This window comes from Aquicella lusitana (assembly GCF_902459475.1).
Lineage (GTDB): Bacteria > Pseudomonadota > Gammaproteobacteria > DSM-16500 > DSM-16500 > Aquicella > Aquicella lusitana.
Genome location: NZ_LR699115.1, coordinates 113559 through 170927 on the forward strand (window position 1 = coordinate 113559; position 57369 = coordinate 170927).

A 57369-nucleotide genomic window follows, 5' to 3' on the forward strand; every position below is an offset into this window, starting at 1 on the left:
CATCCAGTAAATGGTCACAAGTTTTTTGTTTACTTCAACCGAAGACTTGCCATACATTTTTTTAAAAAATGATTCATAGGAATCTTTTAAGACATCTTCTTTGGAGATACTACCATAGGAGTAGTCCACCCCATAAAATAAACCTACAAGGTAGTCAAGCAGTGGGACGTTTCCTCGTATGGGTGTGCGCGTTCCATCTTTCCAGGCAATATAGTTCCATGTGATTTTGTCTATGCTGTCAGGATAAGACGCATGCAATCGTTTAAACACATCTTGCGATTCCCCATAAGCGCTGACGCCAAAACAAAGCAGGAAAACGAACAGTAGAAAAGCGATTAGCCCATTGTTTTTGACCATTCTATTGACCTTAAGCTTCCGTTCAAGCCCGTATTATAGTCTGTGTCATACATTGAGAAAAGAGCGATTCTCAAAGAATGTTGCAGTTAAAAAAGCGTATTTTTAGGAGGAGATAACACCGTTTAGCAAAGTAAGTTTTTTCCCGGAAGTCGCTGGGATGCGTGGGCCGGGTAAAACGATACCGGCTAGATTGAGCGGATCCACAGCATAAAACTCGGTGATTTCATCGCACGGGTTTTGTTTTTTAATCGCACGTAATGAATCTACGGCGTAAGGCAATGCAAATTGTTCGCCTAGAAAACCATCTACAAAACGGCCGCCTCTGATGTCTCCACGGGCTTCCATTCGCCTGAACATGTTGAGCAAGTCGCGCCAGCGGGGACTATTTTTTTCTCTCACAATCAAATCACGAAAGACGACGCCATAGCGTTTGAGCAGCATCCAGCAGGCGGCTTCAAGTTGTTCTGGTTCTGGGGCGGGTTCATGGCCATAGAGTAGCGACCATCGTCCGGAGCTAAATCGTGTCTGGATGCGTCTGCGCCTTTTATCCGATCGACGACGTGGATCAATTAAGGCGCGCAGGTTATCAAACCCATCTGCTGTGACAAGTCCTGCAGTGACCAATTCCCACAAGCCTGTTTCAATTTCCGCTTTAAGTTTGTTAACGCCCCGTGCAATGTCAGTAAAAAAAGAGGCCCCGCGTTGTTTGAGATAGTTATAAATGCTTTTTGCAGCATGGCTTAATCTAGCCAGATTTTCCTCATGATAAACAGGGCCGGCCATCCAGTCTGCTTCTTCTCTGATAAAGAAGGTGATAGGCGCTACACTGGTCGGCATAATGCGTTTTGTGTTTCGAGGTAACGCATCGTTACTGGTCATGACAGATTCAGGTTCGGTGACAGCAGCGTGTGGCGACAGACGGCCCCAACCTACTGCGCCAGTTAAGCACAAACGATCCAGCATATCCCGGTCATAGTCTTTGATCCTTTTTGCAAAAATCTGTTGTTCCCAGGCATTCGCTGGTATTTCAAAACCTTGCAGCTGTTTGATGACCTCGAGCAAGCCCTGTTCGCCGCTCAAGCGGGTTTCAGGCGCCAAGTGTTGCCACTTCAATAACCAGCGCATGAATTCGGCCGCAGACACCGGCTGAATTTCCCTGTGAAGCCTACCCAGTGTCATGCGATGGATGCGGGCAAGCAATCTTCTTTCACACCATTCCGTCTCGCCTCGCGCAGGCGTTCTGAAATGGCCTCTTAATATCAAGCCACTTGATTCCAGTTTTAGCAGTGCCTGTTCGATACTGCTCACATCCAGGGAGAGTAATTTATTCAACTCATAGCAAGTAGTGGGACCTAAATGTTGCATCCATCCCCGCACCATACGCTCAATCGCTGTGTCACGATCGGGTACATCTTGCGCAAAATCATTGCTTAAGCCGGGGAGCGTCGCGTGAGTATAAATGGCAGTAAAGACTTTTATTTTTTCAACAGCTATCCAGTGAGGTTGGTCGTTTATTTTTGCAATACCCGCTCGTCCTGCTGTTACCAGCTCAGCGAAAAAATCGGACTAGCCAGTCAGGGGACGCTCCGTAAAAGTATCAGGTTGGGGAAAAGCAATAAGGGTTTGTAACAGATCATGTAATTCATCCGCATTTCTAATATCAGGCCAGACTTCGCGCTGCACCTCATCAATGGCGGCTTGGTCTAGCTTGCCTGCTTCCTGCAAAACTGATTCGGGCAGTATTCGGCGCATTTCTACGGCTCGCGCTCTTCTTTCTTCAAGTGGCGCGTCATCCAGAAAAGCGTAGGGATTTGCGTTTAAAATTTCATGCGAGAATGGCGAGGGAACAGGCGTGTCAATAGCAAGACACTGGATGGAGCCATTTCCGATGCCATTTAACACGGAAAGGAAACCATCCAGATCAAGTGCTTCCGTTAATGTGTCTTTTATTGCTTCATTGATCAGTGGATGATCTGGCAGCTCAATGTCGCGTCCGCCTAGATTATCCTGGCACGCTGCTGCATCAGGGAAAACAGCAGCAAGCAGATCATCGGAAAGCATGCGTTGTATATTGGGCGGTATTTTTTTTCCGTAACGAAACCGCACCAACGCAAGCGATCGCGTTGCTGTCCAGCGCCAGCGGGTAGTGAAAAGCGGCGCCTGTAAAACTGCCTGAGTAAGGACTTCTTTAGTGGAATGCGGATGAAGAAATTGAAAGACATCTGTTAACGGGAAGCTGTGCTGCTCTGCTAATGCGATATTCAAGCCATTATCAGTTGCTGCCGCTTGCAGTTCAAAATTAAACGAGCGGCAAAACCGTTTCCGCAAAGCCAGCCCCCAAGCTTTGTTGATGCGAGCACCAAATGGAGCATGAATGATGAGTTGCATGCCGCCGCCTTCATCAAAAAAACGTTCGGCAATCACTGTCTGTTGCGTAGGGACGGCGCCAAGTATGGCCCGCCCTTGTACTAAATAGTCGATTAATTGCTCTGCGCCCGCTGTATCCAGCCCACAATGCTTTTTTAACCACGCAATCGCTGCGGAACTTTTGGGATGCTTTTTTATGTCTTCATGCGATATCTCAGCATTCGGCAGTCTATCGTTTAATTTTTGGCGCAAATCAGAAACATACCATGAAAGCTCATCCGTTCTTGCTGGCGCTTCGCCACGCCAGAAAGGAACGCTGGGTGGCGCGCCGTGTGCATTTTCAACAAGAACACGGCCCGCCGCGCTTTCGATGCGCTTAATTTGCCACGAGGTGGTGCCGAGTAAAATAATATCGCCGCGGTTGCTTTCAACGGCAAAGTCTTCATCTAGCGTGCCTACCATCACGTTATTGGGTTCGGCAATCACGGTAAACAAACCGTTTTCAGGAATCGCGCCGCCGTTCATGATGGCGGTCATGCGAATACCGCGACGCGGTTTCACTAATCCATTCACACGGTCGCGAAACAAATAGGCACCATAACGCCCGCGCGAACCTGCTACGCCTTCAGAAAGCATTTCCAAAACCGTATTAAATGTGTCCCGGGATAAATTTCTGTAAGGATAGGCTCGGCGAGTTAGTTCAAACAAATCCTTTTCACGCCATTCACCCGTAGCGCAAATAGCAATGATTTGCTGGGTCAGGACGTCGATAGGCTGCTCAGGGATAATCAGTCGATCAAGATCGCCTTGTTGGATCGCGTATAGCAGGGCAGCGCATTCCATAAGCTCGTCGCGCGTGGTGACAAAAAAGCGTCCCCGGGATATAGCACCATGCCAGTGTCCTGCACGGCCAACACGTTGCAGAGCAATGGCAATCGCGCGCGGCGAACCAATCTGGCAAACCAGATCTACCGTGCCTATATCAATCCCTAATTCCAGCGAGGCTGTAGCGACTAATACTTTCAATTCGCCTTGTTTTAGTTTTGATTCCACTGTATGCCGTATTTTGCGTGAAAGGCTACCATGATGTGCTGCGACCTGATCATCGCCCAGACGTTCAGCCAGGTGATGTGCTATACGCTCAGACAATCGGCGTGTATTAACAAACACCAGGGTGGACCGATTTTGTTTGGCTAATTCTGCTATTCGGTCATAAATTTCGTCCCACATTTCATTGGAAGCAACGGCGCCAAGTTCACTGACAGGTGTTTCAATCGCTAATTCCAGATGTCTTGCGTGTCCTATATTGACTATTTGCGGCAAGGGACGCTTAGATCCTGCAAGAAAGCGGGCAACGAGTTCAATGGGTTTCTGTGTAGCGGAAAGTCCGATCCGCACAGGTGAGTACTGTATTAGCGCATCAAGGCGTTCAAGTGACAGAGCAAGATGCGAGCCGCGCTTGTTATTGGCGAGCGCATGAATTTCATCCACAATGACGGTTTTTATATCCGATAGCATGGCGCGGCTTTTTTCTGCGGTAAGCAGAATATAAAGTGATTCAGGCGTGGTTACTAGAATATGCGGCGGTTTTTTAAGCATGGTTTGTCGGTCACGTGGCAGTGTGTCGCCAGTGCGCAGTGCAATCCGGATTTCCTGCATGTTAAATCCGCGCTCCTCGGCCAGCTTGCGAATTTGGTTTAAGGGCGCCATGAGATTTTTTTGTATATCATTACTTAGCGCTTTGAGCGGTGAAATATAGATGACTTGCGTTTGCTCCGGCAGATTTCCTGATAACGACTGCCGTACCAGACGATCAATACATGCCAGGAAGGCAGCAAGGGTTTTGCCCGAGCCTGTTGGAGCGGAAATCAGGGTTGTTCTGCCTGCCAGAATATGCGGCCAGCCGTGCTGTTGCGGTTCAGTAGGCCATCCTATTTCGCTGGTAAACCAATCGCGCACCAGTGGGTGCGCCCAGTCAAGGCTTTCTGTTTTATTGGGAAGCATGCGCGTTCGTATGTCATGGATGCAGTATTATGGAAATTATACACTAATAATAAAAAGGATCATCAAATGATCAGCTTGGTAATAAAATATTTAAAATCAAAAAGATAATAATATGGGGCTGTTATCAATGCTTGTTTAGGACACGGTGGCAAGCATTCTGCAGCATCCACCAAGCTTTTTTATTTAATGAATGCAAGCTGATTTTTTAGGAAAAAAGCCAGACTTAGTTCACCGATCAGGCATGTTATACTGATAACTTAATACATGTTGTGTGAATCCTACAGGAAGTACCATGTGCCGTTTTATTGCTTACATCGGCAACCCGCTAGTTCTGGATGAAGTGCTGTTTAAGCCGGATCACTCGCTTATAAAACAAAGCACGCACGCGCTTGAAATGAAGGAGCCGCTGAATGGTGATGGTTTCGGTTTGGGCTGGTATGCGCAGGATATTGATTTTACCCCTGGTGTTTTTAAGTCTATACAGCCAGCCTGGAATGACTTGAATCTGAAACATTTGGCTGCAAAATTACGATCAAACTGTTTTTTTGCGCATGTACGCTCTGCGACCCGGGGCTATGTATCGCAATTTAACTGCCATCCATTCAACTATGATCAATATCTCTTTATGCACAATGGCGATATAGGAGGCTTTGAAAAAATTAAGCGTTTTCTGCGCCGTAAGTTATCAGACGATATCTATAACTGGGTTCAAGGCCAGACTGATTCAGAACACTTATTCGCGTTATTTCTGGAATTATTTAAACAGGAAAAACTGCATTTTAATGCAGAAAACACGGCCAGACTATTTTTAGCCACCCTACGTGAAATTAAAAAATAAAAGATCTTCACCAGTGTTACTCTGCTTCACGAATTAATGCAGTTGTGACCAATGGAAAAAGCATGGTTGCGATCAGATATAATTCGGATGCTAACGAAAAGCCTGCAACCCTTTATTATGCCACTGGTTCGCGATATGAGTATCATGATGGAGCATGCCATATCAGTCAGGATGAGAAAGGCAAGATTGGAGTTGTATTAGTGGCGTCTGAGCGTTTAACTAGTTATCAGGCGGAGTGGCACGAAATACCGCCCAACCATATGCTTTTGGTACATGATGATTTTTCAGTTTTATTGCGCACAATAGAATAATAACTGGCTCTGTACAGAGAATAACTGGTATTGCTTTTATTTCATTTCCTTACAAGCACCCGCGACGATTCGCTTGGTATTCTCATCTGTGGCGTAATTGCCTGACGCAATTCCTTTCATGTAGGTAACGACGACGGGTAGGTTTTCTCGCGAATAGGTGCAGATACGCGACACCGATGAGGTTGTTCCTCCAGGAGCCTGCTGAGTGAAAGTGACCTGACAATTGCCGGCTGCATCAAACCCTAAGATTTTGTAAGTGATAGTGATTCCACCCAGGTTGGCACCGGTTATCTCATGTGTAGAAGGCGTGCAATTCTGCAAACTGTTAGCGTAGGTGTTCCAGTCACTTGGTTCGGCTAAACAGATTGGATGCATCATCATGAGGCTAAATAGCAAGGCAATTTTACCTGCTGGTGTTTTCATAGCGCTTTGCTCCTCGTCATGAGAAACGTGTTATTTTTATTATAACGCATATGGAGCTGGCAAATTCAATTCAGTGCTTAGCGGCCATGTTTTTTCAAGTTAATTAGTAGGTTAACGTTAAAATTGTTATTCTGAGGGTTAAATCACAGGTGGAGAAGGAAAAATACCTTTCCTTATTTACTCCTAATCGCATCAAGTGTCGCTTCAACAGGACAGCTAACATGACTGTTATTCGAAAGGATTTAAACGTGCTTTATTATCACTGCGGAAGTTAAACTTGATAAACATAAAAAATTAAAAAAATTGCTATCAAAGTCAGAGAAAGAAGCACAGCTTCAAAAAAAATTGTTACTGCGTCAAGCCAAGAAAAAGAAGAAAAAACGAGGGCACTTTTATAAAAAATTTAAAATGGACTGGCCATTGGGAAATATCATGATATTCTACAAAGGCTATTCTTAAATAATGGACTTTGGCCGTTTGACAGATTCACGAATTTGTCATCCTGAGCGCAGCGAAGGATTTCCTCTTGTGCATATAGAGATCCTTCGCTGCGCTCCACTACTGTCCGGTGAACCAGATTAAAAATTGATCGTCCTTGGTAAAGCGCTATGATAGCGCGCTAAACACCACATTTAGCACCAAGGACGAACTGATGAAAGATACCGTTTTTCAACGATTATTAAAACCCGTTACAAAAAAATTAATGAAGGAATGTATAGAACGCTTTCGATCTGATCATCGTTATGAATCATTTAATACATTTGAACATTTAAAAACGATGATTTATGCACATATTAATGAAATTAAAAGCTTACGCACGTTAGAGGTTGCGATAAACAGTCAAAAAATTGGTATAAAAACGCAAGTAAAACGCTCGACCTTAAGTGATGCCAATCGAAAACGACCAGCCGAAAGTTTCTTTTGGATATTAGAACAGCTTATGTCTTTGTTACCCAGGAAAAAACATAAAGAAATAAAAAAAGTAATCAGGATATTAGATAGTAGCCCGATACAGCTAAGAGGCCAAGGGTACGATGAGTGGTCAAAGCAATATGCGACTCGGCATATACAAGGATTAAAACTACATGTTGAATATGATTTAGGATTAGATTTGCCCTTAAGGATGAAGTTGAGTCATCCAAATTGTAATGATGCGACGATGGGACAAAAATGGCCAATCCTTAAAAACACCCTTTATGTGTTTGATAAAGGTTACTACGATTACAATTGGTGGTGGAGCATCAACAAAAGGCAGGCTTATTTTGTGACTCGATTAAAGAAGAATGCGGCCATTGTTATAGAAAGCCGGCAAAAAAATACTCGCGAACCCATCTTACAAGATTGTCTTTTTAGAATTTCAAATAAAGTTCCACGTGGTGGAAAACGCATGGAATATAGCGAGACGCTGAGATATATAAGTGTAAAAAGGGAAGGAAAAACTCCTCTTATTTTGGTAACTAACTTGAAAGATTTACCAGCAGAAAATATTGCTAAGCTTTATAAAGCCCGATGGGAAATAGAGCTATTTTTTAAATGGATCAAGCAAAATCTTCGACTTAAAAAATTTCTGGGCCGATCTTCTAATGCGGTTAAAATTCAAATAGCAACAGCCTTGATTGCTTTTATATTGATACAGATATTTAAAAATGTTTCAAATGAGAAACGTTCATTACATCTCGTTTTAGTCTGGATCAGACATAATTTGCATGTTGCAGAATATCGCAATAGACAATACAAGCCTCCTATTTATTTAATTTCAAGGAGGCCTGTTTATTTATGATACAGGTTCACCGGACAGTAGTGCGCTGCGCTCAGGATGACAGCGGTTTCTGTAGAATCTTCACATGTAAATATAACAGGAGAAAAAATGAAAGCTTTTTCTGGGACAGTAATGACTGCATTTTTGACATTCAGTGCAACGGTGGCAGCAGCTTCACCTGCTGCAGTGAGTAAGGCTTCCTGCAATAAACTGGCCGATACTACGCAGCCTTTTATTTTGGTTTTAAACAGTAATGATGACTTGATCGAAAGTATTAGCCAATGTGCTAAGGATGCGCAATTGATGGCCGCTTCAGTGAGTGGGCTTGGGCAACTACATAACCCTGTTTTGGCTTATTTTAGCAGCGATCCCAAAGCCAAGCCAACGGTTACGCCTTTGCGGGGATTTTATGAACTGGTAAGTATCAATGGTAATATTACTAATAATGATAATAAATATTATACTCATCTCCATGCTGCGTTGGCGGACAAGCAATTTCGTGGTATTGCAGGCCATGTTAATTCTGCAAAAGTTGGTTTAACGGCAGAAATTACCATCATCCCTTTTTCATCTTCTGTGCAAAGAACGGTGGATCCTAAAACAGGATTCGGTCCTATTTTGCACTAAGGGTAACCGGGTAGCAGATCCAGCAGCAGATTTCCCGCTCTGAAATTGCAGGAGCGGGAAATTTCAATGGAAGCATTTACTTCTTTACAAAGGCCAATGCAACTCCAAATCCGATAAGGAATACACCCATCGTTTTTTCTATATATTTTTCAATTTTATTAAGTAATCTTAAAACACGCCGATGGGATAATAGGATGGTCAAGCAGCAAAACCATGCGGTAATGATAATGAACATTTCTATCGCGTATACTAACTCCCACCCCAGCGATGTTTCTGGTTTGATGATGAGTGTAAAGAGGGCTAGGAAAAATAACGTCGCTTTAGGGTTGAGTAAGTTGCAGAAAAATCCTTGCCTGAAAGCAATCAGCTCAGACATTTTTGTTTTTTGTATGGAACCGGATTGCGGGGCGACGCTGGTATCTGCATGCCTTGCTAACAAGGCGTTAATGCCCAGATAAATTAAATAAGCTGCTCCTATAAACTTAATGATGCTAAAAAGCAAAATCGATTGCGATATGATGACGGCCAATCCTAATACACAATAAGTGATATGCACTAAAATGGCACTTCCTATGCCCAGGGAGGTAAAAATCCCCATGCGGCGAGAATGCAGGATAGTGTTCTTGGTGACTAATGCGAAATCAGGGCCAGGTAACATGGCGGAGAGCAACATTAATAATCCAATGGTAACAAATTGTGTAAGCATAAGAGTAAGTCAGTTTAAAATGTCAATAATATACTATTAGACAATAGTGATGGTTAAAAATATCCCGGCTTAATAAAGCCGGGATGGCAAGATATAGAATATTTTTATTTGATTTACTTAAAATGTGCATCGTCCGGATTTTATTTTTTTGTAAAAATAATTGAACCATCATCCATCAATGCTATACAAGTTCCTACGTAAAAAACTCCTCTCGGTTTTGGGTTGGTGATTTGCTTCTTCTGAGGATCATATTTAAAGCTGTATTGACCATAGGAAAGTATTTCACTGCCATCAGGATTTTTTATCGCACGATAAACGTCTGGTTGACTGTAATAGCAATGATTCCCTCTGTCATCTGAATAACTCGTAAGAACATTATATTCAATATCCGATGCTCCGCGCATGATAGCAATATTATATTTTGCACCTGAGGATTCCCAACGCCAGTTACCTATGATGTCACTGACGGGCGGCATATGATTGGGATCATAAAATGTATATGTATTGTAACTAGAGGTTAGCTTAACGGAATATGCAATATCATCACGCGTGATGGTTTCGCCCGTGATACAAGTAAAGGTCGTATTCGATGTTACTTTACACATATCTGTCGCTGAGCGTCCGCCTGGAAAAGTGTAATCAATATGATAGTCTTGTCCCGGAGCGGAACTTTTTGTAATGTTTAATTTGTATGTATTAATACCATCGAAATAATCCCATTCTTGGATAAAAGGATCCGAAGAATTACCATTCGCCAGATTCGCAGCAACCGACGTACTAGTACAGGTTGAATATAATATAAGCGCTGACATTGTTAATAATAGGCTATTTTTATTAAGTGCTGTCATTGAAAGTCTCCATATAACCGTATGTTTATAAATGTTTTAAAATGTTAGATGCAAAATTGTGCAAATATAGCATAAAAAGCGATATCTTAATAGTTTAAAATGGGTGGCGGTAACTTGCCAAATATAAACATAGAGTTGCGCACAGAATTCGCTTTTTTGAAATTCATTCAACAACTTTGAAAGCCATGATAGTTATAATTTATGGTATTCTATATGTAAGAAGACAACCGCAAGGAAGTCTATATGTGGAAAATATGGAGCAGATTTAGCAGATTTATATTACCCACATTAGTAATCTTTAGTATTAGCCTATCTGCGTTTGCTTGGGATAAAGGCATTTACCTGACGCAATACATGCTAGAAAAGCCGGAAAAATTGAATTATTTTCTCCGCGAAGCCAAAGCCACGGGCCTTAATGCATTTGTAATAGATCATGATTATTACAGCTCCCGTTATGCGCCTGCGATCGCCAAAGTTAAAGCGGCAGGTATTAAAGTTATCACCCGGATTGTTGTGTTCGAAGATGGTGGGAATGCGAAACAAGTCCGGTCAAAGGCATATTGGGAAGAAAAATTTAAATTGGTTGAAGATGCAATTAAAGCGGGTTCCGATGTCATACAGCTTGACTATATTCGTTATAGCTCTAAGCAGCCTGCTAATCCACAGCATGCCAAGGATGTTTATGAAGTCATTAAATGGTTTAAAGCTAAAATAAACGCACATAACGTTCCAATGGAAATTGATATTTTTGGTGAAGTAAGTTACTACCCATCAATGCATATAGGCCAGGATCTTAAAATGTTTGCTGATAGTGTTGATGGCATGAATCCTATGGTTTATCCATCGCATTTTTGGCCTTATCAAAAGTATTCTGCCAACCCATACAAAACGGTTAATGACTCGTTAAATGCTTTATTAAAGCAATTTAATGGCAATCCACCATTTAAGGTTCACGCATTTATTGAAGCCGCGAATTATCATTATCTGAAAAAAACATCGAATGCTGAAAAACAGAAATATTTATTGCAACAAATACGCGCTGTAGAAGATGCCAAAGGAGTTTCAGGTTGGTACGTATGGAGTGCAAATAATGTTTATGAGAACTTATTTCATGTATTAAAAAATAATAAGACGAGACAAGCTGATTTTTCCCATACAAAAACAGCGCAAAATACTGGGAAAGATCTGGACTCTTAACTCCAAACAGTGAGCATTCATTCCTTTTTTGCATTCATAATACCTGGTTTTGCGGTTGCTCTATTTACAATGGATGCGAAAGTTTTCATTGATTGGCCTTCAATAATCATAAACCGCGGTTGCGCCATGGGCCTGTAACTTCTGTTAGCGGTGCGAGCATCAATACTAAATGCCATGACATACCCAGCCTTTGCTGCTTCCTGCTCCAAATAATCATCATAAATTCCAAAAGGCCAAGCCAATAATGTAACTTTAGTTCCAAGTTTATCTTCCAATATTTTTTTGGAATTCACTAATTGTGTTTTTACCAATTTCTCATATTCCGAGGATGAAAGCCTTTTCTTTTCCTGTTTGAAGTTTGGATGCCAATAAGTATGTCCTTGAATATCGAAGAGCCCAGTTTGCCGTAATTCTTTTAGCTGCGCCCATGTCATTGCATTTTTTCCTTGTGAGATGGCATGAGGATAAATAAATAAGGTCACTGGAATATTATATTTTCGAACCAGAGGAAGCATGTAGGTATAGACGGATCGCCACCCGTCATCAGCAGTGATGACAACTGGTTTTGCAGGTAAAGATGCACGTGTTCCTCGCAAATATTCAACAGCCTCTTGTAGAGGGATGACTGTAAATCCATTATCTCTTAACCATTTCAATTGGGCTTCGAATTTTTTTGGGCGCATATTCATGCTGCCTGGAATAGTGGGGTTGAAGTTGTGATAGCAGAGGATAGGGATGTTAAATGAATCGGCTGCAAAGGCTGTACCTGAAAGCAGAACACTAATAATTAAAAATAGGCAGGAGAAGAGATTCCTGAGACGTAACATATGTTATCCTCCGTGACATATACTTTATTCACGTCAACCCTTGATGTATTACTGTATTATCCTTCATAGTAGAAGTATTGCATGATTATACAATAGGACAAAATAAATTTTGTATGGCAGGCCATCGGTTTGGAGTGCCGAAATGGAACCTAACAAGTAGTTCATTGTTCGATTTATCGGGTAACCATTCCGGAAGCGATGGTTCGTGCTTACTCCGTTGAATGCGTGTCATAAAATCGATATGATGCAAACCTACTACTCTACTCGAGAAATTATTCATGCGGTTAAAAAATATATATAATTTTTTATTATTAATCATTAGCTTATGTTTAACAGGGCTTTCACAAGCCAACCCCGACTGGTTTAAGCCTTTCCCCCCATTTCGTATAGCCGGCAATCTCTATTATGTTGGCAGCAAAGACCTGGCGAGTTATTTAATTGTTACCTCTCAAGGCAATATTCTGATTAACAGTGATTATGATATCAATGTTCCTATGATCAGGAAGAGTATCGAAAAACTCGGATTTAAATTTAGCGATACAAAAATTCTGCTGATTAGCCAGGCCCATTCTGATCACGCTGCCGGAAGTGCTTTGATTAAAGAACAAACTGGCGCAAAGTATATGGTAATGGAGGGGGATGCCTCTGTGGCGCAAACGGGGGGTAAAACCGATTTTCTGTTTGGTAACGACCCGACGCAGTTTTATCGGGAAACCACAGTCGATCGAGTGTTGCACGATGGAGAACGAGTGAAGCTTGGTGATACAACGCTGGTTGCGCATCTTACACCCGGTCATACAAAAGGCTGTACAACTTGGACAATGAAAGTCCATGAGAAAGGAAAAATTTTTAACGTTGTTATCGTGGGTGGGGTGAGCATTAATCCAGGGACTAAGCTTGTTAATAATGCTGCTTACCCAGGAATTGTCCATGATTATGAGCGTATGTGGCAAGTATCTAAATCATTGCCTTGCGATATTTTCCTCGGCGCACATGGTATTTATTTTGGACTACTTGAAAAATATTCCCTTATGAAAAAAGGAGTGAAAAATCCCTTTGTCGATCCAAACGGCTACCAAAAATTTATAGCGCAAAAAGAGCAAGATTTTCAAAGGGAATTGGCTAAGCAAGAAGCACAGAAATAAAGTGATATCAAAGCTGAAGCTTATAAAGAGAATGGCGGTCAGTATGCTAATTAAAAATACAAAAAATCATTATGGCATTGTTGCCATTTTCCTGCATTGGATTATGGCTATTCTCATTATAGGGTTGCTGATTTTAGGTCTCTATATGGTTCCCCTGCCAATTAGTCGAGAGAAACTAAATCTCTATCGATGGCATAAAGAATTTGGCATGGTGGTATTGATACTTGTTGTTTTTCGTGCTGCATGGCGTCTTTCAAATATTATTCCATCGCTTGCATCTCTTCCTCCTTGGGAGAAATTTGCCGCCCGTAGTGTCCATTATGCTTTTTATGTATTTATGTTTGCTATACCGATCTCTGGTTGGATAATGTCTTCTGCTGCAGGATTTTCCGTATCCTTCTTTGGGTTATTTCTCTTGCCTGATCTTGTTTTACCAGATGAAAATCTCAGAATAATACTAACAGAAATACATAAATGGTTAAGTTATCTCCTGATCGCGATAATTTTTCTTCATATAAGCCCCTTATAAGTGCTTCATTAAAGCACCATTATATCAATAAGGATGATATTTTACGGAGGATGCTATGGCCCTAATTTTATCTCGATTTTTTATATACCAGTGCATCATTGTACTCTTATTATTCATGCCCGTAATGGCCAAAGCAGAAGTATCTGAATGGCAAATTCTATCGGGTGAGAGCAGTATTACTTTTTCAGGCATTCAAAATAATGCTCCTATATCAGGGAAATTTAAAAAATTCAATGGCATAATCGTTTTCGATCCTGACCAGCTAAGTGCAAGTAAAGTCCGTATTGTTATTGATATAAATTCTGTTTCTACTTCTTATAGCGATCTTACATCCGCTCTTCTTACATCTGATTGGTTTAATGCTAAACGCTTTCCAGAGGCTGTTTTTGAGGCGAATCATTTCACCAAAACAGGCGAAAACAAATATGAAGCAAAAGGAAATATGACTATTCGCGATAAAACAGTCCCCATCAAGATTACTTTCGAAGGAGAACCCTTATCGGACAATAAATGGCGCGCTAAAGGCAGCACAATATTAAAACGCTTAGTTTTCGGTATTGGCCAAGGGGAGTGGGAGAGTACTGATGAAGTAAAAAATGAGGTAAAAGTGAATTTCTCTATTACGGCAATAAGGAAATAATCTTTTTATTGTAGTGCAGATTTATCGGAAGACAATGTCGGCTGTCAGGTGCCAGGTTGATTATTATTGCAGATTGATTAATATATAAAAATGAAGGAAAGCTATATCCGCTACAATCATGCATACTGTTACATGCGACATACTCCTTTACGGTCGCATCGTAAAACATTGCTATTTTTACACGGCATCGGAGACTCTAGCCTCAGCTACGAACAATATCTCCAGGTATTTGATAATGTAAATATCTTAATCCCGGATTTTCTTGGTTATGGTAAAAGCTCTAAATATGATGATTATCATTTTAAGGTTCAAATTGCTGCATTAATCGAGCAGATTAATTCGCTTGAGCAAGCATATAAAGTTACATTAGATGACATTATACTGATTCCGCATTCCATGGCAGCTATCCATGCAGTGTTGTTGTGTCATTCAATGATTAAGGAAAAAATTAAAGGCATAATTAATATTGAAGGAAGTATTACGCAATATGGTTCATTTATTTCTGAGGAAGCTTCAAGAGCGTATCAGCAAGAAACATTTGATGCATGGTTTGACAAATTTAGGGAAATAACTATTTTCAACAAGCTACTACATCAATTTCCCATTTGCCGCTCCTATTATGCTTCATTAAAATTCTGCCAAGCTAAGGCATTTTTAGAAAATGCGCTTGAAATCCGCCAATTTTGTCTGGCGGGAACTGGGGAATATACTAATATTGCAGGACTCAATTATGCTGAGTTGGATCTGCCTAAAATATATTGTTATGGTGATAAAAGCCTATGTCAGGAATCAATCGAATTTTTGAATAAAAAAAGGCTCAAAACCAAGACATTTCACACAGCAAATCATTTTCTAATGCTAGAGTGCTTCGATGAATTTGTTGATTTTGTTACTAATTGGATATCTTTGCATGGCTAAATATCTCATCTCCAAAAAGTTCCACCAACAGGATATAAAAAATAACCGGTGACATTGTGCTGAAATAATAGAAATTTCTGGCGACCGTATAGTACGCATAAAAAATTGGAAAATTATTTAATTTAATAAAATTAAATATGATCATATGGCGTTGATGAAATGTGTAAGCTTGGATAAAAATCATGCTGATTTAGAAACCAAATGAGAGTCTTAGATTCAAAATCGAGATGGATTGAATGATCTGAGGGGAAAAATTTGCCAGTTATTATTTTACCTATGCATGAGAAAGCATAATGGCCGGTAATGTGGATTACCGGCCATTATGCTTGGATGACAGAGCGTGGATGCAAATAATAAATGCAACTGCCTTTCAAGCTTATGCTGGTATCCATAGTCTTCTAACGAAAATACATAATCCACAGTTTTATAACATCTTTGGCGCTTTGATTGTGTAAATATGATTAACTAGTGGATCAATTTTATCTTTTTTTCGTTGCAAATAATCTTTTAATTCATCTAAATGGATTTTAATTTTTTCAAAATCGATACAAATGTCATCGTATTTGGGTTTATTCCAGCGACTGTTATGAGATATGAACAATGATTTGATTTCAGTATCAGAAATGGTAATCAGAAATTCAGCAAATTCCTTTGAATGTCTTAATGCCTTTCCCAAATTATTTTTACGCTTATTAACATGTTCGATAATTTTTTCGAAGTAAATAGGGTTAAAAAATAGACTACCTAATGAATGCATAGTCTTGTCTGGTGTGATCGAAAAAGCGAGTAATGTAATATAAGCACGCTTTTTAAATTGTTCTTTGTTTAATAAATCAAGAAACCATTGAGGGTATTTATGATCATCTTCACTGGAAGGCCAAAAACGTGGAGGATTTGTTCTCTTAGGAAACTCATCAATATCTTGAGAGGAAATAGATTGTTGACTAATAATTTTTTTTGCTTTCCCAAATAAATCGGTTACATTAAGGTCTATTAATAATGCATGGCTGATTTCCCATAAACAGCGTTCATGGTCAATTTTAAAAACGTTATAATCATTAGTATCAAAAATAATATCGCGTGCCTTGAAGCTCCATTCTCCTAGTGCGTAGCCGATTGCCATGATTTCAGGCAACCCATTTTCTAAAAGATATTTTTCAAATTTTAGAATCAGATCTTGTTTAATAGGACCAATTATCATTTGATAAAATTCGTGCGCTGACCGCTTATAAAGCAATTCAATTTCGTTACTAATTCTCTCAGCATTAAAATTATCTTCTTGTTTACATTGAAGTTGTTCATTTTCTAATTTTAACAGCAACGTTTCTTTAAGGTGACTTAAAAAATCAATAAAAATATTTTTTAAATTTAAAAATTCACTTTCTTCCATAACACCATTTGATTCATTGAATTTTTCATCAATATTCTTGATTGAATTTTCATACCAATAGGTGATTCTATCCCTAGATTCTTCAAAATATTTTTCTACATTTGGGCCTTGGTAGTAGGAAGATATGTATGGAGACCAAAGAAGGTGGCCATCCTCCTTCAAGTAATCAAGAAAATCAAAAACCTTGCTTAGGGTGATTGGTTTATTTATTTTTTCGGTTATGAATCCTACTGATTCATAATCAGCACGAAGTTGATAGTGAGGGCTGTAAGTGCCAAATACTAAAGTACGTTTTCTATCATATACGGGCCGATACTTTGGGCTATGGCAATTTGTATACATACGGTAACATTCACTAGCAAATGAGGATATTTCACTTTTTAACCCAAAATATCTTACATCAGTAGTTCCGTCTTTTTCGCCAAAGAATCCGAATAACCACGATTTTTTATGGTATTTTACTTCAGAAAATTCGTTGTCTTTTTTCTTCTTTGCCGATGAACAATTATTTTCTTTGTTATTAATTTCATCTTGTAATTTTGCTTTGGGCGGCAAAGCATTGATGTTTGATCTTTGCATTTTTCCCTCTGAATAAATTTCTACATAGATAATTTTTACGCGCTCTATTAAATACAGCTTGTACTTTGACTTGGATTCAAACGAGCCTCCCTAGGCATAATGTCAGCATACTCAAAAATTTGCCGGGTCAGATATTTTCGTGAATCCAATTGAAAAAAACGAAATAGACACGTGCCCTGATTTTTGGGATGCTGCCCCAGTAAGAAAGCTAATCGTTTTTTTTCATTTAGTAAAATTATTTGCTTTTCTTTTTGGAATGCGGAAATAGCTTCTGATAAGCGCATATTTACAGTAACAGGTATTTTCAATCGTTCGCCCATTTGCTTGACACTGAGAAATTCCTCTACGCTAAGAATATCGAGCCGCCCATTTTGCTCTCTTTGCTGCAGCGCTTTTTTTTCACTTTGCACAGCTCGATAGCTAAGATAGACCAGTAGTAAAAGAAAAGCCAACGCCATTATCTCAAAAAATTCTTTAACCAGCTTGTCGCCGCGCATTTGGTCTAGAATGAGAAAATCTTTGCAAATAGATTGATAGGGTTCGTTATGCTCATTTGGATAGGCTGAATACTTTTCCCTAAATTCGGAACATGGGCTATTTATGAAGCCATACGATGGAATAAAAATTTTTTTTGACTTGTAACCCTGCCTGGCTAATTCCTCCCGCAATTGACTCATCTGATTCGAAATCTGCTCGAATGCTTGATTATCATCTGTCAACGCGGACTGGAAAATATAGCCAGCCAACATTAACAGAGCCACCGAGCTCCCGTACAAGCCAGCGCGGTAGGAAGAAAGCGCCCCCCTTCGATGTTTTTCTAACAAGGCTAGGGAATGTTCAAGTTTTTGGATTAGTAGGGATTTAGACGGCATACTCTGAAAGCCTATATTTGTTGTGTGTTGAATTTTATTTGGCCATTATTATAGATCAAAGTTTAATCATATTTAAGCCTTATTTATTTGTCCAATGGTTTGCCGTGGGTCTAAGGGAGCAGGAAATCAGCGATTCTAACCATTTGTTTTATAAGGAAAATCAAACAAATGGTTAGGTATTGTATTATATATAAGATATACTATATTCAATATAGAGGTTACTTAGTTATGGAAAAAGTGCTTATTTCAATACCCGATCAATTGGCGGCGCGCATGCGAGCTACCATTCCTGCTCGTCAGCGCAGCAAAATTATTACCCTCTTGATTGAAGAAGAAATTGAGAAACGCGAACGTGCTTTATATGAGTGTGCGTTAGCAGTAGAACAGGACAATGAACTTCGACGAGAAATGGAGGAATGGAATGTCACCCTTAATGATGGTTTAACTGAGGAAGGTAAATCAGCATTAACCGGCAAAATTAAATCTAAATGACAATGGAATAAATAATGAACCGCGGAGAGGTTTACTGGATTGATCTTAACCCAACAAAGGGTTCCGAAATAAACAAACAAAGACCTTGTGTCATTGTAAGCGCAACGCCTATTAATCGCGCAAGAAGCACAGTTGTGGTAGTGCCCCTGTCCACTGCAGCACGTCCCCGTCCACCGATCGTGGTAGAAGTTACTTGCCTTGGCAAGCAAGTAGTAGCAATTTGCGATCAAATAAGAACCGTGGATAAAAGTCGTCTCCTTAAATCTGCCGGCAATCTCTCAGCACAAGAAATGGATAGCCTGGATGAAAGTCTTCGTCAGGTTTTATCCTTGTAAATAGTTTTTTTATAAATCCAAAAGTAACTGTTTCTTATCAACTCCTTGAGGTTTTATAAAGTGGTGCGTTGCCAGCTCGGCTGATGGCACGCAGTTTAGCTTGAGTCTTTTGCAGGCAAGCTTAAAACGAATTGCCAACAAGTCGGCAAATTCACCCTCTCCTCGCATACGCTTGCCGAATGTTGAATCATATTCTTTTCCTCCACGCATTTGCTTGATCAAACTCATGACATGTTCCGCGCGTTGCGGAAAATGTGTTTTTAACCATTCTTTAAATAAATCTTTGACCTCATATGGCAGCCTTATGAAGGTATAACCTGCATAATTGGCACCTGCATTTTTAGCGGACTCAAGTATATGTTCTAATTCTATATCATTAATCATGGGTATCATCGGCGCTGCCATTACCCTGACAGGTATACCTAACTCGCTTAGTCCGCGAATAACACGCAGCCTTCCTTGCGGAGCCGAAGCTCTGGGTTCAAGAATTTTCTTTAATTCCACTGATAAAGTAGTGATAGTCACCGCTACCTTTATTAGTTTCTTTTCTGCCAATTTACTCAAAAGGTCGCGATCTCGTTCGATAAGCGAACTTTTAGTAATAATCGCCACAGGATGCTGATACTGACAAGCAATTTCTAATATGCTGCGTGTTATCTTTAATTTACTCTCTGCAGGCTGATAAGGATCCGTATTGGCGCCAATCACAATCGGTTTGCATGTATAGTTAGCTTTGCTTATTTCTTTTTCCAACAACTTCGCTGCATCAGCTTTGTAAAAAATTTTAGTTTCAAAATCCAGACCGGGCGATAAATTCATATAAGCATGACTAGGTCTTGCATAGCAATAAATACACCCATGCTCGCAGCCCCGATAGGGATTAATTGATTGATCAAATCCAATATCAGGTGAATCGTTTCGGTTAATAATGCTTTTAGCTCGTTCTTCCAACAGAATTGTTTCTAATGCGGGTAGTGGTTCATTATCGAATGCGTCGATATCCCAGCCATCATGGAAAATCTCCCGTTTTTCATTTTCAAATCGGCCCTCAGGATTACTCACAGCACCGCGATTTTTAATTGTTTTATTCGTTCTCATTTTTTTCTCGATTAGCAGTATACGCGCGGCAATTCCTGCCAGCGCGTGGTGTAACGCGGCGATCGTTTATCACATTTTATAACCCATTCACGTTTTATACCTTCCGCGGCAAGAAATACCGTGTTTTTCCCCATGGCAGCGTTGATTGTATCCATGGCTTGCATAACCCGTTCGCCTTTCTGGTCTATCACTTCCATAAACATATCGAATTGCCTTATTTTATGTTGATGAATATCGAGCAACATGACACCGGTTTTATGATACCGATATCCTTTTTTATAAATGTGGCGTAGACATTTTTTCGCAATGCTCACCAAATAGCGGGTATCGGCCGTTGGTGTTGGCAGGGAAAACATAACACCATTACCATATTGCGCTTGTTTATTGCTAAACGCATTTGTTTGGATAAATACATAAATAGCAGAAGCAACTGATTGCTGTTTACGTAACTTTTCTGCGGCAATATTTGTATAATGACTAATGGCTTCTTCCAATTCAACTAAATCTGTAACCGCTTTTCCAAATGAACGCGAAGAAATAATTCGTTTGCGCGGCTGATGCTTTTCCAATCTTAGGCAAGGCTCGCCTTTCAGTTCGCGCACTGTTTTTTCTAAGCTAACACTAAAATTTAGCCGTAACATGGCGAGGTCTGCATCACATAAATGCTTAGCGGTATCAATATTAAGTTTTTTTAATTCCTTTGCCAAATTGTGTCCGATTCCCCAAATTCTTTCTACCGGTAAAGTCGCCAAGTGAATGTTCTGTTGTGCAGGATAAATAAAAAATATATCGCTATCTGAACAAGTCTTAGCAATTTGATTGGCAGCTTTAGCAAGCGTTTTAGTCTGCCCCACGCCTATCGAAATTGGGATACCAGTACATGTTTTTATTTTATGTCGTAAGAATAACATCTCTTGTAAAGTCATATTTTTTTGTAACCAAAGAAACGCTTCATCTATCGAATAAATCTCCATTTCCTGATTAAATTCCCCAAGAAGCGCCATCACGCGGCGGGACATGTCGCCATACAATTCATAATTGGATGAGAAAACATGTACTTGATGCCGGTTACAAAATAGCTTCCACTGATAAAATGGCGCGCCCATTGGGATGCCAAGTTTTTTAGCCTCATTTGAGCGCGAAATAATGCAGCCATCATTATTCGATAAAATAATGACAGGTTTTTTTTCCAGGCGTGGATTAAATGCTCTTTCACACGATACATAAAAATTATTACAATCAACGAGTGCAAACATATTTCACACACTGTGAATTACACTAGTGACGACACCCCAAATATGAACTTCATTGTCTTCACGGATTTCGATGGGTTTATAACCCGGGTTTTCTGCCTGTAATAAAATTTGGCCATTACTATTTTTTCTTAGCCTTTTAACAGTGAGTTGCCCATCTATTGCGGCAATCACTATTTTCCCATCTGTGGGTGTTAAACTGCGGTCAACTACTAAAATATCATTTTCATGGATCCCCGCATTAATCATTGAATGGCCATTTGCGCGTACTAAAAATGTAGCCGCAGGATGTTTAATAAGGTATTCGTTTAAGTCTAATTTTTCTGCTATATCATCTTCAGCCGGAGAAGGGAAACCGGCGCTGACTTTTGATAAATATAAAGGAAGTTGTTGAGGAAATTTACCCTCTGCTATGGCTGTAACCATACTTATTGGCAGGCGTACTGCTTTGGTAGGTTCTTGGTACTTGCCCTTACCTTTCGGCCGACCGGCCCCCACTCTTGCTCCGCCGCTTGGCATGTCTTCCTCCGTTTCAGCTTGTCTTATTTTCATAATATAACTAAGTTATTTTGAATTTTGTACCAAATTCAAAAATAAAGCTATTTTTATTTTTTTGCCTTAAATCGAGGTCAAAAATTTAGAGTTTTTATTAAAATTCAAGTAGATGGTAAATATAAACAGAAGGCCCGGGTCGGTCAAAAAAACGTCAGAAACCTCAGCGTGGACTCAGAGAACACTTTACCAATGCGGCGAAGCATTTTGATTCAAATATGCTTCTGTGCTAGCTTTTTTAATTTAACTATAATGATTTTTTATGCCGAATAAAAAAATTATTTTCATCATCGTGGTAATTGTACTGGCTTTTGGGCAAATCGTTTCTGATCTTTATTTACCCTCACTTCCTTCAATTGCAGCGAGCTTTCATTCCAATGCAAGTGCTGCACAATTCAGCCTGTCTATTTACATGGTTGGGTTTACGCTTTCACAATTGATTTACGGGCCCGTATCCGACGGCATTGGTCGCCGTAGACCATTACTAATCGGCTTATGCTTATGTCTGGCAGGTAGTATTGTTTGCTTTTTAGCGCAATACATTGAAGCCATTATTATTGGCCGCTTCATTCAAGGTTTAGGTGCAGGCGCAACACTAACATTATCATCCGCTATATTACGTGACATCTTTGAGAGGGAAGAGCTTGCTAAATATTCTTCCTACTCGGCACTGATTGGTGTGGGGCTACTAGCCACAGCTCCTTTGCTGGGCGGTTATTTGGAACAGTATTTTGGCTGGCGATCAAATTTCTTATTTTTGACTGTTTATGCTTTGGTCGCGTTTTTTGTTTTTTTATTGGTTGTACCGGAAACGAATACCCATAAACATCCTGAAAATTTGCGCATATCTGTTATCAAAATAAATATTCGGACCTTATTAACCAGTCCTATTTTTATCGGCTATTGTTTATGTAGTCTGTTAGTTTATGGCGCGATTTTGGCGTGGCTTACAGCAGGCCCTATTGTATTGCAAACCGGGGTTGGATTAAGCCCAGTAGCATTTGGATGGTCTTATTTTCTAACGGGCGTAGCATTTGCAATAGGCGCATTGGTCAATAGCAAATTTGTATTTCGGTATGGGATTCAAACGATGCTTCGTGTTGGTTTACTTTGTGTTTTGGCTTCCGGACTGGTCATGGCCGGGTTAAAATTGATGGGATACATTAATGGCTTTGTAATTATTGCCCCGGTAATCATGCTCTTGTTTGGAGCAAGCTTAGTGTTTCCCAATACTTCAGCTGGTGTATTTCAACCGTTCCCTCGGATTGCTGGCATTGCCAGCGCATTATTCTATTCAGCAAGGATGCTTGGCGGTGCTGTATTTAGCGGAATACTGGCATTTCTCCCCACCCACAACCAGCTACCGATGGCGTTAGCTTTCATAACAAGTGCATTATTAGCTTTACTCGTGTTTTATTTCACGCTGCGACCACAAGAACAACCACAAATATAACTATCAACTATCTCCTTATTCAATTATGGCCGGTTTCATACCGAATGGCGTTGGCGTATAAATTTTTTGCGGAACTGACATCCAGGTCTGAATATCCGTGCCACACCAGACGAGTTTTTTAGTGTCTGATTGTCTTAATTTTGCTAGATTGATGGGTACATCTATTTTCTTCATATCTTCATGCGTAATAGAATACACTTCCCATAGCTGATCTGCTAATAAATTGGGCGGCACAATAAATGTGGCGACATTTCCCAATTCGCAAGGTACGGATACAGTCATTTCCACATAGCCTAAAGAACCAAGGTAATTTGCCAACGCTGTGGCATAAGGTATAAGCCGGACTTTTATGTTAACGTCGGAAACAATCAATTCAATCTTGTTGGCTATTTTAGGCAAACCAGCTTGGTGAAGCTTATTTGCAAGAATTCTTGGTGAAACCAGATCCTGAAATTCTCCATCTGCACGCAGGTCAATTATGGTTATCACCTTATCGTTAAGCGATGCTTGAGGTAAATCAAGCAACATAATGACTTCCGCAGAAGCGCTCTGGCTAAGATAACAGACAGCTTCTCGATTGCAAGGTAAATTATTCACTAAAACAATCACGTAGCTATTCTCCGCAGTCATGGATTTAATTTTGCTATAATTATTATAGCAAAATTAACGGGGAATAATGTTATGCTGCTTGCTTTATCAAGCGATGATCCGGTATCGATGAATGTATGTGACGGACTTGCCGTTTATTATAAAGAAAAAGATTACCGGCGCTTTACTGATGACTGCTTCCAAAATCTATCCGATCCTACTCCAGAGCGAATTACCTGCGTTGGGCATGCTGGAACCAATAGCTATGGTGATCGCTTATTGTCACCAGATGAATTTGTTCAGGAGCTAATTAAAAAAGGCTTGCCAGCATCTGTCAAGACCATTGATTTGATCGGTTGTGAAATTGGGTTCATAACAGGAGGAACCAGTTACGCACGTGAAACGGCCATTTTATTAGCCCAAAATGGTTATGATATACAAGTAAATGCTTTTACCAAAACGGGCCCGGAGACACTAAATATTAGCCACATGTATGTCTGTATCTTCGGCGACACGGGTAAAATATGGGTAACTGGATATAAAGATACTGAAGAAAACCAAATAAAGGATCAACTATTAAATAGTGAAATTCAAAAAATAAAAGAACAAATTAATGCAAAAAAATTTGAATTAGAAATGTATTTCATATCTTCCACGGAAGTAGCCGGAGCAGGACCTGATGTTGTTGACCAGTTGAAGAAAAATATTGCTGAACTCAATAACCAATTAGATAAATATCAACAAGAACTCTATCAACTTCAAACCGAAACCATGATTTATGAGAGTTTATGCGATTTAAGATTGGAATTGGATCATTACACAGGTTATCAGTTTAATGGGCATCAAATTTTACTAGAAGAACAATCAGAAATGGCTGGAATCAGTCCGGAGGATAAATCTGAACAACTTAAAATCCAGGCAGAAGCCATATTAAATAAAACTCCACTTGATCAAGCAAAAGATATGGCGCTTGAAGTGCTTGCGGATACCATCAAAAAATTAGGTGATGAAAAACCCCCAAAAAGCAGTTCATTTCTTCAATATTTACCGGTTAGGATAAAGAATCCTGCGGACATATTGGAATATAAGATAAACGAACTGGCTAAGTTAAAATTGTTAATCGAAAACGATCACAGCGACCAATGGATTGCTCATATTGATAGAGCAAGGGAAAATAAAAAACTTACGCATGGATTGTCTAGTATAAAAATAAACGATACATTGGAAATAATGCGTGAACAATTCAATATTGGCATTAATCTCCTTTCATTACATAAACCATAATAAAATAGCTTATCCTCGTTAAAATACTAGTTTTTTTCCTAACAAAAGTGATAACCACATCATGAATACGCCAATTTATAGCAGTTTTATCCAACTATTTCCCTTAACACATCCGAAAAAATATTTCCTCCTGTTAAAATACAAACAATTTTTTGATAACTGTGCGTCTCGCATAATTGCATAGCCGCGGCAAAGGCGCAGGCTGCAGCGCCTTCGCAAACGAGTTTATGATTAAATAATAATATTTTCATTCCTTCTCTGATTTCATTCAGACTCACTACCAAACTGCCGCGTATCAAAGGCGAAAGCGATTGGAAAACTTGTGGTAAAACCTCTGGAGTGCCTATCGCATCCACAAATGAAGGGCTTCGCCGTACCGCTATCGCCTTTCCTGCTTTTAACGATGCATTCAGAGGCGCTGCCGTTTCGGGTTCGCATGTAAAAATAGCAACTCCTGGTCTTAATTGATGGAGGGCTCGGGCTATGCCAAGGCTTAAACCCCCTACGCCAAATGGTATAATTACCGCCTCGGTATCGGGTAAATCTTCTATTATTTCCTGTGAGATTTTTTCATACCCTTTGATTAAGCCTTCAGTCAACGCTGGATGAATGAAAAGGCCTGCATGAGGTAAGACTATCCCACCACGCACAATCTCCCATGCTTTTTGATAAGGAAGTTCAACAAGTTCTGCACCCAATCGGCGAACCATTTGTTTCTTGATAGGCGGCGCAGATTCAGGGACAAATATTTTGCAAGGAATGCCAAGTTTTAACGCCGCAAATGCCACAGCTTGAGCAAGATTGCCTGCACTTGCAGCTGCCACGCCAAGAAGCAGTTGGCGAGGCTCACTTTCTTTAATAGCCGAAACAACACCTCTTATCTTATAGGACCCAAACAATTGCAAATTTTCCGGCTTAAGATAAATTCGGGTTTTTGACACCAGGCTTTGCATTTCGAATGGTATCAAAGGCGTTCGTACAATCAATTTTTCCAATTCAACTAGTTTTTTCTTCATTTTATTTCCTACTACAGCAAAAGTGTCTTATGCCTTATTTGCCATGGTTTTCCATACAGCCTCCACATGATCCTTTCGAATCGCATAGATAGTACGATGAAGAAATCCCATTGCATCGGTATAGCCTGGAATAAGCACCATTTTTTCTCCTCTTTGTGGAGGGATTAGCGACTGATTTATTTCGTCTGTTAAGGTTCCTTTATCAGCGCCAGCCCATTCGAATCGAGTGTGTTCCGCGCTTAATCCAACTACACGCAAATCTTTGCGGTCACGAGGAGCAGGCAACCCTCCAAATGGATGCCAGCCGATCGCTTTAAATCCTGCGTTGCCAATTGCCCTGGTTTTATCCTTGGGAACACTAATCATTTGTGCAAGAATAAGCGCGCCCACTTGATGTCCATGGTCCTTCAAATTTGCTGTTTCACAATAGAGTAAATCACCTAACGCGCCTCCACCTGCTTGTATTTCTGTCAATACGCCCGTTTCAAGGCAGTCAATATAGTTACAACTGCCACCACCGCTAACGACAGCTACCTTTATGCCTTCTGCCTCAATTGCTGATTTGGCTTTAGCTAAAATATTATGTGATTCTTTTGTTGCTAGCGTTTTCTCCTGCGGTGGTAGTATGGGTGTGTGCCCTTCATATCCCGTAATACCTGCAAAGATAATGGATCCCGTTGTTAACTCAATGTGCTTAGCTGTGCGCGCCAATTCCACTGCTTCTTCTGCTGTCACTCCGCATCGATTATGATTCACATTGAGCTCAACTAGTATTTCAATAGGCGTGATGATTTCCCACCGTTCTACCGCAGTGGCCAGATCGCGCAAATAGTCCATGCTGTCAATAGCAACACGTAAACGCTTAAGCCGCTTGGCAAGCACAGCAAGACGCTCCAAATCTGTCTGCGAATAGAGTTGATTTGCCAGGTAAATATCATTAATTCCCTCGTCGGCGAATGCTTCAGCTTCAGCAAGCGTGAGCAGCACTACGCCGCAGGCGCCTTTTTCCAGAATATATTTTGCTAATGAAGCGCAACGATGTCCTTTGCAGGGAATCCGCCATGCGATACCTTTATTGCACATCCGTGATGCCATCAATTCAGTATTATGATCAACAATATCTAAATCTACTAAAAACGCTGGCGTAGGTAGCATGTGAATATGCTTCCCAATAAAGCCATCTACTTCGGGCTGCCGCTGCGCTCTAATGATCTCTCCTCTTTCCTTTGATTTGCTCCAGCATGTCAACTCAACCCACATACCCTAGGGCGACACCAGAAACGTTGAAGTACAAATTTCCCCACGAAGTGGAAATTGCATGGGAGGATCCTGTATGAGTCGTGTTCCTTTCCATTTAGGAATTACTTGTTCTTTAATATGCGCAATTACCTTATTAAGGTCTTTGACAGTAAATGAAATATAACTGTTGCCGATGTCACTAAATTTATGCCAATTATTTTTACCGTCCGGTAAGCGTTGGTCAGGCGATTTCCATTCAAAAATTTCAACGTATTGCGTTAAAGCCTGATCGCCGCACTTTAGCATGATCACATGAGGCATATAGGCATCCGGATGAACGTCAAAAATAGCTGACCAGCCACGCTCTCCCGCTGTTGGCTGCGGATCACGTTTTACTTCCCAGTCAAACTCAGCATCAAATACTTCCATTAAAAAATCCGCCGCTTCCTGCGCATTGGGAACCACAATACCGACATGATCCAATCCCATGTTAGTTGGAATGCCTGTTGCCTTGCATTTAGCGATCACATGTTGGTTCATGTTTGACCTCATTTTCATAATATAAATCAACTGACCCACTTTCCCTATTCAGGATAGGTGGGCTTTGAATACTCAGAAATAAAGTTAACGTATCGGTATTAAAACCGTGCAAAAGACCGGCTGGAATGAGAATACGCTTCCCCGGATAATATTCCTCATCTGTATTACAGAGGCGAAATGTACCCTTGCCTGACACGATATAAATAACAGCCGCACTATGTCGGTGATAATGTGGTCTATAGCGGGATTGAGGCTGTAATACAACTAATTCGACATTTTCATAAACAACCTGCTGATCGTGAGAACCCGATAGGGTAACCAAAAAAGAGTCTGGCGCATGAAATGTTCCTAATTGATATAAATCAAACAATTCCTCTGCTCGGACATTTTCATTTACCACGCGCTGACAGGGAATGCACTGAAAAGGATTAGAATTTCTGCCAGATAATCCCAAATAATTTAAAAGAGCCTTAATACCATTCATAAATTAATATCTCATGCTTTATCGATTTACATGAAAAATACCGCTGTTTGAAATGATAGGAAAGCGACTTTTTTTTTATAACTCGTTCCAAATTGGAACAAAGAAATTGATCCCTATGAAAAAGTAAGCATTAAGAAAAAACAGTTATTTCGTCGATTATAATAAATAATAACGATCTCAGCAGGTGAACGGTTATGGCAACTCCAAGATTTTTAAAAGAAAAATTCAAAACGGGATCTAAAAATACCTTGCAAAGACAGAACATTGCTGCGACTTTTGCTCCTTTCCTGGCGAAAGGGCAAAGTTCCAAGGCATCATTATTAAAGTCCATGATTCTAATGCAATATCTCTTTTCGAGTGACTCTTTCCCTAAAAAAGATGAATATATTTCTATTGTTATGCAAAGTATAGGCAAAAAAATCCTGCCCACATCGGAAAGAAAGGAAAATAGAAAAAAAGCAATCAATGAAATAGCTCAATTAGTGGAAGAGATGCTTAAGCATGTTCCTGAAAATAAGCAGAGTGAATTTTTGAAGTTGCTTTCTGCCCTTTCAGAATGGATTGATAGAAAAGTTTCTGATGGTAAAAATATAAAAAAGCTTAATTCAACAACAATAAATGAATTTTTCACATCGGTTATTTCCCATATTTCCAATTATAGTAATCAGGATTTTCTTACAATAAAAAATACATATTTATCTACTTATTTTGACACCAACTCCTCCCAAAGCAACTTTACTGAAAATAGTAAAAGTAAATCACCATCCCATCTAATCTCGCCACCAATGAATAGCAGATCACCGAAAATATTTGGTAATCTTTTTAAAAACCCTGATCAATTGGGAAAAGAAATTGGTAAAAGCAATGAAGGAGTAAGCTCTGCGAAGGAAGTTGAATATCATAAAAAAAAGGGAGGGGTTTCCACTTTTTTTAAAAAAATACCTACGCTGTACTCAGATGTAGACCCCTTTTATCCACCGGTCATGCGGAGTTTTTTTGAAGTAATACTAGGCAATATTTACAATTTATATGTTGGTGTTCCTAAATCCCGTATACTTGATTTAAATGGAACGCATGTTCTGTCACAAAAGAAAAATAATGCTATTTCACTTTCTAATGCACCGTCATCCTGTACTTTACCTTTAGCCAATCTATTTGGTTCGATTTTAATTTCGCTTGCTTTGAAAGAAGGAGATCTGAAAAAGGCAAATATGGTCACTGATTTTAAGATGTGTTACAGAATTGATTTTTTTTACAGCCTACAAGGCAAGGGAGATAAATATAATTTAGACAATCTCCAACTTTTTAACCCGGTTTATTTACTGGAATGTTTATACGGAAGCAAATATTTCATTCCGTCCGATCTACTTCAAGATACATTGCTCAATTTCGATAACTGTGTCATGGAAATCGTTCATGCGCTGCAGAATTTCATTCAATGTTCGGAGGAGAAAACCTTATTAGATAAGAGCAAGCTTGCGATGAAATTAGCCTATTTTGGTAAATTGTCCCCTAAAGAACTTGATCTAATTGGCATTGCCTCACCCTTACCCAAGGATTTGAGGCTGCTTACTGACAAGCAACGTGAAATGTTAGAAAGTTTAACTGTAGACAAATTAGTACAAATTGCCGCTTTATCAAATACAGATGGGCATAAGGTTTTAACGAACCACATTATTTATTTGCGTGATATGGAAAAAATGTTTGATGTCATTCTAGCCGGCGTAAAAGACAGCAAAAAAAACGCTGAAAAATTATGGTCAATGTGGTTGGAACTAGGGCCAACGGACAAAGACAGATTAAACAACCTCCATAAGAAACAATTTCCTTATAATCACAATTTGCGTTATTAGTTGATGTCTTACTTTCTTTTCTTTTTATGCGTTTTTGCCTTAATGCCGCGACTGCTAAACCATTCATCTCCATAAGAGACAAAAATTTCTTCCCCCGGTTGGATAGTACGAATGGCTTTAATGGTCATGATGCGTGTTTTAACGTTGATTGACCAACCTGTGTTGGGTTCATCGGCGTGATTATAAATAATGCCAAAACCAGTAGGAATAGCAGACTTACCTCTAGCGTCAAAATAGTAATCTTCCAGGACTTTATCACCGCCCTTGGAGATAATCGTGTAGCATTCCTCAATGATTTCGTTTTTTTTAATTTTCTTTCCGGCGAACACGCCGTAACCATGCGTAGGCGATTTCTTAACAATGAGTGACTTATTCTGAATCAGTTTTTTTTTCATTACTTTTTAAACTCGCAATAATAAATGTAAGCCGCAAGACGATGCTAATCGACAAAAAATTTTCTAATAGAGCGCTAATTTTCCAGTTTTTTATACTTCATTCGGTGCGGCTGTTTAGCTGCATCACCCAGGCGCTTTATGCGATCCGCTTCATAATCGGTATAATTGCCGGCAAAAAAAGTGGCTGTACTGTCACCTTCAAAAGCCAGAATATGTGTTGCGATGCGGTCAAGAAACCATCGGTCATGCGAGATAACTAATGCAGATCCGGGAAATGCCAGCAAGGCTTCTTCCAGTGCGCGCAGTGTTTCGACATCCAAATCATTGGTTGGCTCATCCAGCAGCAATACATTTCCGCCACTGCTTAACAACTTCGCTAAATGCACACGATTTCGTTCACCGCCAGAAAGCTCCTTAATGAATTTTTGCTGATCCGAGCCTTTAAAGTTGAACCGGCCTACATAACTGCGGGATTGCATTTGGAAGCTTCCAATTGTCATTACGTCCTGTTCTCCCGAAATTTCCTGCCATACCGTATTCTGCCCATTGAGATTGTCACGGCTCTGGTCAACGTAGGCAAGCTTTACGGTATCTCCCAAGCGAATCGTTCCCGCATCGGGTGTTTCCTGCCCCATCAATATTTTAAACAAGGTTGATTTTCCAGCGCCATTCGGCCCAATGATACCGACAATCGCGCCTGGCGGAATATCGAAATTTAAATTTTCAAATATTAATCTGTCACCAAACCGCTTGGTCAGATTGGCAGCTTCAATCACCTGATTGCCAAGACGCGGGCCTGGTGGAATATAAAGCTCTTGAGTTTCATTCCGTTTTTGAAATTCACGCGAATTTAACTCTTCAAAACGCGCAAGTCGTGCCTTGCTTTTAGCCTGTCGGCCTTTGGGATTGCTACGCACCCACTCAAGCTCTGCCTGAATCGCCTTTTGATGGGCAGCCTGCTGGCGCTCTTCTTGTTCCAGACGTTTTTCTTTCTGCTCAAGCCAAGCAGTGTAATTACCTTCATAAGGAATACCCTGTCCGCGGTCGAGCTCCAAAATCCACCCAGCCACATTATCCAGAAAATAGCGGTCGTGTGTCACTGCTACCACAGTGCCAGAATAGTCATGCAAAAAACGTTCCAGCCAGGCAATGCTTTCCGCATCCAGATGATTTGTGGGTTCATCCAGAAGCAGCATATCCGGATTGGACAGTAATAATCGGCACAGCGCAACACGTCGGCGTTCACCACCCGACAATTTAGTCACATCTGCGTCCCAGGGGGGCAAACGAAGCGCATCAGCAGCGATTTCAAGCTTGCGGTCAAGTTCCCAAAGATTGCTGGCATCGATGATAGCTTGCAGTTCACCCTGCTCTTCGAGAAGCTTATTCATTTCCGCGTCATTCATCGGCTCAGCAAATTTCATGCTGATTTCATTATAACGGTTTAAAACAGCGACCCCTTCGCCGATACCTGCTTCAATATTCTGGCGCACATTTTTCTGGGGATCTAAATGAGGCTCCTGCGGCAAGTAACCAATTTTGATATCAGTATGCGGATAGGCTTCGCCATGAAATTCTTTATCCATACCAGCCATGATTTTCAGTAAAGTGGATTTGCCTGCGCCATTTAAGCCCAGCACACCAATTTTGGCGCCAGGATAAAAGGATAACCAAATATTTTTTAATATTTCACGTTTGGGCGGAACCGTTTTCCCCACACCCTGCATACTGAAAATATATTGCGCCATAATAAATAGTTCCTCGTCAGCCTCTATCTCACTCTGTTAATCGGCAAGCAGTCATTTTTTGATGGCGGGAATTTTAACCGCTTCAGCCCGTTTAGCCAATCTTAATTATGGTAGGCAGCAACAATAATATAACCGGTTGATTTAAATGCTGCATTATCTTGCAGTTAACGCTTTATTTGGTGTCTAATAGGAGGAAGTTGCCTTTTTAATCGAGGGAATAAGCATGGTAAGCAAGGAACGACATGCACTGTTGGCACTACTATTAATCCTTTTTATTGACGGAATGGGACAAGGTCTGATTTTTCCCATTTTGACCAATGTCATTATCAATCCAACTTCACACGCTGTCCTTCACGGTGTAACGACTCAAGAACGCAATATCTGGTATGGCGTCATTATTTGTAGTTTCTTTTTTACCTGGTTTTTTGGTGCTGCCATGTTAGGCGACATCTCTGATACGGCCGGCCGCAAAAAAGCGCTGCTGCTTTGTCTTCTAGGATCCACCGTGGGCTATCTCGCCTCTGCTCTGGCTTTTTGGTGGCAGACAGTGTGGTTACTGCTATTAGGACGTATTGTTTACGGTTTCACCGCTGGCAGTCAGCCTATTGCACAAGCCTGCATTGCAGACATCAGCGGCCCGCAAGATAAAGCGCATAATATGGGATTGATTCTGCTAGCGGTGACATTAGGCATCATGGCAGGACCGATCCTGGGCGGTTTTCTTTCAGATAACCAACTGGTTTCATGGTTCAGCGCCTCAACTCCGCTTTACTTTGCCTGTTTTTTATCCCTGTTTAATCTTTTTTATTTATGGTTTTATTTCCAAGAAACATCTGGCAAAACGGGTGCATTGAGATTAAGGCTACTACGGGCTGTCGAAATTTTTATTTCAGCCTTCAAAGACCCAGCAGTTCGTTATCTCGCAATCTGCTTTACTATCTTGCAATTGGGATGGAGCATTTATTATTTATATATCACTGAGTTTTTAGCGCGAAAATACGGGTTAAACGCTACACATATTGCTGTTTTTTTCGCACTGATAGGCCTTGGTTTGACCATCGGCTTTGGTTTCTTGGTGAAATATGTCAGCCATCTTTCCGCAAGAAATATTGTCATTGCAGGCTACGGCATTTTATTTCTCGGTATTCTTTTGACCATCACTCCGCAACATGTCATTTACCCCTGGCTCGCTGCACTTCCTGCCACGGCAGCGCTTGCCATGGGTTACGCTTATGTCATGACTCTTTTTTCTAATCAAGTTGGCCCCGAACGTCAGGGATGGGTAATGGGTGTAACAGGCGCTTTGGTTGCATTTTCAGCTGGCATCGCTATCCTGTTATCGACATTATTAAGCAGCTTTAATGTGACATGGCCGCTGGTCTTGGGCGCTATTTTCTTACTAATAGGCTGTCTGCTAATGCTAGGTTTTGAACCTGAGCATAGTCAGCGCTAGATTAAAAAATGAGATTGTCACTTATCTTCTGAACAGTCTTTTTCTTGACTGTATTGGCATTCTCCATGACTGGTTTCATAACGAAACTGCTCATTGGAAATAACATCATAACCACCGCCTATAAACTGCAACAGGCAAAAACCGTGACCAAACGGATCCGCCAGTGTAGCAATGCGTCCCCAGGGAGCATCGTTTCTCGTTTCCACTTGCGCACCTGCCTTTACCGCTGCCGTAATCGCAGACTCAATATCGCTGACAATGATATCAAGATGCACAGGTGTCCAATGGCGAGAATAAATGCGTCTCGCATCTGTATTCGGGCAAGGCTGAGTAGCCGGATCCTTCTGCAAAAGATAAAGGGGACAGTCAAGGCCGAGCAGTTCAACCGCATCTTTTGCAAGCCACCTTCCAACCGTCAGCCCAAAAGCCTGCTGATAAAAAAGGATGGCGCGTTCAATATTATCTACATCAATATTCACCAGGAGATTTGTCACTGTTATAGTTCCTTTTGATATTGAATTTCCTGAAGCGGCACATCCAACAGGACGACTTGCTTTACAGAAACGGCTCTCTGAAAGCCCAAGATTTCATAAAAACGGCGCGCAGAATAATTAGCCTCGAGCACCCAGAGCACTACCAGGTTAAAGCCATCTTGTTGAAGTCTGTCACAGGCTGCCTGGCAGAGCAGCGTACCGTAGCCTTTCGCTTTCCAGTCTGGATGAAGATAGATAGCGTAGATTTCCCCTTGTCTTAACCTCACATCAACTTCATCGCGGTCGGATCCGAACGCAACAAACCCAATTGAAACATCCGATATTTCAATAAGGTAAACAAAAGTTTGTGGATTTTCCAGGCGTTTTTGCCATTCATCCACCCACTCTCGCAAAGCAAGGCGTGCCAGTTTTTCTGCAGGAATAAGATGGTGATAGGCCCCCTGCCAGCCTCGAATATGAAGGTCAGCAATGAGGCCGGCGTCCTCCACTGAGGCTTTTCTAATAATAGGCTTAGGCATCATTATCTCTCGTCTGTATAATAGGACGCTGATTTTTTCATCAAGAAAGCGAATAATTATAATTTTTCCCTGTCCGCGACCGGGCAGAAGGCCGCTAGAATGAAATTCAAAATAGCAACAACAAGCAATCAACAATTATATATTATCCTGCTCATCACTTTAATGGGCTTTATTGGTGTTTCGATTGCTTATCCGCTTTTCGCGCCGTTATTTTTGAATTCTGCCTCTTCTATTATGGTTGCGACCCCCTGGGCAGAAAAAAATCGGAACCTGCTGCTTGGGCTGACACTGGCCGCCTATCCACTAGGCCAATTTATTGGTTCACCCATTATTGGTGCTCTGTCAGACCGTTATGGCCGCCGGTCGATTTTATTGAGCAGCCTGGTGGGTACCTTGCTGGGTTATATTTTAAGTGCTCTCACATTGCGGCACGGATTACTGTGGCTGCTTATCTTTAGCCGTTTTTTGACGGGATTGTCAGAAAGTAACATTGCACTCGCTCAAACGATTATTGCGGATTTGAAAGACATTAATAAACATAAAGGATTTGGCGGCATTATGATGGCAGCTTCAATCGGCTATATTCTTGGGCCCATGATGGGCGGGCTGCTATCTGATAACCGACTAGTCAGCTGGTTTGATGTATCCGTTCCTTTTTATGCAGCAGCAGGGCTCGCTTTACTAACCCTGTTTTTAGCATATACTGCCCTTCCCGAAACATACAAACCAACCCTGACCGCCCAAACAGCTTTCTGGCAACAATTCAATATTCTTCAGCATCTCAAAGAAATGCTGCGGAACGCTGCTTTAAGGTTTTTACTCATCGCCTGCCTGATATTCATGCTAGGCGTAGATGTCTTTTATGAATTCGGGCCCGTCTATCTCACGGCTATATGGCATATGGATGCGACTGAAATTGCATTCTACACCATCATTCTCTGTCTTGGGCTGGCATTGAGTAGTGGTTGGCTATCTCATCAACTTTCCTGCCGTTATCCACTTTATCAAAGCATACTCGTATCTATTATCTCATTTTGCTTGCTATTAAGCGCCATCGCTCTAGCCCATTCTGCACAAGTGGTGCTTGTCCTATATGGTGTGATTGGGATAGCCATTTCCATCGCAACAACCAGTCTGCGCGTACAAATATCAGATACCGCTGGCCAGCATATTCAAGGCAAAGTCATGGGAATGCTGATGGGTTTGCGGATGCTAGGCGATGCCATGCTTTGCCTTTTTGGCGGTGCGCTCATCCATTTTTCGGCAACATTGCCTCTTTATTTAGGCGTGCTGTCGGCATTGATTGCAGCAACACTTTATTTGTTCAAAGTAAGCATGGAGATAAATGGTAATAAACGATTTTCGACAGAAGAAAATATGTCCTAGCCTGCTGAAGAATGCTGTTTCAACTGACGCTTCGCGGAATAAAACAAAAAAACCCCATCACCAACGTAATGGGGTTTTTCACTGAAAAACAAGAGCCTAGAATAACTTTTTAATTATTCCACGCTGAGGGAATGGTTATGTTACTCAATTACAGTAACATTTTCAGCTTGCGGGCCTTTCTGGCCTTGCGTCACGGTAAATTCGACTCGCTGCCCTTCCACCAAAGTGCGGTAGCCATCGCCTTTGGTCATGATCGCACGAAAATGTACGAATACATCCGCACCTTGTTCGCGCTGAATAAAACCAAAACCTTTATCATTGTTGAACCACTTTACGGTTCCTTTTTCACGTGCTGACATAACAGATTAACCTTATTTAATATTTACTGGTTGGTAAAACTCACACTATTTACTTAAAATAGGACGCCAAATCGTGTGATGTGTTCTATAAGATAACATGCATTTTATTTTATGTATATAAATTTGAAGCTCCGGTATCGAAATCGTGGAATAAGCTGGTTTTAACCGGTTTCCATTGTATATCATAGACGAATGATCGCCGGCGAAAAGGATAACCCGTGCAAGCAGATAATTCTCCCAATAAATGGTTGGCATTAGTTGGTTTAAGCCTGTTATCCTTCACCGCCTTCCTCGATTACACCATTGTAGCCACTGCTTTACCCTTTATTCAGAAAGATCTCAATGCAACGGTGTTGCAACTGCAATGGGTCATGAATATTTATGGCATGATTCTTTGCATGTTTATGATTGCCGCAGGCCAGGCGGGTGACTTGTTTGGCCGTAAGACCATCTACTTTACTGGCTTTATATTATTTGGCATTGCCGCACTAGGTGCGGGCGGCGCATCAAGCATAGAATGGTTAATTTCCTTTCGTGCCATCCAGGGATTTGCCGCAGCCATTATCTTTACCGTCGGGGTTGCCTTATTGCCACAAGCTTTTCCTGCACAGGAACAAACTCGCGCCATCGGCATATTTAGCGCGTTTAATGGCGCAGGCCTGGCTGTCGGCCCTTTTCTGGGCGGCCTCTTGATTACTTTTTTAAGTTGGCGATGGGTATTCTGGATAAACATTCCCCTCATTGTATTTGGTTTGCTGCTCTGCATGCCTCATCTCAAACCATCGCCGCGACCGGATTATAAAATTAAAATTGATTGGCTAGGCTTATTACTGTTAATTGTAGGCTTAGGTTCCTTGGTTTACGGCATTATTTTTGGCGAACAAACAGGTTGGGATCACTCCCTTACCTGGACTTTCATTGGCACTGGCGTGGTCGCATTATTGCTTTTAATTGCTGTAGAAAACAGAGTTGCGCAACCGCTACTCGATTTTTCCCTGTTCCGGAATTCACACGCCACGCTTGCCATGCTAGTCTGTTCCGCTGCGGGCTTTATTACCTTTGTGTTTATGTTTTTTGATCCACTCTATCTGGAAATCATACGCAAACAGGGCGCTTTTATGGTAGGCATTATTTTATTGAGCGTGCCTGCCATACAAGTAATTATTTCCTTGTTATTTGAAAAACTGGTCAAAAAAACGGGCGTTTTCAACCTGATTCTTTATGCACTGCTTGCCGCGTTGCTGGCGGCTATCTGTCATGTACTCTTCACCTCTTCGATCAATATGCTTTTTGTGATCTTTGCACTAATGTTAATGGGTTATACCTGGGGCATCGCGAATGTTGGCTCCATTTCTGCTATCGCACAATCTGTCAAACCGGAAAAACTAGGCGGAGCCATTGGCACCGTTTTTACTTTTTGGAACATCAGCGGGTCTATTTTTCTTGCGTTAACATCCGTTATCTTTCACTGGCGCGAATCAGACGCCCTATTCACTGGCTTAGCCAAAGCCAATGTCGCGATGACTCCAGAACAACAGCAGCAAATACAGGGTTTAATTTCTGATCCTCAACATGCGCAAGTCGTTATCACCCAATATTTCAGTGGTAAAGCCGGCGATATTTATCAATTATTTGAATCCAGCTTTATGGCAGGCTTTCATGCAGTCGCCTGGTTTGCTATTGTAATCATGGTAATTATTTTTCTCGCAGGCCTTGCATTGAGTAAAAAGTAATATTAAACGTTTTGCGGTATTTCACATGCATACGTCATACCATTTTGGCAAAAGGAGAATAATATGAAGTATAAAGGCTTATATAAATTTGTATTCATGCTTATCCTGCTCTCGTTTACCCAAGCTGCACTCGCCGAAGCCTATAGCGGAATCATGACTAAAGAAAAGCAGGCCTCAATGACACCACAGGAAGTACTTGAACGCTTGAAAGAAGGTAACCAGCGGTTTATCAGTGGGCAAATGAAAAATCGCGACCTGGGCGCGCAGGCAAGCACCACTACAACCGGACAATATCCGGTTGCCGTGATATTAAATTGCATGGATTCGCGCACGCCGCCTGAACTGGTATTTGATCAGGGCTTAGGTGATGTCTTCGCCATGCGTATTGCCGGTAATATACTTAATAATGATTTGCTGGGCAGTATGGAATTTGGCACCAAGCTCGCTGGCGCAAAACTCATCGCCGTCATCGGTCACACTGGTTGTGGTGCCATACGCGGCGCCTGCCAGCATGCCAAACTGGGTCACCTCACCGGCCTGCTGCAGAAAATCCAGCCCGCTATTGCACAGGCAAGCAAGGCAACTGATGGCAAGCGTGAATGTACCCGAGCAGAATTTATAGACCAAGCGGCAAAAGACAATGTTTTAATGGTCATCAAACAAATCCAAACAAACAGCCCTGTCATTAAACGCTTAATTGCTGAAGGGAAAGTAGGAATTGTGGGAGGCATGCAAGATCTTGCCACAGGCCAGGTTACTTTCTTTGAAGACGCCAGTATGATGCCAAAAAATTAGTGCCACTTAAACAATATGGGTATATTCAAAAAAATATACCCGTTCACTTTTCGCTAATAGGCACTTAGCAATGACCGCAAAAAACTATTGGATATACATTTTATATTGCACTAATGATACTTTTTATACGGGTTACACAGTAAACCTTGCCGAACGGTATGCAGCACACCTTAATGGCACTAGCCGGTGCAAATACACACGAAGCTTCAAACCGCTTGGTATTGCCCAATGCTGGAAAATCAGTGGAACAAGAGGGCTCGCTATGCGAATAGAACGGCATATTAAAAAATTGCCGCGCATTAAAAAAACACAATATATTTCTGAACCGGGTTTACTTGCGCAATTATTTCCTACTATCCCTGTCGCTAAGAAAGTACTCAAAAAAATTGCAGATCTTTCCAGATAAGAGCGGGCAACGGAGGCGCTAAAATCAATTCTTGCAATTAATCATATTTACAGTTGACTTATCCTGAGTGTTTTGGCGTGGCTTATGCTTGTCTTAATTAGGCATTCTCAGGTGCAAGCGGCACAATCAACCACATGATTAAATAAACCAGCAGCGCGCCGCCCGCAAGGAAAAAAAACAGAATAAAAAGCAATCTTACCCAAGTAGGATCAATACCAAAATGCTCCCCTAATCCACCGCATACACCGGCAATAATACGGTCTTTGCGTGAACGGTAAAGTTTTTTGTAAGGCCTTGTCTGGTTCATAGCGTCCTCAACTAAAGAAATAATAAGGCTTAAATTGGGTGTACGTAACGAAACGATCTACTATATTATAGTAGCCGTCTTCGCCGAAACGGGCAAAGTTTTTAGACTACATACATCAGGATAGAAACAATACAATGACAGCATGGAATATTATTCTTTTTTTCTTTTTTCTCAGCCTGATGATAATAGCCGGTCAAATCCGATCTGCGCAGGTTAAATCTGAAAGCCAGTACTTATTGGCGAATAGAAAAACTCGACTGTTCGCACTCATTGCCACACTGGTGATGACAGAATTGAACACCTCGACCTTGCTCGCTTTTTCTGGCATGGGCTATCTCACCTCCTGGTGGGCCCTATCCTTACCGCTAGTGTTTTTAATTGGCCTGATTTTTTATGCGCTGACGGTGGCAAAGCCATGGAAAGAGTTTAATGGTATTTCCGTTGCTGACTATTTTACTGCCCGTTACGGCCGGGATATAGGCTATCTGGTTTCCTTTATCTTATTTTCTGCTATGGCAGGATTTAGTGCCACTTATATCAAATCACTGACGCTAATTTTTATGCCGCTTTTTCCTATGCTAAATGCCTGGCTATTAAGCGGTGTACTAGTAATACTAGTTTTATTAATGACACTGCGTGGAGGGTTAGTAGCCATTATTCGCACCGATGTCATTAGCTTTATTCTTATCTGCTTTTTTCTTCCTGTATTGCTTTATTGTGTCTGGCGAATGCCAAAAGCTAGCACACCTCCTCTGCTTTCGCTGCAACAGATGCAGGAATTACTGCCACCCCAGTTTGTCGTCTCTCTAATTTTGTTAACCATGTTCAGTTATATTCTCGCCCCATGGTATGGACAAAAAATCATTGCGGCCAGAAATGCCAACACAGCTTATCTAGCAGTTCTGTGCGCAGCCATACTGATTTTTTTATTCTATGGGTTGGGTATCGGGATAACTAGCCTGCTTAGAACAAAAGGCATTATGCTGTCGCAAGCTGAACTAGCGCTACCGTACTCGATTCATCAGGCTTTCCCAATTTCTTTACAAGGCTTGGCTTACGGCATTTTATTCTGTATCGCGGCAACCACCTTGGCGGGTGTATGGAGCGCCATGGTAACCCTACTGGTCGGAGCGCAACCAGCAAAAGAAAAGCAGATAAAATTAAATCGCAGCATGCAATTAACCATCTTATGTGCCGTAGTATCTTATGGGGGAGCTAATCTGTTTGTCGATCATATTCTGAATAAAATGATTTTGGCAAATATTCCTATCGTAGCCTTATCATTTGCACTACTGGCTGGATTCTACTGGAAGAAAACCTCACGCACCGGTGTGTATTTAAGCATCTTAAGCGGTATTTTTTGGGGGGCCGCCTGCTATTATCACTATGGTGAAACGGGAAACTATACGTGGTACTGGTCCGTCTATGGTATTCCTCTTATTTTTATCACAGGCATCACCGGTTCACTCTTTTACCCTGGGCAAACGCAAGAACGCTTCATTCAAACCTGAACAAGGCCTTAATACCAACCATTTTTTATTAAAACACGACTTTCCGGATCAACTCGTTTGACTGTATTTTTAGGGGCATTTGTATGAAATGTATGTAACGCTGCCACAGCAGTCGTTGTTTTTGAATGTGTGCTTTCCCGCTTTGCCTCGCTAAGCTGTTTTCGCAGAAATTCATTCTCGGATTTGAGAGCCAGCGATTGATCAGCAATCTCTACAACAACATCAAGATTATTTTTAAACATCATTTTTATTTGAAAATTTAATTCCTCGATCCGAGATTGAATCATTTCATTTCTTGCCGCTGATGCATCAGACGAAATTGCTTTTATTTGATATAAACAATTGACAGAAGCTTTGTAGTACGAATACGCATCCAATAGAGCATTGGTTTGCCTGCATATAAGTGCCGCGTCTTCATAATAACACCCAAGCTGCTCTAAATCTTCGCAAGAAGTTGGTGTAGCTGCATTCAAGATTTCAATAGCTTCCTTAATGTTTGCAGTAGCCCGCGCTATGTCTTTTTCTGGTTTTTCGGCATAAGCGATAGCAAGACCGTATAAATAGTTAGCTAATTTCTTGGCCTCCTCTGCTGTCTGGTTCTTTTGGAAGCGTTTACGCTGTATTCGCACGGCCTCCATGCGATGCTCTAATGCTGACTCAAACGCACTGGGGTATAAGTGTTTAGTCTTGACACTGAAGTAACCAGCGCTTTCCTGAAGCTTTAAAAGCAATAACTCATCCTCGTTCGTTCGCCTGTTCTCTGGAATTTGGGTTAAGACAGTGATAGCTTGTTTTGCTTTTTCAGGGTTGGGAATGAGGTACTCACTGAAGCGAAATTTGATGAAAGCAACACTTTGGTTAAAAATATTTTCAGCCTGCGCATGATAAGCATCATATATTTTTGGTCTTTCGAACATAGTGATCCTTGACTACAAATTGAATTTAAGAACTATTTTGCCTGGCAAACCTGCTCGGTAATCGTCTCATTAGAACCTTTGTAAAATAATAAAGGCGGGAGACAGCATGCGATTATCCCAAAAACAAATATCGCTTCATAACCCAATAAATTACCAACTACCACTTGTGTCGGTGGTAGAAATCCGAGAATGATGGCTCCGATACAAGTGGCAATCCCCACACCACCTACTAACCATATGCCAATCAATCCTCCTGGAATTTGAAACGCACGCTTGATACGCGCATATTTGTACCGTAACCGTATGGCCGCAGCAAACATGAAGATATAAAACAACAATGCGAGCTGGGCCGTCAAGTTGGACAAAACCCAATACGAACTATTGACACTGGGCATAATTAAGAAAATAGTACTTAACGCAGTCACGATGGCACCTTGCACCAATAAGATGCCAATAGGCATATTTCTGAGATTGCGTTTTCGAAAAAATTTCGGCAGATCATTATCTTCGCAGGCCACCAGCAAACCTCGGGCTGGCCCTATAATCCACGCTGCCGCACCGCTTAAGCTGCCTACGATGATAAGAATAGCAATAATGGGTGCAAACCAGCTCATATGATAAGCAGAAAAGAAAATGCCGTATGCATCGATTAATCCTGAAACAAGGTTTAACTGTTGAACAGGTACTACAATCGCAATGGCAAGACAGGCAAAAATTAATGTTAACATAATAATAAGTGAGGAATATATTAACGCGCGCGGATAATCTCGCGAGGGCTCGCGCACGTCGCCTGCGTGCACGGCAGACATTTCAATGCCCATCAAGCCAAATAATATATTTGTTAAAAATGCCAGGTTATTCATGCTAGACAAATTCGGAAAAAAATCATGCATCGTAAAATGGATCTGGCTGGGTTTGCCCAAATAAAGCCAAACCCCGCCTAAACAAGCAATAAATAGCATTGGTGCGATTGTGCCCAGAAGAGCGCCGATCGTACTGATCCATTGTGATATTCTAATTCCCTGACAATTAATAAGCGTTACTCCCCAAAAAGCCGTTAGAATAACCGATAGCATATAGAATTTATTATTGGTTAAGTGCGGTTGAATCAACGAAGCCAACACACCCGCTATAAAAGCAAATATCGTGGGGTACCAGACTACATTGTAAATCCATTGCAACCAGATACTGAGAAATCCCCAGCGTGGACCAAATGCTTCCCGTATCCAGACATAAGCACCACCTGTATTAGGCCAACCTGTTGCTAGTTCAGCTGTCACCAATAAAGTTGGAATAAAAAACAGCGCTGCAGCCAGCAGATAGAAAAATACCAAGGCAAATCCATATTCTGCACCCGCTGTCAGACTGCGTAAATTATCAACGGCAATAACATTTATCATGACCAGAGAAAAAATACCCAGCGATTTGCCGGGAGATAGCCTTGCTTGAACGCTCATAAAAAGATCCTGAAGTAAGATATCATTTTTAATAAAATGTTAATGTGTTACGATCTACTTTTTAATTTTGGCTTTGGAAGGACATACCTGTTTATTTTTTTTCCAGCCGTTCATGAACAAGATTGTAACCACCCTCACCAAGCATGAGACAGCGCGCCACTCTGCCAATTGTTGTCACACTGACACCGGTTTCATTATAAATTTGCCTATATGATTTTCCGGCTTTCACCAAAGGAACCACGTGCCATCGGTCTGCCATTGCCTGAATTTCAGCCGGTGTACACAAATCTTGAAAAAACTTTTTGGCTTCTTCCGCTGATCGGACTGCCGCGACAGCCTCATAGAGTTCTTGCTCAAGCACTTGATTAATCTTGCTAATTTTCATAAAAAATTACTTCCAGACATAAGCATAATGTAATAATACGCTAATACAGCGGTACATTGTAACACTTCGCTTTCTTCTGTCAACTCGCGGCTTTCGTCTCTTACCTATAAAAATTGCAAAATTAAAAATAATGCTGACAAAAAAGCGCCTGCTATTGGAAAAAGAATAGGATAGGAAACCGCATTTGGCTGGACTTCTTTTCGCTTTTTTATCGCAATTAATGACAAATGCATCATAATAAAAATACACAAAATAATAGCACTCGTTATTTTGGCAAGCATCTCAATGGGGAATAAAAGCGCAAACATAACAATGACTGCCATCACAAACAAGGTAGCGATCAAAGGTGTTTGTGTGCGCCGGTATAAAGTGGCAAATAACACCGGCGCATTGTGCTGTTTCGCCATTCCATACATCACACGAGACGCCATGATAATTTGAACCAGGGCACCGTTTACAATCGCTATCAAACTGATCATGCCGATAATACTGGGTGGATAACCTCTGAGTTGAAAAATAAGCGCAAGCGGGGCCTCACTTTGTGCAAAAGCTTCTAATGGTAAAGCCAGGATGGCAACGAGCGCAACCAACACATAAAGCAGCGTGCCTATTCCTAAAGCCGCAAATATCGCATAAGGCAAGGTTTTCTCCGGATGCTTGATTTCTTCGGCAATGTTAACCATGTCTTCAAATCCGATATAGGCATAAAATGCAATGAATGCCCCGGCCAACACACCTGAACTTCCCGCCATGCTCAATGAGAATCGCATCTGATGCCATACTTCGGGCAAACGTTGCAGGCTGTTGCCTGCAACGTATATCACGAGCAGCAGCCCGCCAATTTCTATCAGTGTCATTAACATCGCCATCATGGCAGATTCAATGATGCCCCAGATGGCAACCGCGCCAAGCAGAATAATTAATCCGATCATTGCGAGCGGAGAAGGAATAGAAATAAAAAGGCGTAGATAACCAACAAACCCATGAGCAATGGCAGCAGCCGAAACTACACCTGTAAAAACAACCATCCAACCAATCAAGCCTGATAACCAGTCATGGCCAAAAGCTCTACGTACATAATAAGCCTCGCCTGCACTCAGGGGAAAACGTGAACTTAATTCGGCATAAGAAATTGCAGTTAAAAAAGCGATAAAGGAAGCAAGTAGAAATGCAAGCGGCGTGAATATACCGGCATGGCCTGCTACTTTGCCAACCAGGGCATAAATCCCAGCACCCAATATAGTGCCAAGGCCATAAAACGTGACCAGCGCGAAGGATAGCGATCGCTTAAGTGATACTGACTCTGTATTATTATCGTCCATGATTGTCGTAGATTAATACAATTTAATTAAAAAAAGAATAACTGCTGTCTTTGCCGTCCCATTGGTTAGGCTTTTGATATAATGTAGCTATAAATACCATATTATGCCGTTAATGGATAATCTTTGAAGGATGTTTTTATAAAATGGATCTAAAAGCATTTACCAAGATCATCGCTATCCTCATTTTCACTATCTGCTGTATATTTCAGCCTCTTCATGCCCAAAATAAAATGGGAGAAGCCGTTTTTTCCCCAGCTGCATGGAGCAAAGATCTGGATAGCATTAAGAAAAAAATTACTACTGAGGCGTGGACTTCCATCTCTTTAAAAGAAACCATCGGTGCAGTGATTGCATTGCAAAAGCAGGCAAACGAATGCACCAACAACACAAAAAAAGAGCTTGAGAAAATAAATACGGCTCTTATGGGATCAAATACTGGAAAACTAGACAGCCAAGCCGAATCCCCGCGTATTGATGAAACCAAATCAAATTTAGACAAAAGAAGATCTGAATTAAACCAATTGTATGCCGAATGCCAGTTAGTTTTGCTGCGTGCGCAGGATATTTTCTCTGATCTCCAAGCACGTGAACAATTACTGATTACAGCCCAGTTATTCTCCAAAGCACCTTCGGTTATTGAAAACCTCACGCAATTGCCAACGATTCAATCGGTTGAAAATCAATTTAATTTGAACATCTTTAACCAAAAATTAGGCGTTACTTATTTAACCAGTAGTAATCTTGGCATGTTAATAATATTAATCGTGCTAAGTATAATGGCTGGCTATGGTACACGGCGATGGTGTCGCAATAGAGAAGGTATATCGGACCAATCGCTGCTTGGATTCAATATAACAGCTGTTGTTTTTCAATATGCGTATGCTCTATTTATTACGCTTGCGCTTGCCATTTTCTTTACGTTTTATACACTGCCGGCGATATTATCTACTTATCTGGCAACAATAAGTATCGCCTTGTTTATTTACACAGCGCTTGTCGCCATCATTAAAAGTCTGTTTTATCCGCCACCACCAGCGCAGCCTTTAATCATATTTCCTGGCAAAATACCGCGTTTTTTTAGCCGTCGATTGTTTTATTTGTTAACGCTTTTATTAGCTTATTATGTCGTTACTACGCTGTTTCAAGATCAGGAATTGCTTGTTCCGATTAGACAATTAACCGACTCTCTGTTTATCACATTGCTTAGCATTAGTTTAATCAGCATTATCTTTGTCACCACTCGAATTCCTAAATTGTTTTACGAATGGGAGCATGTACGTAAAACCTTAAACATCGTCTTCAGCATTACGCTATTGGTTATTCTGATTGCCGAATGGAGTGGTTACCATTTATTCGCTCTCTATCTGGTCCAAAACATAGCCGCTTCAATCGCGATTGTTCTTGCTGCTTGGCTACTACATATTCCCATCAAAAAAGGAATTCGCGCTTTAAAAAAACAGGAGACATTTCGCTATTATCTTGGCGTGCGTCGCCATAAAGAAATTCTGGAATTAACACTGTGTTACATCGCAGCCATGATGATTATCTGGGGCGGAGTAATCGTACTTCTGCTAAAAACGTGGATACCTTCAACCGCATATTTCAACCAAATAATGCGTGCGGTGATGGATGGTTTTACATTCGCAGGGTTGCGAATTATTCCAAGCCAGGTCTTGCTGGCATTAGTGGTATTTACTCTCTTGGCTTTAGCCAATCGCTGGCTGCAAAGTTATGTCAGTCGTCATAGCCGCTCCTACGTGGAAGAAGGTGCGCAGGTAGCCATTGCTACCATCATGGGTTATTCCGGTTTCGTGATTATTTTGATCATTGCCCTGGTCGTTGCCGGTGTTAATTTTACAGGACTTGCCATCATCGCTGGCGCGCTCTCTGTAGGCATAGGCTTCGGTCTGCAAAATATCGTTAATGATTTTATTTCCGGACTAATTTTATTGATTGAAGAGCCTATTAGACCAGGCGACAGAATTTATGTAGATAATATTGAGGGTTTTGTTAGAAGGGTGCGATTGCGTTCTACGCAAATTGTGACGCTTGATAATTCCGATGTATTTGTCCCTAATTCTAAAATTACCTCAACCAATCTTACCAATTACATGTTCAGAAACACGAAATGGCGTGTCATTTGCACGATTGGAATCGCCTATGGCTGCGATCTTGAATTAGCAAAGAAAACACTTCTGGAAGTGGCTACAGCACATAAAGAAGTCATACAAGAAGGTCCCGATGCACCTAAAGTACTCTTTAGAAAATTTAACGACAGTAGTTTGCAATTTGATTTACTGTGCATTATCAATGACGTCAACAATAAATATCGCATAGAAAGCGAATTAAATTTCGCCATCGCAGAAGCGTTCAAGAAGAAGCGAATCGATATTCCCTTTCCCCAACAAGACATTCACATTAAAGAATTACCTGAAGAAGTCACATTGGCAAAACGTGATAGTCCTGAAGAATAGCCATATCTGTTCCTACAATGGCCATATCCACAGCAACGCGGGCACTGCAACGCAAACTGTAATTAGTTCGAGCGGCAAGCCCAACCGCGGGTAATCGAAAAATTTATAACCGCCCGGACCCATCACCATCGTGTAATTATGATAGGCGATAGGTGTTAAAAACGAGCAGGATGCACCAATTGCAACCGCCATTAGAAATGTATCCACGTTTGCATGAGAACTTTCCGCAATACGTACAGCAATGGGAGCCATTACAAGCACCGTAGCAACATTATTCATAAAGTCAGATAGCAGCATCGTGACTATCAATATCGCTGTCAAGGCAAATATAGGTGAATATTGACCAGAAATACTCATGAAACCATCTGTAATAATTTTAGCGGCGCCCGTAGATTGCAATGCCTCACCAACAGGTATAAACGTGGCCAAAAATAAAAGCACAGGCCAGTCAATGCTTTGATACATCATTCTGGGTGACATCAAATTTGCCAGGATAAGGACCAAAACTGCAGCAGTAAATGCAATTTCGATGGGCAATACCTGCAGGGTGACCAGCACAATGGCGATAAAGAAAATAGCAATCGGCAAAATTCTTTTTCTGGTGACTTCAACATCTATTCCCCGTTCTACTAATGGCAGAAAGCCAAGACTCACGATAGTTTCTTGTAATGTTTCTACATTTCCCTGCAGCAATACGACATCGCCGGATGCAAAACGTATATCATTCAGATTCTGCCTAAATGATATACCCTTTCGCGAAAGGGCCAGCAGATTGAGTGCATACCTTGAGCGTAATTTCATCATTTTCGCAGATCGGCCAATCGCATCGGAATCAGGCGGCACGACGGCTTCCATAATCGCTATCTCTTTTGAAGACAATTCAGCGGATGAGATCGGTTTATCACCGACCAGTTTAAACTTGCCAGCCTTGACTACTTTTTCCAGACTTTCATGCGGGGCTTCAAAAATTAACACATCATCGATATGAATGTATTTCTTATTGGGGAATGAAAATTGTTTCTTACCATTTCGAGTAATAGCAATCAACTCGAATTCAGCTTCAATTTTTTTCTGCATCTCTTCTACCGTCTTACCTACAAAAGGCGAATCTTCGGGGACTTTAACCTCTATCATGTAATCTGATATCTGAAATAAATCTTCCGCCTTGGCGGCGCTGCGTCGGACGGGAATAAGTCGCCAGCCAAAAAAAATAATGAATAGAATACCTGCCAACGCAATCAGGATACCAACCGGCGTATAATCAAACATATTAAAATAGTCACCCGTTATTTTTTCTCTATAATAGGAAATAAGAATATTGGGTGGCGTGCCAATCAGTGTTGTTACCCCGCCAAACACGGATCCGAACGCAATGGGCATCAACACCAATGAGGGTGATTTGCCATTTTTGATAAAAGTTTGTATGGCGATAGGCATCATCAGCGCTAAGGCACCAACATTATTCATAAATGATGATAAAACCGCCGTTATCACGGTCAAGGTACCCACATGAATAAATGTGTTTTTGAACAGGAATTCTATTTTTCTGATCAGATAATCCAACAAACCGGATTGGCTGACGGCTTTGGTTAAAATCATTACGCATGCCACCGTGACAACGGCAGGATTGCTAAAGCCTGCAAACGCCTGGTTAAAAGGTACGATTCCAACAAATACCGCGATTATTAGTATCAAAAGCCCAACTACATCATAGCGCCAGTATTCTACGATAAATAAAATCATTGCCAAAATTAAAAGCGCGATAAGCAGGTAAGGTTGGTACATTATATCTTCCCCGCTCTATCTCTGGGTTTGCTAATCATCCTGCTTGCTCCGAAATAATAGTATGGGTATAGTGGTCTTTCGCAACACTTCTTCAGCAGTGCTCCCCAATATGAGGCGCTTCATACCCCGTCTGCCATGCGTTCCTATTACGATCAAACTTGCTCGCCATTTTTTGGCATCTTCAATAATTTCATCCGATACAGTACCTATCACAGCACTAAATTCTATCAATTTTTTCTCAGTTTTAACTTTTTTCTTTTCGGCAAGTTCAGCTGATTTTTTTAAAAGGTGCTCTGCGCTTTTTTGCATACTTTCTCGTAACGCATCAATATTGATTCCTTCACCGCCAACAGCATGAGTCGTGTAATTAACCACATGAACAATTCGCAGCTTCGCTTTTTGCTCTCTGGCTAATTCAATTGCCTTTTTCAATGCGAGTTTTGCTGTTTTGCTGTCATCCATCGTTACCAGGATACGCTTAAACATTTTTGTGCTTCCTTGTTTCTTGCGCTAACGGATTCCTGAAAAGTAATCGTGTGTTCCCTGTGCCGTCACTGCTTCCGCATACCTGCTCAGCGCATGAATATAGGCAGCGGTCCGCATTTCCGTTTTATGCTGTATCATCAGCTGGCAAACCTGATTAAATTCGCGTGTCATAATGGTATGTAACCGTTGATGCACTTCTTCCTCAGACCAGTAAAAACCCGACTTGTTCTGCACCCACTCAAAGTAACTTACTGTCACACCGCCGGCGTTAGCAAGAATATCCGGCACTACTAAAATGCCTTTTTTCTGCAACACAGGCTCTGCATCGAAAGTGGTAGGCCCATTAGCGATTTCTACTATGACATCTGCTTTAATTTTTGACGCATTCTGCTTAGTGATCTGGTTTTCAATAGCTGCGGGAATTAAGAGATCCACATCGAGTTCGAGTAATGCAGCATTCGTGATATGATCCACATCTTTTAACTGGCAAACCGAACGTTTACAATATCCCATATAGAGTTCTTCAGAATTTTCTTTAATGTGAATCAGCTCATCCACATCAAGCCCATCCGCATGGTAAACTCCACCGCTTGAGTCACTGACGGCTACTATTTTATACCCATCTTCATACAGCAATTTGGCAATATGTCTGCCTGCGTTTCCAAATCCCTGTATCGCAACCTTTGTCTCTTTTACTTTCCATTTCTTATCCTTCCTCAGCTCTTTAATGCAATAGTAAGCACCTCGCGCAGTCGCCCCTTTTCTTCCTTGGCTACCACCCAGGGGGATCGGTTTACCCGTAATGACGGCGGGAGTAAATTGCCGTACGATAGTCGAATATTCATCCATCATCCAACCCATGATGATCTCATTCGTGTAAACATCCGGCGCAGGAATATCAATATCAGGACCAATAAAATCCGCGATCCTTTCTATGTAGCTGCGGCTGACTCGTTCCACTTCCATACGCGACAGTTGCTTGGGATCAAGGCAAATACCGCCTTTTGCTCCGCCGAATGGAATACCAACGACCGCACATTTAATAGTCATCCAGAATGCTAATGTTTTAATTTCTTCTAATCCAAGATTAGGATGATAGCGAATTCCGCCTTTTGTGGGCCCGCGAATATCATTATGATGAACCCGATAGCCTTTAAAAATACGTAACTGGCCGTTATCCATGCGTACTGGAAAAGCGACTTCAAGGCAGGCTTTGGGGTGCTTTAATTTTTCTACTGCTTCAGCATCGATCCTGACATAAGCAGCAGCCTTATCGAGACGTTTTAATGCATCCTGGTACATTGTCATGTGACTGGAATTCCCGTTTCCATTCTTCATTATACAGGAAATAATCCATGCGAAGAGGAAAATAAAGCATCGTTATTTATCGACGACAAAGCTTATTGCATTGATTGAATCTGCGTAAAAATGCTAACGTATATAATATCCCTGCACGGAGTGATGTCGCTATTATGCCCCACTATAAAGCTCCTTCTCCTGCGTCCCTGTCTGCCCGGCTAGTAAAAATTCCCGCTCAAAGCTATTTACGCGACTGGATTTATGGCGGCATTGATGGGACAGTGACAACCTTTGCCGTTGTCTCAGGGGTGGTGGGCGGCCAGCTCTCGCCACTGGTTATTTTAATATTGGGCTTTGCCAATCTTCTCGCTGATGGATTCTCCATGGCAGCAAGCAATTACTTGGGAACCAAGTCGGAATCTGAACAATATCAGCATTATAAGGCAATAGAATCCAACAACATTGAAACAGCACCGCAAGTTAAAAAAAATGATATAAAAGAAATTTTTTCCAGCAAAGGAGTAGAAGGCAACACGCTCGACAAGGTAACCGACGCTATCACCGCCAATAAATCACTATGGATCGATACCTTATTGAGGGAACAGTATGGATTACCCATGGCCATCCGGTCTCCCTATAAGGCCGCACTCTATACATTTTGTGCTTTTGTTCTGTTTGGTCTGGTACCTTTACTGCCTTATGTCTTCAGTATTGCCAGTCCTTTTTTCTGGTCGTGTCTGTTAACGGGTGTCGTATTTTTTGTGATTGGTTCAGTCAAAAGCCACTGGTCGCTTCACTCCTGGCTACACTCCGGTGTTGAAACACTGGCGATAGGCGCCATTACTGCATTCCTGGCCTATATCATCGGCTGGCTGCTACGGGTATATTTGACAACATGAAATATGTTTATCAGGGCGCCAAACGCATGATTTTCCACCGCTGGTTCTCGAGAATATAAAGCAGCCTGTCATGCGCCCGCCAATCTCGACTCTGAAAAAATTCATACTCAAAAGGAACCAGCGCATATCCACCCCAATAGTCCGGGCAGGGAATAACTCGTCCCGAAAATTTTTTTTCCGCTTCATTGAATTTTGTATTTAATTCTTCCCGGTTAGCCAAAACTGTACTTTGAATCCAGGCCTGTGCGCCTAACTGGGTTTCCCTAGGTCGTGTAGCAAAATAGGATTCGCTTTTACTTCGTTCCACTTTTTTTACCTTTCCGCGAATTCTGACCTGCCGCGCAGTATGGGGCCAATAAAAATTCAGCGCGGCCGCATTATGTTTGGAAAGTTGCTTAGCTTTTTTGCTTTCATAATTGGTATAAAAAATAAAACAATGACTTTCCAGTTCCTTAAGCAAAACGACTCGCGCATCCGGCTCCCCCTTCTCATCCACTGTTGCCAACACCATGGCATTGGCCGGATAGGGTTCAAATTGCAGTGCTTCATTAAACCAGATAACAAATTGCTCAAACGGATCTGCTTTTGCATCTTTCTTGCGAAGCGCCTGGTGACGAGGATTAGATTTTATATTCATTATCTTCCGGTTCAAATCGGCCAAATCCATTTGTTTCCCCCTAACTATTTTGTTTTTTATGACAGCGAGTTAAATTTTCGCACGATGCGCAGCCATAATGAAATACTTATCTGTAGAGCATCGCCCAAGGAATATTTTGTCCTTAATAACCCAAAATTTTGATATGCTATTTCAGAAAGGAGCAACAAGAAGCATTGCATCTGCATCCATTAATAAGGAAGTTAGCATGAGCAAAGAAGCTTATCATCATCTGGTCAATCTCCTGACAAACACTGTTAAACCACTTTCGATGAAAGATCGCTACGCATCCTTGCTCGAAAAAATTGGCGACTCACGCTTTGTCTTGATTGGTGAAGCTTCTCACGGGACACATGAGTTTTATCAAGCCCGCATCGACATCACAAAAGAACTTATCAAGGAAAAAGATTTTATGGCTGTCGCTATCGAAGGCGACTGGCCAGATGCCTATCGCATCCATCGCTATTTGCAGGGAGCCGGCAGTAAAGAGAATTGTGACGAAGCCCTAAGCGGCTTCAAGCGGTTTCCACGATGGATGTGGCGCAACAAAACAATCCCGCCTTTCCTCAAATGGCTACGCACACATAACGATCATTTGGCTTCAATAGATCACAAAGTCGGCTTTTATGGTCTCGACCTATACAGCTTATACACTTCCATACAGGCTGTCATTACCTACCTGGCAAAAGTGGATCCGGAAGCAGCCGAGCGCGCACGATTACGTTACGCTTGCTTTGATCATGTCAAACCTGATCCACAAACCTATGGCTATCTCACCAGCTCAGGCATAAAAAAAGGATGCCAAAAGGAAGCCATTGAACAAATCATCGAATTGCAGCACCATGCATTTGATTATGTAAAACAGGATGAGCTGTCCGCCGCAGATGAATTTTTCTATGCGTCACAAAATGCGCGGTTGATTAAAAATGCTGAGACTTATTATCGTACCATGTTCGAAGGCCACGTCGCTTCCTGGAACGTGCGTGACCAGCATATGGCAGAAACACTCACCGTGCTTGCGGACCATCTCGAAAATCGCTTTAACAAGCCTGCCAAAATTATTGTATGGGCACACAATTCTCATATAGGTGATGCCCGCGCTACCGAAATGGGTGAACAAGGCGAAATGAACCTTGGGCAATTCGTGCGGGAACAACATCTCGAGGTTTATTCTATTGGCTTTTCCACTTATGAAGGATTTGTCACTGCAGCATCCGATTGGGACGGAAAAGAAGAATCTAAGCGCATCAATCCAGGTCTTGAAGGAAGTTACGAAACATTATTTCATGATGTCGGACAGGACGCTTTTCAACTTGACCTGCGAGGTAACCAAGAGCTTGAGCACTACCTGCATCTTCCTCGACTGCAACGCGCTATTGGCGTTATTTACCGGCCAGAAAGTGAGCGCACCAGTCATTATTTTTTTACTCGACTGCCTTATCAATTTGATACACTGATTCACTTCGATAAAACAACAGCAGTAGAACCCATAGACGCGACTGAGCAAGCATGAAATCAGAAAAAAAGCGATTCTATTTTTTATTATTAACCGCATCAGCACTAGCTGCCGTCAATCTATCTGAGACAGAAATTATTGATCGCGCTATCAACACTGATAAAATATCCGAAGCGACGACGGTGGTAAAAAAGAATAGCGATCTGTATTTTTTAAACGATAAAAAAGAAAAGAAACATTCTGCTCACAATGAACCTGGACCGTAATTATTGATCGTTAATACTGAAAGCCACATGCAAAAAATAGCTTCAAAAAACCCCATCTCTAAGGCCCACCATCAAGTACTAAACTAATCTATACTAGTAGGGAGAAACAACACTGACTGGCGTAATTTAATCCTTTGTTTTACAAAGAGAAATAATATGAATGCCAGAGAAGAATACGACCAAGATTTCATCATTGACATCATGAATGCAATAAGCACTTCCGATTCACAGGTAAGTGAATCCGGCGTGTGCGCAGGCATCGGCATGCTTGCGGTTCAGGCATTTTTAGCCGGTGAAATTCATGCATTCTCCCAGCGTATGGATAAATTGTACCGATTATGGATGGCCTTCGGTGGTAATAGCTATTTAGGATTTGACAAGGACGCTTTCAAAGAAAAAATTGAAGCCCTTCAAAAACAATTAGCAGATGAAAGTAAAAAAACACGGAAAATTAAAAATGTTAACACTAAAAATGTTGTCGATGACTTGGAATCTATTGATTTTGAATTCGATTATTATGAAATTCCTTCAGATATTGATAATCAAGATATTATTGACATGCTGGCAACACATAACATTATCTATTTATACCAATACCCAGAACGCTGTTTGGAAATATTCGGTGAAAAATTAACACAAAATAACCTTCAGAAAATTTCAACGATTGCCGGCTCTTTAAAATTGGATAAAATAGCGAAGACGCATCAATCCATCCATCAGGATAAAGCAGTTGCTGAAGCAGATGTTTTAATACCAGATAGCTGGTCTGGCATGTATACCCAGGATGAGCTATTCAAATATTGTTCGTCTTTGACTCAAGCAGCACAAAAAAATAATGAAGCATTTTCTGTTGTTTTAGAAAGCATTGTACATCGAATTGTTATTTGCTATGAGAATGGTGCGTGGTTGTTTATTAATCCCAGCAGTCTACCAGTCAAGACAATAACGTCCGCCAATGAATTGGCGTTAGAAATTAATAATGCGTTAGTTGACATCGACCTGCATAGAAGATTAGGAAAAGATAACTCCGTAACGGGATTTAGTACGACGATTTGTACGACACCTGATAAAAAACCGGCCATTGAATCCATGTTGAAAGATCTCAAATCTTCTCCATCCTATCTTGAAACGCATACCATAACACGCCATAAAGCTCAGCTTGAAAACTGGTACCGCAGCGAGAAAGGTGAAATTAAAAAAAATACATTATTACGCATGGCCGCGATAAATGGGCATACCGATACGGTTGATAATATTCTGTCTGAATTAAAACTGATTCCCGAAGCAGATTTGCTTTTTGCCTCAACAGCGTGCCATGGCGACAGTAAGATGCTGCACCTTTTCTCCTCGTTTGCGGACAAAGTGGATGAAGAAACCTTCTATGAATTGGCGAGAATAGCCGCACAGTATGGAAATACTTCTGTCCTTAGTGAAATGCTGATGAAAAACGAAAAGCGTTTTGATGAATTTTCCTGGATGATCGCAAGCACTGCCATTGATCATCAGCAGGAAAAGGTCATCCAATTCCTGACAAGCAAAAAGAAACTGGTTTTTGATCATGGAGGTGGATTAACGCTTGCTCTTCATGCCGTTAAAAAAGGGGACATAGACATGCTTGCTGTATTGGATAGAGCTACCAATTTTATTAAGAGTGACCGCTATTTCTGGGACACGGCCTTATGGGCTGCTAAAGAAAAACAATTTGCTGTGCTTGATTTTTTAGGCAACTATCGTCCTCAGGTTCTGGATTATAAAAAAGTCTCTCCGGAAGAAATCAAGTCTTTTTTAAAGGCATTGCGCGCGAAAGAAAAGACAAATGAAAAAACTCAAGAGACAAGTTCTCCTTCAATTGATCCTCTCGCTGAAAAGAATAAGATCATAAACCTGGTTAATCAGGCCAATATGACAAAGGAAAAATTGTTTAAAGTCATTCAGGATTCCCCGCTTTCTGCCATAGCTAAAATTCATCTTTATCAGGAAATATTGGATGACAAAGACAGTATTTTGGGAAAATTCTTTCGAGTAAAACGCGGTGGTTTCTTTTCGCCACCGGCGAGACTCGGCAAAGGCATGCTAAAAATTATTCAAGAAGAAAAAGAATCCTTGGAAAAGCTAATGCATCATACGCCAGAAACGAAAATTAAAAGTACAAATTAGCTTCGCTCTCCCTCCCCTATCTCCAGGTTCATTCTGATAAAAATAACAGACATTAAATCCTTCAGGGTAATGATGCCGTACAGTTTGCCGGCTTTTGTTACAATCAAGCGTCCATTATTTTGCGCAGACATCAACTGAAGCACACGGATGACTTTAGTGTCCGCATCTATCACATTTTCAGA

The 57369-nt window shown here is 41.2% G+C and carries 57 protein-coding genes (2 of these 57 running past the window's edge); 25 read left to right on the plus strand and 32 right to left on the minus strand.

Annotation, left to right across the window (positions count from 1 at the left end; genetic code table 11):
* The 3 genes from AQUSIP_RS10585 to AQUSIP_RS10590 form a co-directional block, all read right to left on the minus strand.
* Nucleotides 1-357, minus strand: the start of a protein-coding gene (locus AQUSIP_RS10585; RefSeq protein ID WP_114834659.1) for a M15 family metallopeptidase. 405 nt of this gene lie to the left of the window's left edge; 357 of the gene's 762 nt are visible here — the first part of the coding sequence; its start codon is at nt 355-357; its stop codon lies off the left edge, out of view.
* 102 nt (nt 358-459) lie between these two features.
* Entirely contained in the window at nt 460-1722 is a 1263-nt protein-coding gene (locus AQUSIP_RS12500; RefSeq protein WP_232058695.1) for an Lhr family helicase, read from the minus strand.
* A gap of 201 nt (nt 1723-1923) precedes the next feature.
* Complete coding sequence (locus AQUSIP_RS10590; RefSeq protein WP_232058696.1) at nt 1924-4728, minus strand: DEAD/DEAH box helicase; 2805 nt, start codon at nt 4726-4728, stop codon at nt 1924-1926.
* Between the two features lie 292 nt (nt 4729-5020).
* Between AQUSIP_RS10590 and AQUSIP_RS12505 the strand changes: the two genes are divergently transcribed.
* Both AQUSIP_RS12505 and AQUSIP_RS12510 read left to right on the plus strand, forming a co-directional pair.
* The gene (locus AQUSIP_RS12505) at nt 5021-5566 is read left to right on the plus strand and encodes a class II glutamine amidotransferase (protein ID WP_232058697.1); all 546 of its coding nucleotides are present in this window, start codon (nt 5021-5023) and stop codon (nt 5564-5566) included.
* A 62-nt stretch (nt 5567-5628) separates the two neighbouring features.
* Complete coding sequence (locus tag AQUSIP_RS12510; RefSeq protein ID WP_232058698.1) at nt 5629-5877, plus strand: class II glutamine amidotransferase domain-containing protein; 249 nt, start codon at nt 5629-5631, stop codon at nt 5875-5877.
* A gap of 36 nt (nt 5878-5913) precedes the next feature.
* On the opposite strand, the gene AQUSIP_RS10600 is transcribed toward AQUSIP_RS12510, so the two are convergent.
* Nucleotides 5914-6300 (minus strand): hypothetical protein, encoded by a 387-nt coding sequence (locus AQUSIP_RS10600; RefSeq protein ID WP_114834660.1) that lies wholly within the window; start codon nt 6298-6300, stop codon nt 5914-5916.
* 652 nt (nt 6301-6952) lie between these two features.
* Here AQUSIP_RS10600 and AQUSIP_RS10605 point away from each other — a divergent pair.
* Together AQUSIP_RS10605 and AQUSIP_RS10610 are read left to right on the plus strand one after the other, a co-directional pair.
* Complete coding sequence (locus AQUSIP_RS10605; protein ID WP_232058605.1) at nt 6953-8080, plus strand: IS4 family transposase; 1128 nt, start codon at nt 6953-6955, stop codon at nt 8078-8080.
* Between the two features lie 87 nt (nt 8081-8167).
* Nucleotides 8168-8686: a PPC domain-containing DNA-binding protein gene (locus AQUSIP_RS10610; RefSeq protein WP_170131839.1), complete on the plus strand. Its 519-nt coding sequence runs from the start codon at nt 8168-8170 to the stop codon at nt 8684-8686.
* 76 nt (nt 8687-8762) lie between these two features.
* Here AQUSIP_RS10610 and AQUSIP_RS10615 read toward each other — a convergent pair whose 3' ends face one another.
* Both AQUSIP_RS10615 and AQUSIP_RS10620 read right to left on the minus strand, forming a co-directional pair.
* Nucleotides 8763-9392, minus strand: coding sequence for a LysE family translocator (locus AQUSIP_RS10615; protein WP_114834784.1), 630 nt, complete (start codon nt 9390-9392; stop codon nt 8763-8765).
* 140 nt (nt 9393-9532) lie between these two features.
* Nucleotides 9533-10240 (minus strand): hypothetical protein, encoded by a 708-nt coding sequence (locus AQUSIP_RS10620; RefSeq protein WP_114834783.1) that lies wholly within the window; start codon nt 10238-10240, stop codon nt 9533-9535.
* Between the two features lie 243 nt (nt 10241-10483).
* On the opposite strand from AQUSIP_RS10620, the gene AQUSIP_RS10625 reads away from it, so the two are divergent.
* Nucleotides 10484-11437, plus strand: coding sequence for a putative glycoside hydrolase (locus AQUSIP_RS10625; protein WP_114834782.1), 954 nt, complete (start codon nt 10484-10486; stop codon nt 11435-11437).
* Between the two features lie 17 nt (nt 11438-11454).
* Here the strand turns inward: AQUSIP_RS10625 and AQUSIP_RS10630 are convergent, their stop codons facing one another.
* Nucleotides 11455-12264 carry a polysaccharide deacetylase family protein gene (locus tag AQUSIP_RS10630; RefSeq protein WP_114834781.1) on the minus strand — a complete coding sequence of 270 codons (810 nt, stop codon included), beginning with the start codon at nt 12262-12264 and terminating at the stop codon, nt 11455-11457.
* A gap of 278 nt (nt 12265-12542) precedes the next feature.
* Between AQUSIP_RS10630 and bla the strand changes: the two genes are divergently transcribed.
* From bla to AQUSIP_RS10650, 4 genes are all read left to right on the plus strand, one after another.
* Nucleotides 12543-13409 (plus strand): subclass B3 metallo-beta-lactamase, encoded by an 867-nt coding sequence (bla, locus tag AQUSIP_RS10635; RefSeq protein ID WP_114834780.1) that lies wholly within the window; start codon nt 12543-12545, stop codon nt 13407-13409.
* Between the two features lie 43 nt (nt 13410-13452).
* Nucleotides 13453-13938, plus strand: a complete 486-nt coding sequence (locus AQUSIP_RS10640; RefSeq protein WP_232058699.1) for a cytochrome b — start codon at nt 13453-13455, stop codon at nt 13936-13938.
* A gap of 55 nt (nt 13939-13993) precedes the next feature.
* Nucleotides 13994-14578 carry a YceI family protein gene (locus AQUSIP_RS10645; RefSeq protein WP_114834779.1) on the plus strand — a complete coding sequence of 195 codons (585 nt, stop codon included), beginning with the start codon at nt 13994-13996 and terminating at the stop codon, nt 14576-14578.
* A gap of 132 nt (nt 14579-14710) precedes the next feature.
* Nucleotides 14711-15496, plus strand: a complete 786-nt coding sequence (locus tag AQUSIP_RS10650) for an alpha/beta fold hydrolase (protein WP_170131838.1) — start codon at nt 14711-14713, stop codon at nt 15494-15496.
* Nucleotides 15497-15920: 424 nt separating this feature from the next.
* Here the strand turns inward: AQUSIP_RS10650 and AQUSIP_RS10655 are convergent, their stop codons facing one another.
* Together AQUSIP_RS10655 and AQUSIP_RS10660 are read right to left on the minus strand one after the other, a co-directional pair.
* Nucleotides 15921-17465, minus strand: a complete 1545-nt coding sequence (locus AQUSIP_RS10655) for a hypothetical protein (protein ID WP_114834776.1) — start codon at nt 17463-17465, stop codon at nt 15921-15923.
* 47 nt (nt 17466-17512) lie between these two features.
* Nucleotides 17513-18337, minus strand: a complete 825-nt coding sequence (locus AQUSIP_RS10660; RefSeq protein WP_147277496.1) for a hypothetical protein — start codon at nt 18335-18337, stop codon at nt 17513-17515.
* 228 nt (nt 18338-18565) lie between these two features.
* Between AQUSIP_RS10660 and AQUSIP_RS10665 the strand changes: the two genes are divergently transcribed.
* Complete coding sequence (locus AQUSIP_RS10665; protein ID WP_114834774.1) at nt 18566-18829, plus strand: hypothetical protein; 264 nt, start codon at nt 18566-18568, stop codon at nt 18827-18829.
* Nucleotides 18830-18843: 14 nt separating this feature from the next.
* Complete coding sequence (locus AQUSIP_RS10670; RefSeq protein WP_114834773.1) at nt 18844-19164, plus strand: type II toxin-antitoxin system PemK/MazF family toxin; 321 nt, start codon at nt 18844-18846, stop codon at nt 19162-19164.
* Nucleotides 19165-19173: 9 nt separating this feature from the next.
* Here the strand turns inward: AQUSIP_RS10670 and AQUSIP_RS10675 are convergent, their stop codons facing one another.
* From AQUSIP_RS10675 to AQUSIP_RS10685, 3 genes are read right to left on the minus strand one after another with little or no spacing between them, the layout of a single operon-like run.
* On the minus strand, nt 19174-20262 hold the full coding sequence (locus AQUSIP_RS10675) for a PA0069 family radical SAM protein (RefSeq protein ID WP_114834772.1): 1089 nt from the start codon (nt 20260-20262) through the stop codon (nt 19174-19176).
* Between the two features lie 11 nt (nt 20263-20273).
* Nucleotides 20274-21518, minus strand: coding sequence for a Y-family DNA polymerase (locus AQUSIP_RS10680; protein WP_114834771.1), 1245 nt, complete (start codon nt 21516-21518; stop codon nt 20274-20276).
* 3 nt (nt 21519-21521) lie between these two features.
* Nucleotides 21522-22034 carry a LexA family protein gene (locus AQUSIP_RS10685; RefSeq protein WP_114834770.1) on the minus strand — a complete coding sequence of 171 codons (513 nt, stop codon included), beginning with the start codon at nt 22032-22034 and terminating at the stop codon, nt 21522-21524.
* Between the two features lie 295 nt (nt 22035-22329).
* On the opposite strand from AQUSIP_RS10685, the gene AQUSIP_RS10690 reads away from it, so the two are divergent.
* Complete coding sequence (locus AQUSIP_RS10690) at nt 22330-23520, plus strand: multidrug effflux MFS transporter (protein ID WP_114834769.1); 1191 nt, start codon at nt 22330-22332, stop codon at nt 23518-23520.
* Between the two features lie 15 nt (nt 23521-23535).
* Here the strand turns inward: AQUSIP_RS10690 and AQUSIP_RS10695 are convergent, their stop codons facing one another.
* A complete protein-coding gene (locus AQUSIP_RS10695) occupies nt 23536-24150 on the minus strand; it encodes a hypothetical protein (RefSeq protein ID WP_147277495.1) in 615 nt (204 codons plus the stop codon).
* A gap of 51 nt (nt 24151-24201) precedes the next feature.
* Between AQUSIP_RS10695 and AQUSIP_RS10700 the strand changes: the two genes are divergently transcribed.
* Entirely contained in the window at nt 24202-25392 is a 1191-nt protein-coding gene (locus AQUSIP_RS10700; RefSeq protein ID WP_114834767.1) for a hypothetical protein, read from the plus strand.
* Between the two features lie 86 nt (nt 25393-25478).
* Here the strand turns inward: AQUSIP_RS10700 and AQUSIP_RS10705 are convergent, their stop codons facing one another.
* From AQUSIP_RS10705 to AQUSIP_RS10720, 4 genes are all read right to left on the minus strand, one after another.
* The gene (locus AQUSIP_RS10705) at nt 25479-26408 is read right to left on the minus strand and encodes a pyridoxal-phosphate dependent enzyme (protein ID WP_114834766.1); all 930 of its coding nucleotides are present in this window, start codon (nt 26406-26408) and stop codon (nt 25479-25481) included.
* Nucleotides 26409-26435: 27 nt separating this feature from the next.
* Nucleotides 26436-27563 (minus strand): alanine racemase, encoded by a 1128-nt coding sequence (locus AQUSIP_RS10710; protein ID WP_170131836.1) that lies wholly within the window; start codon nt 27561-27563, stop codon nt 26436-26438.
* Between the two features lie 108 nt (nt 27564-27671).
* Nucleotides 27672-28187 (minus strand): VOC family protein, encoded by a 516-nt coding sequence (locus AQUSIP_RS10715; RefSeq protein ID WP_170131835.1) that lies wholly within the window; start codon nt 28185-28187, stop codon nt 27672-27674.
* The gene (locus tag AQUSIP_RS10720) at nt 28165-28671 is read right to left on the minus strand and encodes a cupin domain-containing protein (protein WP_114834763.1); all 507 of its coding nucleotides are present in this window, start codon (nt 28669-28671) and stop codon (nt 28165-28167) included. The genes AQUSIP_RS10715 and AQUSIP_RS10720 overlap by 23 nt, the downstream gene beginning before the upstream one ends.
* A gap of 194 nt (nt 28672-28865) precedes the next feature.
* Between AQUSIP_RS10720 and AQUSIP_RS10725 the strand changes: the two genes are divergently transcribed.
* On the plus strand, nt 28866-30524 hold the full coding sequence (locus AQUSIP_RS10725; RefSeq protein WP_114834762.1) for a hypothetical protein: 1659 nt from the start codon (nt 28866-28868) through the stop codon (nt 30522-30524).
* An 8-nt stretch (nt 30525-30532) separates the two neighbouring features.
* Here AQUSIP_RS10725 and AQUSIP_RS10730 read toward each other — a convergent pair whose 3' ends face one another.
* Together AQUSIP_RS10730 and ettA are read right to left on the minus strand one after the other, a co-directional pair.
* Nucleotides 30533-30919 carry an SET domain-containing protein-lysine N-methyltransferase gene (locus AQUSIP_RS10730; RefSeq protein ID WP_114834761.1) on the minus strand — a complete coding sequence of 129 codons (387 nt, stop codon included), beginning with the start codon at nt 30917-30919 and terminating at the stop codon, nt 30533-30535.
* A 74-nt stretch (nt 30920-30993) separates the two neighbouring features.
* Nucleotides 30994-32667 (minus strand): energy-dependent translational throttle protein EttA, encoded by a 1674-nt coding sequence (gene ettA, locus AQUSIP_RS10735; RefSeq protein ID WP_114834760.1) that lies wholly within the window; start codon nt 32665-32667, stop codon nt 30994-30996.
* Nucleotides 32668-32890: 223 nt separating this feature from the next.
* On the opposite strand from ettA, the gene AQUSIP_RS10740 reads away from it, so the two are divergent.
* Nucleotides 32891-34120 (plus strand): MFS transporter, encoded by a 1230-nt coding sequence (locus AQUSIP_RS10740; RefSeq protein ID WP_114834759.1) that lies wholly within the window; start codon nt 32891-32893, stop codon nt 34118-34120.
* A 17-nt stretch (nt 34121-34137) separates the two neighbouring features.
* On the opposite strand, the gene AQUSIP_RS10745 is transcribed toward AQUSIP_RS10740, so the two are convergent.
* Together AQUSIP_RS10745 and AQUSIP_RS10750 are read right to left on the minus strand one after the other, a co-directional pair.
* Nucleotides 34138-34614, minus strand: coding sequence for a VOC family protein (locus AQUSIP_RS10745; RefSeq protein WP_170131834.1), 477 nt, complete (start codon nt 34612-34614; stop codon nt 34138-34140).
* A 2-nt stretch (nt 34615-34616) separates the two neighbouring features.
* Nucleotides 34617-35135 (minus strand): GNAT family N-acetyltransferase, encoded by a 519-nt coding sequence (locus tag AQUSIP_RS10750; protein WP_147277494.1) that lies wholly within the window; start codon nt 35133-35135, stop codon nt 34617-34619.
* Nucleotides 35136-35231: 96 nt separating this feature from the next.
* Between AQUSIP_RS10750 and AQUSIP_RS10755 the strand changes: the two genes are divergently transcribed.
* Nucleotides 35232-36518, plus strand: a complete 1287-nt coding sequence (locus AQUSIP_RS10755; RefSeq protein ID WP_114834757.1) for an MFS transporter — start codon at nt 35232-35234, stop codon at nt 36516-36518.
* 140 nt (nt 36519-36658) lie between these two features.
* On the opposite strand, the gene AQUSIP_RS10760 is transcribed toward AQUSIP_RS10755, so the two are convergent.
* On the minus strand, nt 36659-36877 hold the full coding sequence (locus AQUSIP_RS10760; RefSeq protein ID WP_114834756.1) for a cold-shock protein: 219 nt from the start codon (nt 36875-36877) through the stop codon (nt 36659-36661).
* Nucleotides 36878-37095: 218 nt separating this feature from the next.
* On the opposite strand from AQUSIP_RS10760, the gene AQUSIP_RS10765 reads away from it, so the two are divergent.
* The 3 genes from AQUSIP_RS10765 (at nt 37096) to AQUSIP_RS10775 (ending at nt 39811) form a co-directional block, all read left to right on the plus strand.
* The gene (locus AQUSIP_RS10765) at nt 37096-38610 is read left to right on the plus strand and encodes an MFS transporter (protein ID WP_114834755.1); all 1515 of its coding nucleotides are present in this window, start codon (nt 37096-37098) and stop codon (nt 38608-38610) included.
* 63 nt (nt 38611-38673) lie between these two features.
* Complete coding sequence (locus AQUSIP_RS10770) at nt 38674-39405, plus strand: carbonic anhydrase family protein (RefSeq protein ID WP_114834754.1); 732 nt, start codon at nt 38674-38676, stop codon at nt 39403-39405.
* A 70-nt stretch (nt 39406-39475) separates the two neighbouring features.
* Nucleotides 39476-39811 carry a GIY-YIG nuclease family protein gene (locus AQUSIP_RS10775; protein WP_114834753.1) on the plus strand — a complete coding sequence of 112 codons (336 nt, stop codon included), beginning with the start codon at nt 39476-39478 and terminating at the stop codon, nt 39809-39811.
* Between the two features lie 97 nt (nt 39812-39908).
* Here AQUSIP_RS10775 and AQUSIP_RS10780 read toward each other — a convergent pair whose 3' ends face one another.
* Entirely contained in the window at nt 39909-40118 is a 210-nt protein-coding gene (locus tag AQUSIP_RS10780) for a PspC domain-containing protein (RefSeq protein WP_114834752.1), read from the minus strand.
* Between the two features lie 134 nt (nt 40119-40252).
* Between AQUSIP_RS10780 and AQUSIP_RS10785 the strand changes: the two genes are divergently transcribed.
* Complete coding sequence (locus AQUSIP_RS10785) at nt 40253-41629, plus strand: sodium:solute symporter family protein (RefSeq protein WP_114834751.1); 1377 nt, start codon at nt 40253-40255, stop codon at nt 41627-41629.
* 8 nt (nt 41630-41637) lie between these two features.
* Here AQUSIP_RS10785 and AQUSIP_RS10790 read toward each other — a convergent pair whose 3' ends face one another.
* The 4 genes from AQUSIP_RS10790 to AQUSIP_RS10805 all read right to left on the minus strand — a co-directional run bounded on the left by AQUSIP_RS10790 (nt 41638) and on the right by AQUSIP_RS10805 (nt 45710).
* On the minus strand, nt 41638-42546 hold the full coding sequence (locus tag AQUSIP_RS10790; RefSeq protein WP_114834750.1) for a hypothetical protein: 909 nt from the start codon (nt 42544-42546) through the stop codon (nt 41638-41640).
* Nucleotides 42547-42578: 32 nt separating this feature from the next.
* On the minus strand, nt 42579-44003 hold the full coding sequence (locus AQUSIP_RS10795) for an amino acid permease (RefSeq protein WP_114834749.1): 1425 nt from the start codon (nt 44001-44003) through the stop codon (nt 42579-42581).
* A gap of 91 nt (nt 44004-44094) precedes the next feature.
* Nucleotides 44095-44388, minus strand: coding sequence for a YerC/YecD family TrpR-related protein (locus AQUSIP_RS10800; RefSeq protein WP_114834748.1), 294 nt, complete (start codon nt 44386-44388; stop codon nt 44095-44097).
* A gap of 104 nt (nt 44389-44492) precedes the next feature.
* A complete protein-coding gene (locus AQUSIP_RS10805) occupies nt 44493-45710 on the minus strand; it encodes an APC family permease (RefSeq protein WP_114834747.1) in 1218 nt (405 codons plus the stop codon).
* A gap of 143 nt (nt 45711-45853) precedes the next feature.
* On the opposite strand from AQUSIP_RS10805, the gene AQUSIP_RS10810 reads away from it, so the two are divergent.
* Nucleotides 45854-48184 carry a mechanosensitive ion channel family protein gene (locus AQUSIP_RS10810; RefSeq protein ID WP_114834746.1) on the plus strand — a complete coding sequence of 777 codons (2331 nt, stop codon included), beginning with the start codon at nt 45854-45856 and terminating at the stop codon, nt 48182-48184.
* A gap of 12 nt (nt 48185-48196) precedes the next feature.
* On the opposite strand, the gene AQUSIP_RS10815 is transcribed toward AQUSIP_RS10810, so the two are convergent.
* From AQUSIP_RS10815 to AQUSIP_RS10825, 3 genes are read right to left on the minus strand one after another with little or no spacing between them, the layout of a single operon-like run.
* The gene (locus AQUSIP_RS10815) at nt 48197-49969 is read right to left on the minus strand and encodes an SLC13 family permease (RefSeq protein WP_114834745.1); all 1773 of its coding nucleotides are present in this window, start codon (nt 49967-49969) and stop codon (nt 48197-48199) included.
* Between the two features lie 30 nt (nt 49970-49999).
* Nucleotides 50000-50455: a universal stress protein gene (locus tag AQUSIP_RS10820; RefSeq protein ID WP_114834744.1), complete on the minus strand. Its 456-nt coding sequence runs from the start codon at nt 50453-50455 to the stop codon at nt 50000-50002.
* Between the two features lie 24 nt (nt 50456-50479).
* Nucleotides 50480-51757, minus strand: a complete 1278-nt coding sequence (locus AQUSIP_RS10825) for a Glu/Leu/Phe/Val family dehydrogenase (protein WP_114834743.1) — start codon at nt 51755-51757, stop codon at nt 50480-50482.
* A gap of 170 nt (nt 51758-51927) precedes the next feature.
* On the opposite strand from AQUSIP_RS10825, the gene AQUSIP_RS10830 reads away from it, so the two are divergent.
* Nucleotides 51928-52653 (plus strand): VIT1/CCC1 transporter family protein, encoded by a 726-nt coding sequence (locus AQUSIP_RS10830; RefSeq protein WP_114834742.1) that lies wholly within the window; start codon nt 51928-51930, stop codon nt 52651-52653.
* Between the two features lie 10 nt (nt 52654-52663).
* On the opposite strand, the gene pdxH is transcribed toward AQUSIP_RS10830, so the two are convergent.
* On the minus strand, nt 52664-53290 hold the full coding sequence (gene pdxH / locus AQUSIP_RS10835; RefSeq protein ID WP_114834789.1) for a pyridoxamine 5'-phosphate oxidase: 627 nt from the start codon (nt 53288-53290) through the stop codon (nt 52664-52666).
* Nucleotides 53291-53516: 226 nt separating this feature from the next.
* Here pdxH and AQUSIP_RS10840 point away from each other — a divergent pair, with 226 nt between their 5' ends.
* The 3 genes from AQUSIP_RS10840 (at nt 53517) to AQUSIP_RS10850 (ending at nt 57187) form a co-directional block, all read left to right on the plus strand.
* Nucleotides 53517-54821, plus strand: coding sequence for an erythromycin esterase family protein (locus AQUSIP_RS10840; protein WP_114834788.1), 1305 nt, complete (start codon nt 53517-53519; stop codon nt 54819-54821).
* On the plus strand, nt 54818-55030 hold the full coding sequence (locus AQUSIP_RS10845; protein ID WP_114834741.1) for a hypothetical protein: 213 nt from the start codon (nt 54818-54820) through the stop codon (nt 55028-55030). The genes AQUSIP_RS10840 and AQUSIP_RS10845 overlap by 4 nt, the downstream gene beginning before the upstream one ends.
* A gap of 156 nt (nt 55031-55186) precedes the next feature.
* Nucleotides 55187-57187: a hypothetical protein gene (locus AQUSIP_RS10850; protein ID WP_114834740.1), complete on the plus strand. Its 2001-nt coding sequence runs from the start codon at nt 55187-55189 to the stop codon at nt 57185-57187.
* Here AQUSIP_RS10850 and AQUSIP_RS10855 read toward each other — a convergent pair.
* A protein-coding gene (locus AQUSIP_RS10855) for a site-2 protease family protein (protein WP_170131833.1) crosses the window boundary here: on the minus strand, nt 57184-57369 show its 3' end. Its footprint extends 975 nt past the window's final position; only the last 186 of its 1161 coding nucleotides appear in the window; its start codon lies off the right edge, out of view; its stop codon occupies nt 57184-57186. The two genes, AQUSIP_RS10850 and AQUSIP_RS10855, sit on opposite strands and share 4 nt — an antisense overlap.

Excerpts from the sequence above, each read along its gene's own strand:
- AQUSIP_RS10800 (WP_114834748.1), bottom strand. The coding sequence starts at position 44,388 with ATGAAAATTAGCAAGATTAATCAAGTGCTTGAGCAAGAACTCTATGAG.
- ettA (WP_114834760.1), bottom strand. The coding sequence starts at position 32,667 with ATGGCGCAATATATTTTCAGTATGCAGGGTGTGGGGAAAACGGTTCCG.
- AQUSIP_RS10830 (WP_114834742.1), top strand. The coding sequence starts at position 51,928 with ATGCCCCACTATAAAGCTCCTTCTCCTGCGTCCCTGTCTGCCCGGCTA.
- AQUSIP_RS10590 (WP_232058696.1), bottom strand. The coding sequence starts at position 4,728 with ATGCTTCCCAATAAAACAGAAAGCCTTGACTGGGCGCACCCACTGGTG.
- AQUSIP_RS10610 (WP_170131839.1), top strand. The coding sequence starts at position 8,168 with ATGAAAGCTTTTTCTGGGACAGTAATGACTGCATTTTTGACATTCAGT.
- AQUSIP_RS10680 (WP_114834771.1), bottom strand. The coding sequence starts at position 21,518 with ATGTTTGCACTCGTTGATTGTAATAATTTTTATGTATCGTGTGAAAGA.
- AQUSIP_RS10785 (WP_114834751.1), top strand. The coding sequence starts at position 40,253 with ATGACAGCATGGAATATTATTCTTTTTTTCTTTTTTCTCAGCCTGATG.
- AQUSIP_RS10780 (WP_114834752.1), bottom strand. The coding sequence starts at position 40,118 with ATGAACCAGACAAGGCCTTACAAAAAACTTTACCGTTCACGCAAAGAC.
- AQUSIP_RS10675 (WP_114834772.1), bottom strand. The coding sequence starts at position 20,262 with ATGAGAACGAATAAAACAATTAAAAATCGCGGTGCTGTGAGTAATCCT.
- AQUSIP_RS10685 (WP_114834770.1), bottom strand. The coding sequence starts at position 22,034 with ATGCCAAGCGGCGGAGCAAGAGTGGGGGCCGGTCGGCCGAAAGGTAAG.
- AQUSIP_RS12505 (WP_232058697.1), top strand. The coding sequence starts at position 5,021 with ATGTGCCGTTTTATTGCTTACATCGGCAACCCGCTAGTTCTGGATGAA.
- AQUSIP_RS10790 (WP_114834750.1), bottom strand. The coding sequence starts at position 42,546 with ATGTTCGAAAGACCAAAAATATATGATGCTTATCATGCGCAGGCTGAA.
- AQUSIP_RS10660 (WP_147277496.1), bottom strand. The coding sequence starts at position 18,337 with ATGCCGTCTAAATCCCTACTAATCCAAAAACTTGAACATTCCCTAGCC.
- AQUSIP_RS10850 (WP_114834740.1), top strand. The coding sequence starts at position 55,187 with ATGAATGCCAGAGAAGAATACGACCAAGATTTCATCATTGACATCATG.
- AQUSIP_RS10625 (WP_114834782.1), top strand. The coding sequence starts at position 10,484 with ATGTGGAAAATATGGAGCAGATTTAGCAGATTTATATTACCCACATTA.
- AQUSIP_RS10715 (WP_170131835.1), bottom strand. The coding sequence starts at position 28,187 with ATGAACCAACATGTGATCGCTAAATGCAAGGCAACAGGCATTCCAACT.
- AQUSIP_RS10690 (WP_114834769.1), top strand. The coding sequence starts at position 22,330 with ATGCCGAATAAAAAAATTATTTTCATCATCGTGGTAATTGTACTGGCT.
- AQUSIP_RS10640 (WP_232058699.1), top strand. The coding sequence starts at position 13,453 with ATGCTAATTAAAAATACAAAAAATCATTATGGCATTGTTGCCATTTTC.
- AQUSIP_RS10775 (WP_114834753.1), top strand. The coding sequence starts at position 39,476 with ATGACCGCAAAAAACTATTGGATATACATTTTATATTGCACTAATGAT.
- AQUSIP_RS12510 (WP_232058698.1), top strand. The coding sequence starts at position 5,629 with ATGGTTGCGATCAGATATAATTCGGATGCTAACGAAAAGCCTGCAACC.
- AQUSIP_RS10700 (WP_114834767.1), top strand. The coding sequence starts at position 24,202 with ATGCTGCTTGCTTTATCAAGCGATGATCCGGTATCGATGAATGTATGT.
- AQUSIP_RS10615 (WP_114834784.1), bottom strand. The coding sequence starts at position 9,392 with ATGCTTACACAATTTGTTACCATTGGATTATTAATGTTGCTCTCCGCC.
- AQUSIP_RS10645 (WP_114834779.1), top strand. The coding sequence starts at position 13,994 with ATGGCCCTAATTTTATCTCGATTTTTTATATACCAGTGCATCATTGTA.
- AQUSIP_RS10710 (WP_170131836.1), bottom strand. The coding sequence starts at position 27,563 with ATGCTACCTACGCCAGCGTTTTTAGTAGATTTAGATATTGTTGATCAT.
- AQUSIP_RS10805 (WP_114834747.1), bottom strand. The coding sequence starts at position 45,710 with ATGGACGATAATAATACAGAGTCAGTATCACTTAAGCGATCGCTATCC.
- AQUSIP_RS10825 (WP_114834743.1), bottom strand. The coding sequence starts at position 51,757 with ATGTACCAGGATGCATTAAAACGTCTCGATAAGGCTGCTGCTTATGTC.
- AQUSIP_RS10760 (WP_114834756.1), bottom strand. The coding sequence starts at position 36,877 with ATGTCAGCACGTGAAAAAGGAACCGTAAAGTGGTTCAACAATGATAAA.
- AQUSIP_RS10795 (WP_114834749.1), bottom strand. The coding sequence starts at position 44,003 with ATGAGCGTTCAAGCAAGGCTATCTCCCGGCAAATCGCTGGGTATTTTT.
- AQUSIP_RS10650 (WP_170131838.1), top strand. The coding sequence starts at position 14,711 with ATGCGACATACTCCTTTACGGTCGCATCGTAAAACATTGCTATTTTTA.
- AQUSIP_RS10665 (WP_114834774.1), top strand. The coding sequence starts at position 18,566 with ATGGAAAAAGTGCTTATTTCAATACCCGATCAATTGGCGGCGCGCATG.
- AQUSIP_RS10605 (WP_232058605.1), top strand. The coding sequence starts at position 6,953 with ATGAAAGATACCGTTTTTCAACGATTATTAAAACCCGTTACAAAAAAA.
- AQUSIP_RS10770 (WP_114834754.1), top strand. The coding sequence starts at position 38,674 with ATGAAGTATAAAGGCTTATATAAATTTGTATTCATGCTTATCCTGCTC.
- AQUSIP_RS10740 (WP_114834759.1), top strand. The coding sequence starts at position 32,891 with ATGGTAAGCAAGGAACGACATGCACTGTTGGCACTACTATTAATCCTT.
- AQUSIP_RS10630 (WP_114834781.1), bottom strand. The coding sequence starts at position 12,264 with ATGTTACGTCTCAGGAATCTCTTCTCCTGCCTATTTTTAATTATTAGT.
- AQUSIP_RS10750 (WP_147277494.1), bottom strand. The coding sequence starts at position 35,135 with ATGATGCCTAAGCCTATTATTAGAAAAGCCTCAGTGGAGGACGCCGGC.
- AQUSIP_RS10670 (WP_114834773.1), top strand. The coding sequence starts at position 18,844 with ATGAACCGCGGAGAGGTTTACTGGATTGATCTTAACCCAACAAAGGGT.
- AQUSIP_RS10600 (WP_114834660.1), bottom strand. The coding sequence starts at position 6,300 with ATGAAAACACCAGCAGGTAAAATTGCCTTGCTATTTAGCCTCATGATG.
- pdxH (WP_114834789.1), bottom strand. The coding sequence starts at position 53,290 with ATGAATATAAAATCTAATCCTCGTCACCAGGCGCTTCGCAAGAAAGAT.
- AQUSIP_RS12500 (WP_232058695.1), bottom strand. The coding sequence starts at position 1,722 with ATGCAACATTTAGGTCCCACTACTTGCTATGAGTTGAATAAATTACTC.
- AQUSIP_RS10655 (WP_114834776.1), bottom strand. The coding sequence starts at position 17,465 with ATGCAAAGATCAAACATCAATGCTTTGCCGCCCAAAGCAAAATTACAA.
- bla (WP_114834780.1), top strand. The coding sequence starts at position 12,543 with ATGCGGTTAAAAAATATATATAATTTTTTATTATTAATCATTAGCTTA.
- AQUSIP_RS10730 (WP_114834761.1), bottom strand. The coding sequence starts at position 30,919 with ATGAAAAAAAAACTGATTCAGAATAAGTCACTCATTGTTAAGAAATCG.
- AQUSIP_RS10755 (WP_114834757.1), top strand. The coding sequence starts at position 35,232 with ATGAAATTCAAAATAGCAACAACAAGCAATCAACAATTATATATTATC.
- AQUSIP_RS10840 (WP_114834788.1), top strand. The coding sequence starts at position 53,517 with ATGAGCAAAGAAGCTTATCATCATCTGGTCAATCTCCTGACAAACACT.
- AQUSIP_RS10695 (WP_147277495.1), bottom strand. The coding sequence starts at position 24,150 with ATGACTGCGGAGAATAGCTACGTGATTGTTTTAGTGAATAATTTACCT.
- AQUSIP_RS10845 (WP_114834741.1), top strand. The coding sequence starts at position 54,818 with ATGAAATCAGAAAAAAAGCGATTCTATTTTTTATTATTAACCGCATCA.
- AQUSIP_RS10815 (WP_114834745.1), bottom strand. The coding sequence starts at position 49,969 with ATGTACCAACCTTACCTGCTTATCGCGCTTTTAATTTTGGCAATGATT.
- AQUSIP_RS10620 (WP_114834783.1), bottom strand. The coding sequence starts at position 10,240 with ATGACAGCACTTAATAAAAATAGCCTATTATTAACAATGTCAGCGCTT.
- AQUSIP_RS10705 (WP_114834766.1), bottom strand. The coding sequence starts at position 26,408 with ATGAAGAAAAAACTAGTTGAATTGGAAAAATTGATTGTACGAACGCCT.
- AQUSIP_RS10720 (WP_114834763.1), bottom strand. The coding sequence starts at position 28,671 with ATGAATGGTATTAAGGCTCTTTTAAATTATTTGGGATTATCTGGCAGA.
- AQUSIP_RS10820 (WP_114834744.1), bottom strand. The coding sequence starts at position 50,455 with ATGTTTAAGCGTATCCTGGTAACGATGGATGACAGCAAAACAGCAAAA.
- AQUSIP_RS10810 (WP_114834746.1), top strand. The coding sequence starts at position 45,854 with ATGGATCTAAAAGCATTTACCAAGATCATCGCTATCCTCATTTTCACT.
- AQUSIP_RS10725 (WP_114834762.1), top strand. The coding sequence starts at position 28,866 with ATGGCAACTCCAAGATTTTTAAAAGAAAAATTCAAAACGGGATCTAAA.